The organism is Microbacterium sp. cf046 (assembly GCF_900114345.1).
Classification (GTDB): domain Bacteria; phylum Actinomycetota; class Actinomycetes; order Actinomycetales; family Microbacteriaceae; genus Microbacterium.
Genome location: NZ_FOZJ01000002.1, coordinates 1,199,430 through 1,257,100 on the forward strand (window position 1 = coordinate 1,199,430; position 57,671 = coordinate 1,257,100).

Consider the following 57,671-nt stretch of genomic DNA (forward strand, 5'->3'; position numbering starts at 1 on the left):
GAACTCGCTGTGCGCCGACTGCCACAGCAGGAAGTCGCTCAGGCGCTGCTCCCCCGACGTGCGGATCACGAGGTCGGGATCGGGCTGACCGCCCGTGTAGAGATGCTCGCCGATCTGCTCGGGCGTGAGGCTCGCGGCGAGCTCTTCGAGCGATCCGCCCTCCTCGTCGTGCTTGGCGATGATGCTGCGCACCGCGTCGACGATCTCTCCGCGACCGCCGTAGCCGACCGCGAGATTGACGTGCAGACCGGTGTGATCCTTCGTGCGCTCCTCTGCGGCGGCGAGCACCCGGGCGAGATCCGGCGGCAGCAGGTGCGCGCGGCCCATGTGGTTCACGCGCCAGTCCCGCTCGTGCGAGAGCTCCTCGGCGAGCTCGGCGATGATCTCGATCAGGTCGGCGAGCTCCTGCGAATCGCGCTTGATCAGATTGTCGTTCGAGAGCAGGTAGAGCGAGACGACCCGCACGCCCACGTCATCGCACCATTCCAGGAATTCTCGCATCTTGGCGGCGCCGGCGCGGTGCCCGTGAGCGGCGGATTCGTAGCCGAGCTGGCGGGCCCACCGACGGTTGCCGTCGATCATCATCGCGACGTGCCGGGGCACTGCGGAAGGCTCGAGCTGGCGGCGCAGCCGGTTGATGTACAGCCGGTAGAGAGGCCCTCTCCCCTCGCTCGACGCGCTCACACGCCTACGCTACCGTCGCGCCGCCGCGCGCGTGCCACTCGGGGCATACGGCGGCGCGTAGGCTCGTGGCGTGGCCCGCAGCAGGAGTTCCGACGCGCGTTCGGACGAGTTCGAGGACGAGGGCGCCGACATGCCCCAGCTGCCGCTGCTGGAGGTGGCGGAGCTCGACGCGAGCATCGAGATCAAGCCCACCTGGCGCGGCTGGCTGCACGCCGGCACGTTCCCGGTCGCGATCGCCGCGGGCATCGTCCTGATCGCGCTCGCCCAGGGCGCACCCGCCAAATGGGCATCGGCGGTGTTCATGGCGACCTCGATGCTGCTGTTCGGCGCTTCCGCCGTGTATCACCGGTTCAACTGGGGCCCGAAGGCCAAGGCGGTGCTCAAGCGCATCGACCACGCCAACATCTTCCTGCTCATCGCCGGCACCTACACCCCGATCGCCGTGCTCGCCCTCCCTCCCGAGAAGGGGATCCTGCTGCTGTCGCTCGTGTGGACGGGAGCGATCATCGGCATTCTGTTCCGCGTCTTCTGGATCGGGGCGCCGCGCTGGCTCTATGTCGCGCTCTACCTCGTGCTGGGCTGGGCGGCCGTGATGTACATCGTGGATCTGTTCCAGGCCAACGCGGCGATGATGATCCTCGTGATCGTCGGCGGGCTGCTGTACAGCGCGGGCGCCGTGGTCTACGCGATGAAGCGGCCGAACCCTTGGCCTGGCCACTTCGGCTTCCACGAGATCTTCCACGTCTGCACGGTCCTGGCGTTCCTGTGCCATTGGACGGCGTGCCTGCTGATCGCTCTGAACCCGCTGTCGCCGTCGCTCGGCGTGTCTGGCTGAGCCCTCAGCCTGACGGCTTCTGGTCGGGGTCGATCGACTGGTCGTCCACATCGGTGGCCTCGATCGCCTCAGCCGCCTGCTGCTCCGCCTCGAGCTCTTCCTTGATGTCGGCGCGCACGCGGCCGCGCCGGATGCGGCGCATCATGTCCCACACGAGGGCGACCACTGCGACCGCGAGAAGCGCGATGACGACGAAACCCGCAGGCCCGGGGGTGACCAGCGTCGGATCGACGGTCGGCTCGGGTGTCGGCGTTGCGGTGGCGGCGCGCGCAAGTGCGGCGAACGCGTCGTGCATGGGTGTCCTCGTTCCGCGCGCGAGCGCATAGCCTGGAGTATCAAGCCTAATCTTCCCCCGTTCCGCGGGGTGCCGAACCGCTTCTCCGACAGGGCGCCATGACCACTCAGGACATGCTCGACGAGCGATACGGTCGCGCGAGCTCACCGCGCAGGCGGTGGACGATCGGCATCGTGATCGCGATCGCCGCCGTCGTGGTCGGGCTGTTCGCCTGGATGACCGTCGCGAGCACCCTGGACGACGTGCACGTCGACACGACTGGCTTCACGGTGGACGATCCGCGCACCGTGACACTGGCCTTCCAGATCACCGCTCCGGCCGGGCGATCGGTGGCCTGCGCGCTCGAAGCGCAGGACGAGGAGCACGGCATCGTGGGCTGGAAGATCGTCGAACTCCCCGCATCCGAACTGCGCGAACGGGCGTTCCGCGAGGTCATCCCGACGACCGCCGAGGCGACGACAGGTTTGGTCAACGCCTGCTGGGTGACATAGTCTGACCTCACACAGTCGACAGACGCCCTGGCCGGAGCCGGGGCGTTTTGGCATAAAGCCGATGCGCGGCGCGTGATCGACGCACCCCGCCTAGCGAAGGAGACCGACGTGACTGGCGACGCCCCGGCGACGTTCCTGACCCAGGACGCCTACGACCGCCTCGCTTCCGAACTCGAGCGCCTGTCGACCACGGGCCGCGAGGAGATCGCGAAGCGCATCGAATCCGCCCGCGAAGAGGGCGACCTCAAGGAGAACGGCGGCTACCACGCGGCCAAGGACGAGCAGGGCAAGCAGGAGGCGCGGATCCGCACCCTGCAGTACCTCCTGAAGACCGCGACCGTGAGCGAGGCTCCGCAGAGCACCGGCATCGTCGAGCCCGGAACCGTCGTGACCGCGGTCGTCGCCGGTGGCGAGGAGGTCTTCCTGCTCGGCAATCGCGAGATCGCCGTCGACTCCGAGCTCGACGTGTACAGCGAGGCGTCGCCGCTCGGAGCGGCAATCCTCGGCCTGAGAGAGGGCGAGAAGACCTCGTACACCGCACCGAACGGCCGCGAGATCGCGGTCGAGGTCCTCAAGGTGGAGACCTACTCGGGCCAGTAGCCCGCAGGGTCGTCGCCGGTCGTCAATCGGGGACGACGGTGGGGCTGAACCCCGCGCCGCGCAGGATCTCGATCACGTGCGCACGGTGCTCCTCGCCGCGTGTCTCGACGCTCAGCTGCAGGATGACCTCGCTGATCTGCAGGCCCTGGCCGTGCCTGGTGTGCATGACCTCGATCACGTTCGCGCCGGCCTGTGCGAGCAGTTCGGACACGCGTGCGAGCTGGCCGGGTCGGTCCGGCAGCGGGATGCGCAGGGTCATGTAGCGACCGGATGCGGCCAGCCCGTGCGAGACGACACGCTGCAGCAGCAGCGGATCGATGTTGCCGCCGGAGAGCACCGAGACGGTGGGACCGGTCCCGATCACCTTGCCCGCCAGGATCGCGGCCACGCCGACGGCTCCGGCGGGCTCCACGACCTGCTTCGCGCGTTCGAGGAGCATCAGCAGCGCGCGGGCGATGTCGTCGTCGCTGACGGTGACGACCTCGTCGACGAGATCCCGGATCATGTCGAACGGGATGTCCCCCGGCCGTGCGACGGCGATCCCGTCTGCGATCGTGGGCCTGGTCTCGACCTCGAGCGGGCGGCCCGCGGCGAGCGAGGGCGGGTAGGGGGCCGCGTTCTCGGCCTGCACTCCGACGACGCGGACCGTCCGGCCCACCGCCGCAGCACGCGCCTTCACCGCACCGGCGACGCCTGCGATCAGTCCGCCGCCGCCGATGCCGATCAGCACCGTGTCCAGATCGGGAACCGCGTCGAACAGCTCGAGTCCCAGGGTTCCCTGTCCGACGATGATGTCACGGTGGTCGAACGGCGGGATCAGCACCGCTCCGGTGCGCTCGGCGAATTCGGCCGCGAGCCGAAGGGGCGTCTCGACCGTCGCCCCTTCGAGCACGACGTCGGCGCCGTAGCCGCGTGTCGCGAGGAGCTTGGGCACCGGAACCCCGAGCGGCATGAAGATCGTCGCCGGGATGCCGAGGGCCTTCGCCGCGAGCGCCACGCCTTGGGCGTGATTGCCCGCCGACGCCGCGACGACCCCCCTCGCCCGCTCTTCCGCGGTCAGGCGCGAGAGCCGATAGGTGGCGCCGCGGATCTTGAACGATCCGGTGCGCTGGAGGTTCTCGAGCTTGAGGTACACCGGCACGCCGAGCACCTCGGACAGGTGCTGCGACTGGTCGATCGGCGTCCGCGTGATGACGCCGTCGAGGTAGGCGGCGGCATCCTCGAATTCCGCCAGGGTGGGCATGCTCACGGACGAACCCTCCTCGGGCGCGGGACGGTCGTCCAGATCAGGTCGTTGGACGGAGGCGGTGCACCGGCCTCCCATGCGCGATCCCCGATGTACACGGCCACGACGTTGATGAAGGCGGCCAGCGGCACCGCGAACAGGGCACCCGGGATGCCGGCGATCATCGCGCCGCCGGCGACCACGAGCACCACCGCGAGCGGGTGGACCTTGACGGCCGACCCCATCAGCAGCGGCTGCAGCACGTGTCCTTCGATCTGCTGGACGCCCAGGACCACCACGAGCATCCACAGGGCGATCCACGGTCCGTTGTAGATGAGCGCGAGGAAGACCGCGAGCGCGCCGGTGACGACGGCGCCCACGATCGGCACGAAGGCGCCGAGGAACACCAGGACCGCGACCGGGATCGCGAGCGGCACGCCGAGCAGGAACGCGCCCAGCCCGATGCCGACCGCGTCGATCGTGGCGACGAGCAACTGGGTGCGGGCGTAGTTCACGACGGTCACCCAGCCGGCACGCGCAGCCCCGTCGACGGCGGGGCGGGCCTTCACCGGGAACAGACGGGTCGTCCAGCGCCAGATCCCTCCGCCGTCCGCCAGGAGGCACAGCAGGATGAACAGCGTCAGCAGCGCACCGACCGCGACATGACCCAGCGTGGTTCCGAGCGCCAGGGCGCCCGAAAGCAGCAGCTGCGCCTGCTCCTGGAGGAGGGCGAGCCCCTGCTCCAGCAGGTCGTCGATCTGCCCTGCGGTCAGGTGCAGCGGACCGTCGATGAGGTATTGCCGCAACTGCTCGACCGCTTCCACCGTGCTGGCCTGGACGGAGGACCACTGACGGGTGATCTGCCAGATGACGAGCCAGATGAGGCCAGACACGATGGCGAGGGTTCCGACGACCGAGATCGTGATCGCCAGCCATCGCGGAACGCGACGGCGAAGCATCCAGCTGAACACCGGCCACAGCAGCGCGGTCACGAGGATCGCGACCATGAGCGGGATGACCAGGAGCTTCAGCTGGATGACGATCCAGATCCCGACGCCGATCGCGGCCGCGACGACGAGGAAGCGCCACGAATATGCGGTGGCGACCTTCAGTCCCCGCGGAACCGCTCCCGAGACGTCCGTGGACACCACCCGGCTGCGGTCGCGAAGCGCATCGAAGAACGAGCCTCGGGGCTTGTCTCCGGGTGCGCTCATCTCGCAATTCTAGGGTGCCGCCGAAGGCCGGACCCTCGTCAGTCCGTCATGTCGGAGCGCGCAACTAGGCTTGCGGCCGTGAAGGAGACCCTGAGCGTCGCCGAGGCGCGCCGCATCGCACTCGCGGCGCAGGGGTTCGCGCAAGCCCGGCCGGCGCAGCCCGGAACACGTCAGCTGAACCTCGCGATGGCGCGCATGGCGACCCTGCAGATCGACTCGGTCAACGTGTTCGCCCGCTCCCACTACATGCCGCTGTTCTCCCGCCTCGGTCCCTATGACACGGGCGCGCTGGACCGGCTGCTCTTCGCGCGCCGCGCGCCGTACGTGGAGTTCTGGGCGCATGTCGCGTCCTTCATACCCGCCGCTGACTGGGGTCTGTTCCGGTTCCGAATGGAGGCGCTGCGCGAGAAGTACGGCACCGATCCGGACGGCTGGTACCAGAAGCACGGCGAGATCGTCGACTGGGTGCGCTCCGAACTGGCTGAGCGCGGGCCTCTGCGACCCGCGCAGATCGAGCACGATGCGAAGAAGGCCGCCCGTGGCCCATGGTGGGACTGGGACGTCGTCAAGAACGCTCTGGAATACCTGTGGCTGTTCGGAGAGGTGGCGATCGCCGGTCGCCGGGGGTTCGAGCGACGCTACGGGCTGGCCGAGCACGTGCTGCCGGCCGATGTCCTCGCCGCCCCCGTCGACACGAGCGACGCGATCCGCGAGCTGATCGGTCGGGCGGCGAAGGCCCACGGCGTCGGCACTGCATCCGATCTCGCCGACTACTGGCGGATCAAGGACCGGCGCGCCGTCATGACGGCGATCCGCGAACTGCAGGACGCGGGAGTGCTGCAGCCGGTCACCGTCGACGGCTGGCAGTCCGCAGGACGCCCGGCGAAGGCCTGGGTGCACCGGGATGCCGCCCTCCCCCGGCGCGTCGATGCGGCGGCGATCCTGACCCCGTTCGATCCCGTCGTGTGGTTCCGCGACCGCGCCGAGCGCCTCTTCGACTTCGAGTACCGCATCGAGATCTACACCCCGGCGCCGAAGCGGCGGTTCGGCTACTACTCGCTGCCGGTGCTGATCGGCGACGATATCGTCGGGCGCGTCGATCTGAAGGCCGACCGCGCGAGCTCGACCCTCCTCGTGCAGTCCGCGTGGTGGGAGCGGACGCGACCCGCGGATGCCGCGGCACGTCTCGCCGAGGAGCTCCGAGCAGCCGCGCGATGGCAGGGTCTGGGTTCGATCTCGGTGTCACGGTGGGGCGATGCGACCGACGACGTCGCGGAGGTCCTGACGGAGGCCCGACGCCACGAGGCGGGCGCGGCGGAGCCGGTCGCTCTGGCACCCGACGAACCGGACCGGGTTAGCGTAGACGGGTGAAACGGGCAGCGACGATCGGGCTGGCGATCGGCGCGACCGCGGTCGTCGCCCTGGGGCTCGGCGTCGCGATCTGGGCATCGACGCGTCCGCCCAGCGCAGTGGGAATCGTCCAGGACTACTTCGCCGCGCTGGAGGCGGGAGACGCCGACCGTGCCGTCGCATCCACTGCGATCCAGCAGCAAGCGGCCGACGAGGCCGTGGCGGCGTACGGCGGCGCAAGCGACCGGGTGACCGATGCGCGAGTCACCTCATCGTCGGAGCAATCGGACTCCGCTCGCGTCGACGCGACCTACTCCCTCGCCGGAGACCCCCACGAGGTCTCGCTCAGGCTCACGCACGACGAGGCGAACGGGTGGAGGATCACGGATGCCGTGGCCGTGGTCACGGCATCGGCGACGGTCGGCGGCGACGTCGGTATCGGCGATGCGGTCGTTCCCGCAGGCGGCGACGTCGCCCTGCTGCCCGGTCGCTACGAATTCGCCGCGCTGCCGCCGGGACTGGTCTCGGGTACGACGACGGTGGACGCCGAACCCGGCGTCGACCAGTCCGTGACGGTTGCCGCATCCCTCACGGCCGAGGCGACCGCCGCAGCGCAGACGCAGCTGGACGCGTACGCCGACGAGTGCACCGAGCCTGCGACAGCCGTCCCCGAGCACTGCGGCATCCGCGTGCCGTGGGCGGCCGACCTCGCGACGCTGACCGCGGTGGAGTTCCGCATCGACGAGCGCCCCACGGTCGAGCTCGACGGCGATGCGAAGACATTCGCCGCGACCGGCGGCGTGCTCGTCGCGACGGTCACCGGCACGACCCGCGCGGGCGCCACCGCGAGCTTCACCTACCGCGCCGACGACTGGGCACTGCGCGGGACGGTGTCGTTCGGCGGCGGCGAGATGGTGCTCGCCGTCGGCTGATCGCGCACTGAGCCGCGGCGCTCACGCCCCCGGGATGCCGGTCACCTCGAGTCCCAGCCATGAGGACAGATCGCGGATCTCGTCGTGCACCGCATCCCTCACCTCCGGCGCGAACGTCTCGTCCTCGTGGATCGCGGCGACGCGGAAGACCCCGGCCCTGCGATCGGCGGCGGCATCCAGTTTTCCGATCAGACGGTCGCCATGCAGGATCGGCAGCGCGAAGAAGCCCCAGCGACGCTTCGCCGCGGGCTTGTACATCTCCACGATGTACTCGAAGCCGAACACGTCCTGAGCGCGAGCGCGGTCGAAGACGAGCCGGTCGAACGGCGAGAGCAGCGCGGTGCGCCCGGCGAACCGATGGCTTGGGTCGAGCAGGGTGGGGTCGACGCGCCATGTGCCGTCCACCCCTTCGATCGTCGCCTCCTCCCCGACCATCGCCACGTCGATGGGCTCGACGGGCTGCTTGACGGCCTTCGGCCGCGCGATCCCCAGATAGCCCAGCCGCCGCTCGGCCCGCTCCTGTTCCGCCTCCTCAGCGGTCAGCTCGACGACCTCGCCGGGATACACCCGTTCCGCGACGTCCCACACGCGCTCCTTGCCGTCGCGCCCGGAGATCGCCGCTTCACCGCGCATCACGAGGAACTCGAGCATCTGCGAGACGTTGCGGTCGTTCGTCCAACCGCTCGAGCGCCACGAGACCTGGCTCGTGTCGGGGATCTCGCCGGTGCGCAGAGGTCCCTCGGCACGCAGCTGCGCGAGCACGTCCCGGCGGAATCGGTCGTTCGCGTCGAGCCAGTCGCGATGCTGCCGGTACGGCGGCCACGCCCGCATGATCGGCAGGTACAGCGCGAGGTCCTCCATCGGCCGGTAGAAGCCGGCCCACTCGAACACCGCGCGATCGTCCTCGACGGCGCGGACCAGATCGGCGGGCTGATAGGGCCAGCCGATCCGGCTCCACAGGATGTGGTCGGCGCTCGGCGCGACGGCGGCAGTGGGATCGATGTTCACGATCGCGAGCCCGTCCACGGCTTCCACGATCCCGCCGGGACGATCCGCGCTGAGCAGTTGGGCGCGGACCGCGATGCGGCGCGCCTCCTCGCGCGTGAGCCGATGCGTCATGGCTCGAGGGTAGCGGCGGCCGCTGACCCTAGAACTGGCCGCCCATCGTCTGCAGCCGCTCGATCCGGTCCGGGATCGGCGGGTGGGTCGCGAACAGGCGCGCGAGCGCATTGGGCTGCAGGGGGTCGGCGATCCACAGGTGCGCCATCGAGGTGTTGGCCTTCTTGAGCGGACGACCGTACTCGCCGAGCTTGCCCAGAGCGGATGCGAGGCCGTCGGGGTCGCGCGTCGTCATCGCGCTCGTCGCATCCGCGAGGTACTCCCGCTGTCGTGAGATCGCCGCCTGCACCGCGCCGGCCAGCAGCGGGGCGACCAGCGCGGCGACGACGCCGAAGAGCAGGAACAGCAGCTGCGCCTGACCACTGCCGCCGCGACGGCCACCGAAGAAGGCGAACCGCATGAAGATGTCGGCCAGGATCCCGACCGCCACGACGAGTCCGAACACGATGAGCGACACTCGGATGTCGTAGTTGCGGATGTGTCCGAGTTCGTGCCCCAGCACTCCCTCGAGCTCACGATCCGTCATCAGCTCGAACAGCCCGGTCGTGACGGTGATCGACGCCTCTTCAGGCTTGCGGCCCGTGGCGAACGCGTTCGGGGCGGGATCGTCCACGACGTACAGCTTCGGCATCGGCGTGCCGGTGGCGATGCACAGGTTCTCGACGAGCCGGAAGAAGCGCGGGGCGTCCTCCTGGGTCACCTGCACCGCGCCGGACATCGCGATGGCCTCGCGATCGGCGAAGAAGTACTGGAACGTCGCGTACCCGGCGGCGAAGATCAGGATGAACGCCGTGATCCACCAGTTGTTACCGGCCAGCCACCCGGCCAGCAGCCCGATCCCGCCCAGCAGGAGGATGAACGCGCCCAGGATGAACCAGGTGTTGCGCTTGTTGCGCGCGATGGCGCTGTACATCAGGAGTTCCCGAGAGGGTCCAGGCCTCGATACGGCGCTCGCCCGCTCGGCTGTCGAGTAGCGAGCGCCAGCGAGTGTATCGAGACACGACCTTGACACGCGGGCGCATCAACGTTGCTGCGCAACATTGATCCGCTCCGTGTCAAAACTGAACGCGCGGAGGCTCTGAGATCGCAGCGCCGTCGACGACCTCGAAGAACTCGCGCTCGGTGAAGCCCAGGTTGCGCGCGAAGAGGTTGTTCGGGAACACCTTGATCTTCGTGTTGAGCTCGCGCACACCGCCGTTGTAGAACCGGCGGGACGCCTGGATCTTGTCCTCCGTGTCGACGATCGACTGTTGCAGCTGGAGGAAGTTCTGGCTCGCCTGCAGCTGCGGATACGCCTCGGCGACCGCGAACAGCGACTTGAGCGCCTGCTGCATGTGTCCCTCGGCGACACCCGCTTCAGCCGGTCCGCCGGCCGTCAGGGTCTCGGCCCTGGCCCGCGTGACGTTCTCGAAGACGGCCTTCTCATGCGCGGCGTACCCCTTCACCGCCTCGATGAGATTCGGCAGCAGGTCGGCTCTGCGCTTGAGCTGCACCGTGATGTCACTCCACGCCTCGTCGACACGCACGTTCAGCGCGACCAGCGAGTTGTACGTGGCCCACAGATAGATGCCGACGATGACGGCGAGCGCCACGACCATCAGTACCGGGATCAGCCATTCCCACATAGCGCGTGACTCCGTTCGAGGTTTGCCCTCATCCTAGCCACGCGCGATGCCGCAGATGAGAGCCGTCTCACGACTCTCAGCCCTTACTCACCCAGTACGCGCTCGAGATAGGCGTTCTGGAACATGCGCTGCGGGTCGAGCCGGTCCCGCAGGGCGACGAAGTCGTCGAAGCGGGGATAGCGGTCGCGCACGGTCGCGGCATCCAGCGAGTGCATCTTGCCCCAGTGCGGCCGACCTCCGAAGCCGAGCATGATCTGCTCGACCGCGTCGAAATACTCGGCGGGGTCCTCTCTCCAGTAGCGGTGGACGGCGATGTATCCCGACGCCCGACCGTGCGCGGTCGACATCCACAGGTCGTCCTGCTGGGCGAAGCGCACCTCGACCGGGAATCCGATGCGCCACGCCGAATCCTGCACCGTGGAGCGCAGCGCATCGAAGGCCGGCCGGACATTCTCGGCGGGCACGGCGTACTCCATCTCGCGGAACCGCACCGAGCGCTCCGTCGCGAACACGCGGTGCGACTCATCCGTGAATTCGCGGTTGCCCCACAGGCGCACCGAGGTGCGATTGATCGCGGGGACCGTGGAGGGCACGGCGCGCCCGACGCTGCACGCCACCTGATGCGCACCGCTGCCGACCACGACGTCATCCATCCACTTGCCGAACGGCTTGAGGGGGTGTCGCACGGCGCTCTCCGGAAGGCGCGTGTTCGTCTTGGTCATCGCCTTGTCGGTGTGCGGGAACCAGTAGAACTCGAAGTGGTCGGATGCCGACACCCGCGCGTCCAGCGAATCGAGCACATCCTGGAGAGGCTCGGGGCGCTCGACCGCCTCGAGCAGGAACGCGGGAACGCACTGGAGCGTGATCTCTACCAGGATCCCCAGGGCGCCGAGGCCGAGCGCCACCGCGGGCAGCAGTTCGGCGTTCTCGTCCTCGTCGACCACGAGGAGGTCACCGTCGGCGGTGACGAGCGTCGCCGCGGTCACCTGGGTCGCGATGCCGCCGAACGCGGCGCCCGTGCCATGGGTGCCGGTGGAGATCGCCCCGGAGATCGACTGCCGGTCGATGTCGCCGAGGTTCGGCATGGCGAGCCCGTACGGCGCGAGCAGCTTCGGGATCTGGTGCAGCCGCGTCCCGGCGCGGAGCGTCACCCGCCCCCGTGCTCGGTCCGCGCGGACCAGCCCGGTCAGATCCGTCAGATCCAGCAGCACTCCAGGCGCCACCGCGATCCCCGTGAAGCTGTGCCCGGCACCCACGGCTTTGACCCGCATCCCGCGGGATGCCGCCGCCTTCACCGATCGCTGCACGGCCTCGGTCGACCGCGGGAACTCCACGCGCTGCGGGCGGACCTTGGCCGTGCGGCCCCAGTTCTCCCACACGCCTCCGGGACGTGTCACAGGAACGACTTCCCCTCGCCTCGATAGGTGGGCGCCTCGCCGATCAGCCGATCGGCGTCGACGAGATGGTACCGGTCGACGCGCTCGGCGAGCTCCCCGCTCTTGGAGTGCCGGAACCATACCCGATCGCCGATCGCGAGCGATCGCGCGGACTCCCCCTGCAGGGGCGTCTGCACTTCGCCGGCACCTTCGCGCGCGAGGGTGGCAAGACCCTCGGGCCAGACCGGCCGGGGCTGGCGCGATGCGACCGGGGGTCCCGACGCGATCCATCCGCCGCCGAGCACCGTGGCGATATCGGGCATCGGCTTGCGCACGACCTCGAGGGCGAACGCGGCCGCGGGCGCAGGATCGAATGCGCGGTATCCGTCGAACAGGTGCCCGGCAAGCAGTCCGCTGCCTGCGGTCAGCTCTGTGACCGCCAGGTCGGACGCCGTCAGCTCGAGCGAGCCCGTTCCCCCGCCGTTGACGAACTCGAGCGGTGCGATGTCGCGCAGCGCGCCGACGATGGCGGCGCGCCGGTCGAGCAGTTCCTGGCCCGATCTGCGCTGCATCCAGCGGATGAGCCCGTCGCCGGAGCCGGTGGCATCGCCCTGACCGGCGATCTGCGCTTCGTACATCATCAGACCCACGAGCCGGAATCCGGGACGCGCGGCGATCGCCCGCGCCAGGTTCGCCACCTCGCCCGGCTCGTGCACCGGGGACCGCCGAACGCCGATGTGCCCGAGTCCTCGTGTCCGCCAGGAGGCGTCGGCGTCGATCGCGATGCGGATCACGGGGCGCGCAGCGGGCGCGACGACCGCGTCCACGACGTCGAGCTGGGCGATGTCGTCCACCATGAGCGTCACCCGCGTCGTCGCCGCCTCGTCGGCGACCAGCGCCGCGATCGCGGCTCGGTCGACGCTCGGATACCCCAGGACGACGTCGTCGTGCGTCTGCGCGAGCCACAGCGCCTCGGGCAGGGTGAATGCGAGGATGCCGTGATAGCCGGGCAGTGCGAGCGTGGCGTCGATCACCTCGCGCACCCGGACCGACTTGCTCGCGACGCGGATGGGCACGCCGGCGGAGCGCACCACCATGTCGAGCGCGTTGTATCGGAGTGCGGCGAGGTTCAGTGCGGCGACGGGGCCCGACACGCCGGCCACGGCATCCGTCATGCCCGACCAGTATTCGTCGGGATCGGCCCACGGTGTCGCGGCGCCGGCTCCGGCGAGCAGATCGATCGTCATCGCTGGACGCTCATCGGCGAGTGGGCACACATGGCCACCAGCCTACGTCCCACCGTTCGCGTCCACGGACTGCGGCATTCAGCCGTACCCCCGCCGGGATTCATCCCCACCGCCGTGCGGGCGGCGCGATCAGCCGTACCCCCGCCGGGATTCGAACCCGGACTGAAGCGATTTTAAGTCGCCTGCCTCTGCCGGTTGGGCTACGGGGGCGCTCGCTCGTGCGAACGCCTCCACGGTACCGGTCAGCTCGTCGCGGCGACCTTCTCGACCGGCGCGGCGACCGCCTTCGCGGGTGCGGCGGCCTCGGCGGGCTGCGGCGGGCGCGGGCGAGCCGCGAACTCCTCGAACACGTAGCGGGGATCCTGCACGGCCTGCAGGTTGACCAGGTCGCGGCCCAGCCAGAAGTTGTTCCACCAGCCCCACACCACGCGGAACTTGCGCTCCCACGAGGGCATCGCCAGCCCGTGGTAGCCGCGGTGGGCCACCCAGGCCACGAAGCCCTTGAGGGCGATCTTGCCGGACTGGAAGACACCGTTGTAGAGGCCGAGACCCGCGACGGCGCCGAGGTTCTTGTGGAAGTACTCGTGGGGAAGCTCTCCGCGCAGCACTGCGACCAGGTTCTTCGCGAGCAGCTTGGCCTGTCGGACGGCGTGCTGCGCGTTGGGCACGCAATAGCCGCCGACTCCGCCGCCGGTCAGGTCGGGCACCGCGGAGACGTCTCCGGCCGCCCAGGCGCCCTCCACGAACTCCTCCTCGGTGCCGACGCGCAGATCGGCGCGGGTGCGGATGCGACCGCGCTCCTCCACCGGCAGGTCGCCGCCGCGGACGACGGTCGGGTTCGCCATGACGCCCGCGGTCCAGATGATCAGGTCGCTCGGGATGACCTCGCCCGTGGACAGCTCGACGTTGCCGTCGACGGCCCCGGTCACCTGCGTGTCCAGGTGCACGGACGCACCGCGCTTGGCGAGGTCCCGCAGCACCCATTCGCTCGTCTTGAGCGACACTTCGGGCATGATCCGGCTCATCGCCTCGATCAGGTGGAAATGCGTGTCGTCGAAGGTGACCTCGGGATAGCGGCCCACGAGCGCGGAAGCGAAGTTGCGCAGCTCGGCGAACACCTCGATGCCGGCGAATCCGCCGCCGATGACGACGACCGTGAGGAGGCGGTCGCGGTCGGGTCCGGGAGGAAGCACGGACGCCTTGTCGAAGTTGGACATCAGGCGGTCGCGGATGGCGACGGCCTCTTCGATCGTCTTGAGGCCGATCGCGTTGTCTGCGATCCCCGGGATCGGGAACGTCCGCGAGACGGCGCCGGCGGTCACGACGATCTGGTCGTACTCGAGTTCGTAGGGATCACCCGCGATTGGGGTGATCGTCGCGACCTTGTCGGCATGACGGATGCCGGTGACCTTCGCCGCGACGATCTTCGTCTTCTTGAGGTGACGGCGCAGCGCGACGACGGAGTGCCGTGCCTCGATCGATCCGGCCGCGACCTCGGGGAGGAACGGCTGATAGGTCATGTAGGGCAGCGGGTCGACGATCGTGACCTCGGCCTCCCCCTTGCGCAGGTGCTTCTCGAGCTTCCAGGCGGTGTAGAAGCCCGCGTAGCCACCGCCGACGATGAGGATCTTGGGCACGGTGTTGCTCACGGTGGGGAGTACTCCTGGGGTGTCAGCGGCTCGGCGTCCGGGACGCCAATCGGATACGTCGGACAGCTGCGGTGACGCCGAGAGCCACCAGTATAGCCGCCGCCGACCCGGCCATCAGCGGAAGCGTTCCATAGAGCAGTGTGTCGGTCGACGGAAGCAGCGGCGACCCGGCGCGGGTCGCCGCGTCCGCCGGCGGCAGCGGATCGACCTCGACCGGCTCGACCGTCGGGACCGGCGCGGGGCCGCTGTCCGCCCGACGGTAGAGGCGGATCCAGTCCTCGAGGCTGCCCATCGGGTTCGCGCTCACGGACGGAACGGTCGCGGAGACGGCGGCGGCGGCATCCACGAGTCCCGCCCCGTACAGCAGCGGATCGGGATCCGCGGTCGTGCCGGGCGGGCGGTCGGCCGTTTCGATGATGCGGTTGATGACGTTGTTCGCGTCCATGTCGGGATGCGCGGAGCGCACGAGCGCGGCAACCCCGGCGACGATCGGCGCCGCGCCGCTGGTGCCGTTCCACAGCACCAGGCGGCCGTCGGCGGACACGCCGACGAGGTCCTCGCTCGGCGCGGAGACACCGATCGTGATCCCCTGCGTGGATGCCTCGACGCTCGCCTTGCCGGAGGTGTCGACGCCCGCAACGGTCAGGACGCCCGGGATCGTCGCGGGTGCGCCCACGCGCGATGTCCCGCTGCCGCGGTTGCCCGCTGCGACGACGACCACCACGTCGTGGTCGTACGCGTACAGGAATGCGGAGTCCCAGCTCTCGTCCCAGTCGGGCGTGTTGGTCGTGAGCGACAGATTGATGACGTCCGCGCCGTTGTCGACCGACCAGCGGATGGCCTCGGCGATCTGTTCGCTGAACGGAACCTTCGCTGAGGACCCGAAGCCGACCGACACCGACAGCAGCTCGGCCTCCGGCGCGACGCCGATCATGCCCGTCCCAGCCCCGGTGCCGCGCGCTGCCGCGAGCGATGCGACCCAGCTCCCGTGGTTCGCGTCCACCGCTCCGACCGGAGTGCGGCCGTCCGCGGAGCCGCTGCCCGAGACATCCGTGCCGTCGACCACGGCGCCCTCGAACTCGACCGGACCCCGCCCGATGCCGGTGTCGATGATCGCGATCCGAACGCCCGCGCCGCGAGTGGTGGCCCAGGCATCCTGGATGCCGTACTCGTCGAGCCAGTACTCCGCGGCCCGCACTGGATCCTCCGGCGCGACCGGCACGGCGGCCGGAGCGATCGTGGAACCCGTCAGCAGACCGACGGCGAGGACGCAGCCGGATGCCGCGAGCACGCCGCGCATCAGCCGGCCGTCCCCGGCTCTGCGCATACGCAGCGCTGCGGCGACCAGCCCGACAGGGCGAGTGCCCGATCGCCGATCGGATTGACTCCCGGACCCGCGGCCAGGGAGTGCGCGGCCAGGGCGTGCAGGCATTTCACGCGCGTCGGCATCCCGCCCGCCGAGATGCCGTCGATCTCGTCGACCTGGCCGAAGCCTGCTCGGTCGCTCAGGTACGCCTCGTGCGCGCGCCGGTAGGCCTCGGCCACTTCGGGATCCGCCGCGAGCTCGTCGCTGAGCGTCCGCATGACCTGCGTCGCCTCCAGGCCGGACATCGCGGCCGTCGCCGCGGGATGCGTCAGGTAGTAGAAGGTCGGAAACGGGGTGCCGTCCGCGAGACGCGGCGCCGTCGCGGCCACGGTCGGGTTGCCGCAGACGCACCGCGCCGCGATCCCGACGACGTCGCGGGCCGGCCGACCGAGCTGCGCGCGCAGCACCGTCAGATCGGCCTCGCCGACCGGCGGGAACGGGGGTGTGGTCACGCCGCCCAGGCTATCGCCACCGGCTGAGGGCTTGCCCAGCGCGGCTGGAGCGCCGGAGTCACGGGGTCGGCGTCGGCGAGCCGCTCGGATCGGTGTCGGACACACCGATCGTGGGCGCCTTCACGGTCTGGGCCATCCCGGCCTCGGTGACGGAGCGAACGAACTGCACCATCCAATCCGTGCGGGTCTGCTCGACCTCGTCGCTGACCGGCGCCTGCTCCTGCGGCACCAGTGCCGGTGGCAGGTCGTCGTCGACGAGGTAGACGACCTCGCCGGGCCTGACGTAGTACAGGCGCTCGCGAGCCTGGGTCGTGATGTACGCCGGATCGGTCCACCTGTCGCGCTGGGCCTCGAGGTCGGCGACGTCCTCCCTGCTGACCTCGACCGACGCCGCGAGGGCCGCGATCTGCTGGCGCTGGTCGACATACGTGCCGATCGTCGGCACCAGCACGAACGCGGCCAGCACGACCAGCCCGAGCATGATCACCATGAACCCCGACAGACGGATGCCGCCGAGCCAGCCCCGCACATCGACCGGTCGCCGTGGAGGGCGCCGTGGCCGAGAGGTGGCCTTCGGGGCGCGGGAAGGGGGAGCCGTCGTCTTGGCCACGGCTCCCCCTCACGCTCTGCCTGCTACGCGGTGTACCTCGGGAAGGCGGAACGGCCGGCGAACTCCGCCGCGTCGCCCAGCTCCTCCTCGATGCGCAGAAGCTGATTGTATTTCGCCACGCGCTCGCTGCGGGCGGGCGCGCCGCTCTTGATCTGACCCGAGTTCACGGCGACCACGAGGTCGGCGATCGTGGTGTCCTCGGTCTCGCCGGAACGGTGGGAGAACATCGTCGTGTACCCGGCGCGATGGGCCATGTCCACGGCATCCAGGGTCTCCGACAGTGTGCCGATCTGGTTCACCTTGACCAGCAGCGAGTTGGCGACGCCGCGCTTGATGCCGTCCGAGAGACGGGTCGGGTTGGTGACGAACAGGTCGTCGCCGACGAGCTGGATCTTCGATCCGAGCTTCTCGGTGAGGTGCTTCCAGGCGTCCCAGTCGTCCTCGGCGAGGGCGTCTTCGATCGTGACGATCGGGTAGGCGTCGGCGAGCTCGACGTAGTAGTCGGTGATCTCCTCGGCCGACCAGGCCTTGCCCTCGAACTGGTACTTGCCGTCTCGGAAGAACTCGGTCGCAGCGACGTCCATCCCGAGTGCGATCTCGGTGCCGGGTGTGAAGCCCGCCTTCTCGATCGCGGTGATGAGGAAGTCGAGGCCCTCGCGGTTGCTCGGAAGGTCGGGGGCGAAGCCGCCCTCGTCGCCGAGGCCCGTCGCGTAGCCCGCCTTCAGGAGCTCGCCCTTGAGGACGTGGTAGGTCTCGGTGCCCCAGCGCAGCGCCTCGGCGAACGTCGATGCGCCAATGGGGGCGAGGAAGAACTCCTGCATGTCGATGCCGTTGTCGGCGTGCGAACCGCCGTTGATGACGTTGAACAGCGGCACGGGCAGGATGTGCGCGTTGGGGCCGCCCAGGTAGCGGAACAGCGGGAGGTCGGCCGAGTCGGCGGCGGCCTTGGCCACCGCGAGGCTGACACCGAGGATCGCATTGGCGCCCACGCGGCCCTTGTTGTCGGTCCCGTCGACCTCGATCAGGATCTCGTCGATGATGCGCTGCTCGCTGGCGTCCACGCCTTCGATCGCCGGGCCGAGCTCGTCGACGACTGCGGCGACGGCCTTCAGCACGCCCTTGCCGCTGTAGCGGGTCTTGTCACCGTCGCGAAGCTCGTACGCCTCGAACGCGCCGGTGGATGCGCCGGAGGGGACGGCCGCGCGCTGGACGATGCCGTCGTCGAGCAGGACCTCCACTTCGACGGTCGGGTTTCCGCGCGAATCCAAGATCTCGCGCGCGTTGACAGCCTCGATTAGTGCCACAGAGGACTCCTTGTGTGGTGGAGGGTGGATCGGGAGCGTCGTCGGTCCGCTCGCCAGTCTAGCCAGGCGGATGCCGCGGCACAGGGCTCGTGATCAGTGCGGGGTGCGGCGGCTTCAGTCGGCGGACGGCATCGCCGCGGCATCCGTCACCAGCGCGATGGCGACGCCGTCCCAGCCCTTCAGATCGAGCGTCTGGAGTGCGGTCGCGTCGAATCGCGGGTCCCTGCCCAGCATCTCCAGTCCGCGTTGCGTGCCGATCACATGCGACGCGGTCGTGGCGGGATTGGCCACCTCTCCACCGCGGCCGATGTTGTCGACGACCACGACGGTGCCGGGGTGCCCGAGACGCGCGGCCCAGTCGAGGTAGATCGTGTTGGACTCCTTGTCGGCGTCGATGAACACCAGATCGAACCTCGGTACGTCTCCCGCGAGGATCGGGGCCTCCAGCGTCGGCAGCACATCCTCGCCACGGCCGACGCGGATCTCCACCTTGTCGCCGACACCCGCGCGGTCGATGTTCGCCCGCGCGATGGCTGCGATCGCCGGCTCCGCCTCGATCGTGACGACGACGCCTCCTTCGGGGATGCCGCGCGCCATCCAGATCGTGGAGTACGCGCCGAGCGTGCCGATCTCGAGCACGCGACGAGCTCCCGAGATCCGGGCGAGCAGGTGAAGGAGCTTGCCGGAGACAGGGGCGACCTCGATTGCGGGCAGGCCGGCGGCGTGCTGCTCGGCCACCGCTTTGTCCAGATCAGGGTCGTGCCCGACCAGGGTCTCGGTCAGGTACGCGTCGACGCGACGCCACGCGTCAGGAGTGGGTTCGGCCATGCCGCCAGCCAACCCGCCCGGTGGACGCGCGTCAACCGTTCCCCTTCGACCGCGACGTCAAGTGAGGGGCTTGAACTCCAGTGCCTCGATGCTCGATCCGGGCGAGACGGTCGCGAAGGACGAGTACCCGTCGGATGCGGCTCGCTCGAGCAGGGCCCTGAGGTTCTTGGGCCGCTGCTCCAGCCGCACTCGCGCTCCGTCGGCGGTCAGCGAAGCTTTCAGCCCCAGCAGCTCGTCCAGTGGCACATCGCGGTCGTGGACCAGGACGATCGCTCGCTCATCGTCCGCGGTCGAGTCGTCGACCAGGTCCACCAGTCGCTCGAAGCCGAGCGAGAAGCCCACGGCGGGGACGTCCTGCCCGAGGAAGCGCCCGATCATGCCGTCGTAGCGGCCGCCGCCGCCGAGCGAGTAGTCGACGCTCGGGTGGGCGAGCTCGAAGATCGTGCCGGTGTAGTAGCCCATGCCGCGCACCAGGAACGGGTCGAACACGAGGGGGACGCCGCCGACGTCGTCCGGCACGCGGGTGGAGGAGACGGCGTCGCCGATGCCGACGAGGTGCGCGATCACGTCGTCGGGTGCGCCGTCCGGCAGCGCCTTTCGGATCTGGCGTTCGCCGTAGGGGTTGTACTCGAGCGTCTGCGGGCGGCGCAGGAACGCCTCGAAGGCGTCGACGGCGACACCGGTGGCCCCGCGCTCCCGAAGCTCGGCGACCACGCCGTCCGGGCCGATCTTGTCGAGCTTGTCGATCGTGATCAGCACGCCGGGTCGCTCGTCCGAGCCGAAGCCGAAGCTCTCCAGCATCCACTCCAGCGCGCGGCGGTCGTTGATGCGCACCGTCGCCCCGTCGAGCCCGAGTGCGTCGACCGCGTCGAGCGTGGCGACGATGAGCTCCGCTTCGGCTCGTGAGGACGCATCCCCCACCACATCGATGTCGCACTGCACGAACTGGCGGTACCGGCCCTTCTGCGGACGCTCCGCGCGCCACACCGGCGCGATCTGCACGGCGCGGAACACGGATGGCAGCTCCGCGCGGTGGGTCGCGTAGAAGCGTGCGAGCGGCACGGTCAGGTCGTACCGCAGGCCGAGGTCGGCCAGCGCAGCGGGATCCTCGGCAGCGGCGCGGATCGCGTCCGCGTCCAGACCCCGCTTGAGCACGTTGTACGCGAGCTTCTCGTTGTCGCCGCCGATGCCGGCGTGCAGGCGGGCGTGATCCTCCATGACCGGCGTCTCGATCTCATCGAAGCCGTGCGCGCGGTAACGGCCGCGGATCACGGCGAGCACGCGTTCGCGTCGGGCCTTCTCAGCGGGGAGGAAGTCGCGCATGCCGCGCGGCGGGTTCACGGATGCCACCGGATAAGTCTCTCAGTCCCGCTCGGCGTCACGAATCCCGGCTTCGAGCACCCGGAGGCGTTCGCGCAGCGCCCGCTCGGCATCCCACCCACGAGCCCGCGCGGTCGCGACGAGCGCGAGCAGCGCGTCGCCGAGGTCTGCCTCGGAGACGATCTCAGGCGTTTCGTCCCGGACAGCGTCGGTTCCTGAGCGAGCGGCGCGGGTCGAAGGGCGCTCGGCGATCGGCACCGAGACCTGCGCCGCCTTGCCGATCAGCTTCTGAGCGAGCGAGAGCGACGGCATCCGCTCCGAGACGCCGTCGAGAACGCTCGTGCGCTGGTGCTTCTCCGCGGCCTTGGCCGCATTCCAGAGCACCAGCACCTGTTCCGGGGTCTCGGCGACCTCCCCGGCGAACACGTGCGGGTGCCGGCGCACCATCTTGTCGGTGAGCCCGCGGGCGACATCGTCGATGTCGAAGGGGTCGTCAGGGTCGCGCGAGGCGATCTCGGCGTGGAACAGCACCTGCCAGAGCAGATCGCCCAGCTCCTCGCGCAGCTCGGCGCGCGTCCCGTCCTCGATGGCATCGATCAGCTCGGCGCTCTCCTCGACGAGATACGGCACGAGCGCGCGGTGGTCGATCTGCTGCGTCCATACGCACCGCTCGCGCACCTCATGCATCGTGTCGGCGGCGATGCGGAGCGGGTCGACGTCCTGCGGATCCGCCTCGGTCATGCCGTCGCCTCCTGAGCGTCAGCGGCGGGTGCGATCGATTCGCCCAGCCTGCGGTGGTAGCGGGCCCGCCACGACACGAGTGCACCTGCGAGCACCAGGGCGATCAGGGAGCCGGCCAGGACGCCGAGGATCGCCTGGTCGCGCACGAACGCATCCCCGGCGAACGCCAGGTTCGCCAGCAGCAGCGACACGGTGAACCCGATGCCGCCGAGGGCTCCTGCAGCGAGCAGGTCCCCGAACGCGAGCTTCTGGGCGCCCGCTCCCACGGCGAAGCGCTGGGCAAGCCACCCCGCGCCCGCGATGCCGACGATCTTGCCGAGCGGGAGGGCGAGCAGGATGCCCCAGAACGCCGGCGACAGCGCGGATGCCGCGACCTGCGGAATCGGAACCAGTGCCGCCATGAACGCGAACACGGGCAGGACGACGGCGTTGACCCACGGCTCGATCGCGTGCCGCACCCGCAGCGCCGGGCCCTGCGCCATCGCCAGGCCGAGCAGCACGCCGGCGATCGTGGCATGCACCCCGGACGCGAGCACGAGCACCCAGGTGGCCACAGCGAGCAGCACGAGCGCGATCGAGACGAGCAGCCTCGCGCGCGTGTCCAGCACCCTGCTGAGGATCGCGAACACCACCACCGCGAGCAGCGCGAGCGCCAGCATCCCGAAGTTGACGTCCGTCGCGAACAGGACGGCGATGAACACGATCCCGACGATGTCGTCGAGGATCGCGAGCGCGAGCAGGAACACGCGCACGCTCGCGGGCAGTCCGCGTCCGAAGACGGCGAGCACGCCGAGTGCGAAGGCGATGTCCGTCGCCGTCGGCACCGGCCAGCCCGACTCGACCCCGCTGCCCGCGGTGATCGCGAGGTACACGGCGATCGGCACGATCACCCCGCCGGCCGCCGCGATCGCGGGTTGGATCGCGCGCCGGAAGCTGCGCAGTTCGCCCTGGGTCAGCTCGTACTGCAGCTCCACGGACACCGAGAAGAAGAAGATCGCGAGAAGGCCGTCCGAGACCCAGTGCGCGAGCGAGAGGTCGACGACAGTCTGGGGGATGCCGATGTGCGCGGACGAGAACTCGATGACCGCGGCGCCGATCGGCGAGTTGGCGACGATGAGCCCCGCGATCGCGGCGATCAGGAGCAGGATCGCCGGGAAACGAGCCGAGCGCAGCAGTGCCATGGTCCTCCGTCCGCGTCGAGACGATGCTATCGAGCGTCGAACGGGAGGGCCGTGAAACACGTGACCTCCGCGAAACACCGCGCGGCTAGCGTTGAGCGCATGCGCGAGTTCACCCAGACCGAAGCGATCGACCTCGTCGGACGGTTCGAGGCCGGCCAGGAGATCCCCGAGCGGATGCGGGCCGATGTGCGCATGCTCGGATCACTGCTCGGGCGCGTGCTGCGCGAGAGCGGATCACCCGGGCTCTACGAGGACGTCGAGCGGCTGCGCGTGGCGACGATCCACGCGTACACCGACGACACGCCCGAGGCCTTCGCGAGCGCCGCCGACATCGCCGACTCGCTCACGATCGAGCGAGCCGATGAGGTCGCCCGCGCGTTCACCTGCTACTTCCACCTCGTGAACCTCGCCGAAGAGCACCAGCGCGTCCGCATCCTCCGCGAGCGCGACGGCCGCCCCGACCGCGAGGACGCCACGGATTCGCTCGCCGCCGCGTTCGTCAGCCTCGCGGCCGAGGTCGGCGATGACACCGCCCTGCAGCGGCTGCAGAGCATGCGGTTCCATCCGGTGTTCACGGCCCATCCCACCGAGGCGCGCCGCCGCGCGATCTCGACCAGCATCCGCCGCCTGGCCGCATTCCTCGAGGAGCACGACGCGTCGCTGCGCAACGGCGCCGACCAGCGACGCGCTGAGCGGCGGATGCTGGAGGAGATCGACACCCTGTGGCGGACCGCCCCGCTGCGTCCTGAGAAGCCGTCGCCCACCGACGAGGTGCGCGCCGTGATGGCGGTCTTCGACGAGACGCTCTACACCGCGATTCCGCACGTGTACCGCCGTGTCGACGATGCACTTCAAGGACCGGCCGCCGGTGGGCGCGCCCCCGTGGTGCGGCCGTTCGTGCGCGTCGGGTCGTGGGTCGGCGGCGACCGAGACGGGAACCCCTTCGTGACGGCATCCGTGACGCGCAAGGCCGCTGCGATCGCGAGCGAGCACGTGCTGCTCGGCCTCGAGCGGACGGCCAGCCGCATCGGGCGCGGACTCACCCTCGACGGTTCGACCACTCCGCCGAGCGATGCACTGGTCGCCCTGTGGCAGCGGCTCAAGGCCGCCGACGAGGACGCCGCGACCGAGATCGCGAAGCGGTCGCCGAACGAGCCGCACCGGCGGATCCTGCTGCTGATCGCACGCAGGATCGCCGCCACCCGCGTGCGCGACGCCGACCTCGGCTACCGCGACCCGGAGCAGCTGCTCGCCGATCTGCGCATCGTGCAGGACTCGCTCGTGAGCGCACGCGCTCCCCGGCAGGCATACGGGCACCTGCAGCAGCTGCTGTGGCAGGTCGAGACGTTCGGCTTCCACCTCACCGAGCTCGAGGTGCGCCAGCACTCGGCGGTGCACGCCACCGTGCTGGCCCAGTTGGATGCCGGCGGCCCGCGCACCGAGCTCGCCGAGGAGGTGCTCGACGTCTTCCGCGCGATCGCGTTCCTGCAGGCGCGCTACGGCCCGCGCGCGGCCGGCCGCTACATCGTGTCGTTCACGCAGTCCGCCGAGGACCTCGCCAACGTGCACCGGCTCGCCCGGTACGCGGCGGGCTCCGACAGCGCCGACGGCGCGACGCCGGTGCTGGATGTCATCCCCCTCTTCGAGACGTTCGCCGATCTGCAGGCGGCGCCGCGCATCCTCGCCGAGATCGTCGAGCACCCCGAGTTCGCAGCGCGCCTGGAGGCGACCGGTCGGCGCCTCGAGGTCATGCTCGGGTACTCGGACTCCTCGAAGGACGTCGGGCCGGTCGCGGCGAACCTCGCGCTGTACGAGGCGCAGGCGGCGATCGCGGCATGGGCGCGGGAGAACGCCATCGAGCTGACCCTCTTCCACGGTCGCGGCGGTGCGCTCGGTCGCGGCGGCGGTCCCGCGAACTCGGCGATCCTCGCGCAGCCTCCGCATTCGGTCGACGGACGGTTCAAGCTCACCGAGCAGGGTGAGGTCATCTTCGCCCGCTACGGCGACCCCGCGATCGCGATGCGCCACATCGATCAGGTCGCCGCGGCCGTGCTGCTGGCTTCGGCGCCGTCGATCGAACACCGCAACCAGAGCGCGGCGGCGCGGTACGCGCAGGTCGCCGCGACGATGGATGCGGCATCCCGAGCACGCTTCTTCGAACTCGTCAAGGCGCCTGGCTTCGCACCGTGGTTCGCTCAGGTCACCCCGATGGAGGAGGTCGGCCTGCTCGCCCTCGGCTCCCGGCCGGCCCGCAGAGGACTCTCGGTCGAATCCCTCGAGGACCTCCGCGCGATCCCGTGGGTGTTCGCGTGGACGCAGGCGCGCATCAATCTCGCGGGCTGGTTCGGACTCGGCACGGCGCTGGATGCCGTCGGCGACGAAGACATGCTGCGACAGGCATATCAGGACTGGCCGCTGTTCCACACCATGGTCGACAACGTGGCGATGAGCCTGGCGAAGGCGGATCCACGCATTGCGCGGCGCTACCTCGACCTCGGCGACCGCGATGATCTCGCGGAGCTGGTGATGGACGAGATGGAGCTGACCCGGAAGTGGGTCGTGCGGGTGACCGCCGGTTCGGATGTGCTCGACAACAAACCCGTGCTGCAGCGCGCCGTCAAGATGCGCAGCCCCTACGTCGACGCGCTGTCTCTGCTCCAGCTGCGCGCACTGCGCGCACTGCGCGCGGACGCGACGAGCGGCGCCCCCGCCGATCCGGAACAGCAGCGCCTGCTGCTCCTCTCCGTGAGCGGGGTCGCGGCCGGCCTCCAGAACACCGGCTGAGGTCGGTCAGTCCAGCCGCACGTCGCGATCGTGCCGGGCCAGGCTGCGGCCGTAGCGCTCGGTGAGCTGCACCATCAGGTCGGGGGTGTCGCGGTCGATGCCGAACACGTACCCGGGGAAGTCGAGCTCCTTCTGGGCGGCCCAGATCTCCTCGTGGCGCTCAGGCGGCAGGATCTGGGCGGGATCCCCCACCGCGACCCATCCGATCGGCACGACGCTCTGCGGCGGCAGCACGGAGCGCAAGTGGACGACCGCATTGATGCGCACCTCGCTGCGCTCTCCGACGCGGGCACCGTTGAAGATCCGCGTACCGGTGGCGAGGAAGACCTCGTCGCCGATCGTGGCCCCCGACACGCTGGCCATCGGACCGACGAGCGTGTGGTCGCCGATGTGCACGGCATTCGTGGCGCTCGCCCGGATCAATGCGTTCTCCATCACGATGACGTTCGCCCCGAGGGTGATCGGCCCGCCTTCGGCCGTGATCACCGCACCGTGCAGAACCTGACAGTCGGCGCCGATCTCGACGTCGCCGCTGATCACCGCGGTGGGCGCGATCACGGCATCGGGATGGATGCGGGGCCGTGCCCCGAGGTGCTCGAACTGCATCGGAACCGCTCCTCTCAGCGCACCTTGCGGGGCTGCTTCATGCCGAGCATGTAGGGCATCCCCTGGCCCACCGCCGCGAACGTCTTGCCGATCCGGGCACCCCACGACGGCTTGCGCGGCGGTGGGAGCAGACCGTCCAGATCGGCGACGTCGACGAAGTACGCGCGCACTTCTCCGATGCCCTCCAATTCGGGAGTGATCTCATGCACCGGCGCCGGCATCGACGTCTCGTCCACCTGATAGAGCTCTTCGGAGACCAGGACGTATTCGGGGATCGACACCGAGTTCTTCAGCAGCCGGTGAACCAGGATCACGTCGATGCCCACGAGCTTCGTGCGCCCGCGGATGCTCTGCGTGGCCACCTCGCCGATGTGCGCGACGAACTTCAGCTTCAGGTTGCCGGCCTCTTTGCACCCGCCGCACGGGCAGAGGTTCTTCGCGACGTATTCGCGCTCGAGGTGGAAGGCCTGATGCATCGCCACCGCGACCTGCATGATCTCGGTCACGGTCGGGTCGGGGTCGCGCTTGCGCGACGGCCGCGAGAGGAAGGCCGCATCGCCTTCGATCTCGATGAGGTCGAATCCGCGCGCCGCCTGGATCATCCGCTCCAGCATCCGTGCGGTGTTCACCTCGGCGTGCGCGAGGCTCATGCGGTGCGAGCCCATGTATTCGGTGTAGCCGCCGATGTCGGCGATCAGCAGCGCGGCACGCTCGGATGTCATGCCTCACCATCCCATCTCCGGCGACTCATCTCAACGATCCGCACCTCATGAGGTCGGCGGCGGATCATCGGCCTCGTCGTTCGGTGCGAAACGGCCGAGCTGATCATCGACGGCCGCCTCCGCGGCCTGCGCGCTGGGCGTGTACCCCAGGACTGCCGAGATGAACCGGTCTGGGCTGAGGGCCCGCAGCAGCAGCGAGGTCCGTGCCACCACCGTGGCGGTGCGGCGGCTGCGGCGAAGCAGCGCGATCTCACCGAATCCGTCCCCGGGGCCCAGTGTCGCCACGATCCTGCCGTCGCCCAGGACGTCGGCTTCACCCGACTCGATCACGTAATAACGGTCGCCGATCTCCCCCTGGGTGACGACCGCATCGCCGGCAGGAACCTCGACGGATTCGAGTCCCCGGGCGAGCTGCTCGATCGCGGGAAGTGGCAGCGGGTGGAACATGGGAACCCGCTGCAGCAGCCCGATGTCGAGATCGAGGTCGTCAACGGAGTCGTCCATCCGTTTCAGGCGGCGCAGCGACAGCATCGCCAGGACCGGGCACAGCAGCCCGATCGCGATGAGTGCCGCCGGTATGCCGAACCATCCGATCAACGCCGACGCGAGGATGGCCCCGAGGCCGATGGAGACCGCGACCAGGCTCTCCAGCACGCCGAAGACGCGCGCCAGGACCGTGTCGGGGGCGAGCCGCGCGATGAGCGTGAACCCGGCGACGTCGATCACAGCGTTCCCGATGCCCACGAAGGCGAGGAAGAACAGCGACGCGGCTTCGTGCGGATAGACCCCGATCAGCACGAAGGGCAGTCCCCACAGCGTCACCCCGAGGGCGAACCACAGCCCGAGCCGGCCGGTGCCGACCAGGAACGATGCGCCGAGCGATCCGATGACGGCACCCACGCCGACGGCGGCCATGAGGGCTCCCACGCCGGGGTCGCCGGTGCCGAGCAGCTCGATGGCGACCACCACCGAGAACACGGTGAGCGCTCCGCGAGTCAGCGATTGCGCGGCCGCCAGGCCGAGGATCAGCTGGAGGTCGCGACTGCCGGTGACGGCCCGGACGCCGTCCGCCGCCTCCTTCAGCAGATCGGGTCGGCGGGGCGCCGCCGGGCGCGGCGGCGCGTCGTACCGCACCCTCAGCAGAAGCAGGGCGGCCCAGAATGATGCGGCGGCCGCGACGGCGAACACGACCGAGACGTCGGTGAACGCCAGCAGCACGGCGGCCAGGAGCGGACCCACCAGGGTGGCGATCGAATCCAGCAGTCCGCGCACGACGTTGGCGCTGGCCAGTTCGTGCCCGGTGCGGCACAGCGTCGGCAGGAGTGCGGAGTGCGCGGGCCGGAACATGGTCGCCGCGATCGTCGACAGCACGGCGAGCGCGTACACGAGGATGACGGGACCGTTCAGCGCGACCGTCACCGCTGCGACCGCCGTGGCCACCCCGCGCACCGTGGAGACCACCACGAGCACCCGCTCGCGCCTGCCCCGGTCGGCGAACGGCGACAGCAGCGGAGCGAGGACCGCCGACGGCACCATGCGCAGCAGGCCGACCAGCCCCAGTGCCAGAGCACCGCCCGCGGTATAGGCCACGACGCCGAGCGCGACGGTGAAGGCCCATTCCGCGGTCCATGCGCCGAGGAAGCTCAGCTGAGCCCTCCGCAGGTTCGGGTTGCGCCAGTTGCTCGAGAACGCGGCACCAGCCTCGCGGAGCCTGCTGCGGCTCCCCCCAAGACCCATGTCGCGACTCTAGGGCCTCCCGACCGGGCACGGCCAGCGCGGGCGCGCGACGATCCGCGGACTGCTCAGTCGATCAGGGTCGGACTGCGGGCGCCGCGTCCTGTGCGGCCGGCGCCGGCAGCGGGAACAGCTGATCCAGCAGCTGCCGCACCCACGCGATCAGATCGGCATCCGAGACGCGCTCGTCGCCGGCGCGCGGCATCGGGATGACGAGTGCCTCTCCGCCGGCGAGCACCTTCGCCGCGGGGTACAGCCGCTGCAGGCGCACCCGCAGCGAGTCGGGCAGGTTCGCCGGGGCGATCCGCAGGTTCGGCCCCATCGCAACGACATCGGCCAGCCCCGACTGCGCGGCACGGCGGCGCAGGCGGGCGACCGCGAGCAGCCCCTCGGTCTCCGACGGCAGCTCCCCGTACCGGTCGCGCAGCTCGTCGACGACGAGGTCGATCGCGTCGTCCTTCGCGGTGGCGGACGCGGCAGCCGAGAGCTTCTGGTACGCCTCGAGCCGCAGGCGCTCGCTGTCGATGTACGACTCCGGGATCCGGGCCTGGACGGGCAGCTCGAGCCGCAGCTCGGTCGGCCCCTCGGTCTCCTCGCCGCGGAACGTCGCCACAGCCTCGCCGATCATGCGCAGGTAGAGATCGAACCCCACGCCCGCGATGTGCCCGGCCTGCTCGGCGCCGAGCAGGTTGCCGGCTCCGCGCAGCTCGAGGTCCTTGAGGGCCACCTGCATGCCGCTGCCGAGGTCGTTGTTCACCGCGATCGTCTCGAGGCGGTCGGCGGCCGTCTCGGAGAGCGGCTTGTTCTCGTCGTAGAGGAAGTACGCGTAGGCGCGCTCGCGAGCCCGGCCGACCCGGCCGCGCAGCTGGTGCAGCTGCGACAGACCGTACTTGTCGGCGCGGTCGATGATGATCGTGTTCGCGTTCGCGATGTCGAGGCCGGTCTCGACGATCGTCGTCGAGACCAGCACGTCCGCGCGGCGCTCCCAGAAGTCGTCGACGACCTGCTCGAGCGCGTGCTCGCCCATCTGGCCGTGGGCGACCGCGATGCGCGCTTCGGGCACGAGCTCGGCCAGGTGAGCCGCGACGCGCTGGATGGACTGCACTCGGTTGTGGACGTAGAAGATCTGGCCCTCGCGAAGCAGTTCTCGTCGGATCGCCGCCGCGATCTGCTTGTCGTTGCGCGCGCCCACGTAGGTCAGGATCGGGTGGCGGTCCTCGGGGGGCGTCTGCAGTGTCGACATCTCGCGGATGCCGGTGACCGCCATCTCGAGCGTGCGCGGGATCGGGGTCGCGCTCATCGCGAGGATGTCGACGTTCGTCTTGAGCTTCTTCAGCTTGTCCTTGTGCTCGACGCCGAAGCGCTGCTCCTCGTCGATGATCAGCAGCCCGAGGTCCTTGAAGACGACGCCCTCCGTGAGGATGCGGTGGGTGCCGATCACCATGTCGACCGTGCCGTCGGTGAGTCCGGCGAGCGTGTCGCGCGCCTGCTTGTCCGTCTGGAAGCGCGACAGCGCACGCACCTGCACGGGGAAGCCGGCGAAGCGCTCGGTGAAGGTCTCCAGGTGCTGCTTGACCAGGAGGGTCGTGGGAACGAGCATCGCGACCTGCTTGCCGTCCTGGATCGCCTTGAACGATGCGCGCACCGCGACCTCGGTCTTGCCGAAGCCGACATCGCCGGACAGGAGCCGATCCATCGGGATGGGCTTCTCCATGTCGGCCTTGATCTCGTCGATCGTCTGCAGCTGGTCGGGGGTCTCCGCGAACGGGAACGCCTCTTCGAGCTCACGCTGCCAGGGCGTATCGGGGCCGAACGCATGGCCCTTGGCCGCCATCCGGGCCGAGTAGAGCTTGACGAGCTCGACGGCGATGTCGCGCACGGCCCGGCGAGCGCGGCCCTTCGCCTGCGCCCAGTCGCTGCCGCCCATCTTCGAGAGCGTCGGCGCCTCGCCGCCGACGTACTTCGAGAGCAGGTCCAGCTGATCGGTGGGCACGTAGAGCTTGTCACCGGGATAGCCGCGCTTGGACGGCGCGTACTCGAGCACGAGGTATTCGCGGACGCTCTTGACGGGGTTGCGACCGCCGCTGGAGACCTCGCGCTGAGTGAGCTCGACGAATCGGCCGATGCCGTGCGTGACGTGCACGACGAAATCGCCGGCCTTCAGCTGCAGCGGATCGACGACGTTGCGTCGCCGCGATGCGAGCTTCTTGACGAGCCGCTGATCCGCTCCGATCGTGCGGCCGTAGAACTCCGTCTCGGTGAGCACGGCGAGCTTCGCGTCCACCGACTCGAATCCGCGCTCGAGCGTGGAGAGCACGACGTGCGCGACACCGGGCTCGGGAGGCTCGAACACGTCGTCCACGCGACGCGCGGCGATCCCGCGCTCGGCGAGCACGTCGCGAGCTCGCTCCACGAGGCCGGCTCCGGATGCCGCGACCACGACTCGCCAGCCGCCTGCGAGCAGTTCCCCGACATGGGCGGTCGCCCCGTCGACGTTGCCCTGGAACGAGGGCACCGACGACCCGGGCACGCGCACGCCGGCACCCGCCGACGCCTCGAGGAGGCCCTCCGCGGACGCATCCGCCTCGCCCGAGTCGAACGAGCTCAGCGTCCACCACGCGATGCGGCGGTCGGCCGCCGCTTCGCGCAGGGCGGGCAGGCTCACGAAGTCGCCCGAGCCGATGTCGACCGGGCTTGCCGCGCCGGCCGTCGCCGCGCTCCACGCCGCCTCGAGGAACTCGCGGTTGGTCTCCAGCAGCGTGACGGCGCGGGTGACCGCGCGCTCGGGATCCACCAGCGCGATCGCGGACCCCTCGGGGAGATAGTCCACGACGGTGACGATGTCGTCGACGAGCGCCGGGATCAGCGACTCCATGCCCTCGGTCGGGATGCCTTCGGCCATCTTCTCGAGCATCCCGCGGATGCCGGGGAACTCGTCCTTCAGCTGTCGTGCGCGATCGCGCACGGCCTGGGTCAGCAGCAGCTCACGGCTCGCGGGCAGATCGACGGCGGCGACCTCGCCGGGGAGCGAGCGCTGGTCGGCGACCGAGAAGGCGCGGATCTGGTCGACCTCGTCGCCGAAGAACTCGACTCGGAAGGGATGATCGGCGATGGGCGGGAACACGTCGAGGATGCCGCCGCGCATCGCGAACTCCCCGCGCCGGGAGACCATGTCGACCCGGTGGTACGCGAGCTCGACCAGCCGCGCCGAGACCTCGGCGAGGTCGTGCCCTCGCTCTCCGACCGCGAGGTGCACCTCGACGGCATCGGCGAGACCGGCGGCGAGCGGCTGCAGCGCCCCGCGCACCGACGCGGTGACCACGAGGGGACTCCCGCCCGTCCACCGCGAGATGCGGCGGAGCACATCGAGCCGCCGCCCCACGGTCTCGGGGCTCGGGCTCAGGCGTTCATGGGGCAGCGTCTCCCATGCGGGGAGATGCATCACCTCGGCGCCGGGAAGCAGTGCCTCCAGCGCCGGACCGAGCGATTCCGCACGACGACCGGTGGGGGCGATGACGAACAGCGCGCCGGCTCGACCGGCAGCCCGGCGCCGCTCGAGCAGCGATGCGAGCAGCGGTGCGTCGAGCCCTTCGACGAGCGAGAAGTCGGCGTCGACGGATGCCGAGGCCACGGCATCCCGGAAGGAGTCCGCCTGTTCGAGGGCGCGCACGATCCCGGGAACTGTCACCGCACGAGTCTACGGGCGAGCGCGGACACTCGGACCGCCCGCGCGGCGGGCGACGGGTCACCGGCTCATAGGATGAGTGCCGTGAGCGAGAACGCGGCACCCGACCACGCCGATCCCATCCGTGAGGCGGGTCCGGCCGCGCCGCCCCCGCCGCCACCGGCGGCTCCCGCGTACGTGCCGCCCCCGCTGCCGCCGTACGCCGCCGCATCGGTCGCGTCGGCCCCGCCGGCGCAGCCCGCAGCGCCGCAGTACGCGGATCCGGATTATCCCACGCAGCAGTACCCGACGCTGCCCTACCCGTCGCAGGCGGGCTCCGCCGGCCAGGGCTACCCGACGCCGCAGGGCTACCCGGCACAGCAGGGCTACGCGGCGCCACAGGGTTACCCGGCGCCACAGGGTTTTGTCGCGCCCCCGCAGGGCTACGCACCGCCGCAAGGGTACGCACCACCGGCTGCGGCCTACGCACCGCCGCCGGGGTATGCGGCGCCCCCGCAGGGCTACGGGCCGTACACGCCTCCGCGGGTGCCGGCTCCTGCCTCCGACGGCGCGAGCCTCGGGATCGTCGCTTTCGTGCTCGCCGTGATCGCCGCGCTCGGAGCGAGCGTGCTGGGTTCGATCGCCGGCTACAGCATCGGCATCGGAACCGGGAGGGAGATCGCGCTGCGGCCGATGGACATCGACTTCGACTGGTCGATCCTCACCCCGGTGCGCGGGTGGGTGCTGCTCGGCGAGCTGTCGTTCTGGGCGGGCACGATCCTCGGGATCTGGGCGATCGTGCAGGCGATCATCGCGATCGTGAAGAATCGCGGGCGCGGCTGGGGCATCGCGGCGCTGATCATCGCGGTGATCGGTCCGATCCTGTTCGCGACCGGCGTGCAGGCGTTCCTGTTCGCCGGCTTCGCCTCCGGCGCGTCCGTCGGGGGCTGAGCCACCGCGCGCTACGCGCGCGGCGCGTGGTGCTTCTGCTGCGCGGCGAGAAGTCCTTCGTCGACGAGCTGTTCGACCGCATCGGCGGCATCGCCGAGCAGGATCGGCAGATTCTTGCGCTCGGTCGCGCCGAACGGCTCGAGCACCCAGTCGGCAGGGTCCTGCCGACCTGACGGCCTTCCGATCCCGACGCGCACGCGCGCGAACTCGACCGAGTCGAGCGCCTTGGCGACATCGCGCACGCCGTTGTGCCCGCCGTGACCACCACCGGACTTCAGCTTGATCGCGTCGAACGGGATGTCCAGCTCATCGTGCACGATGACGACGTGCTCCGGTTCGACCCCGTAGAACTTCGCGAGCCCGGCGACCGGACCGCCCGAGACGTTCATGAACGTGTTCGGCTTGGCGAGGATGAGCTTGGTCGAACCCGGACGCAGCCACGTCTCGGCCACGCGTGCGTTCGCCTTGTGCGCCCGGAACGTCTCGCCACGACGGGCCGCGAGCTCATCCATGACGAGCTGACCGACGTTGTGCCGGGTGAGTTCGTACCGCGGGCCCGGGTTGCCCAGGCCCACGATCAGCCACGTGTCTGCCATGTCTCACATCCTGCCGGAAACCCTCCGTCCCGGCTTCGGGAACAGAAGAGGGGGCGCGGAATCCGCACCCCCTCCCCCGAAAGCGGTCCTACTCGGAGTCGGACTCTTCCTTGGCCTCTTCAGCCTCTTCGGCCTGCTCTGCAGCGACCGCGGCATCCGCCTCGGCGATCTCGTCCTCGGCGGCGAGCGTCGCGGACGGGATCGAGATCGCGACGATCAGCGTCTCGGGGTCGACGACCAGCGACGAGCCCTTGGGCAGCGTGAGGTCGGCCGCCGTGATGTGCGTGCCCTCCTCGAGGCCCTCGACGTCGACCTCGACGCGCTCCGGGATGTGCGTGGCCTCGACCTCGAGCAGCACGGTGTTCGCATCCTGCGCGGCGATCGTGCCGGGGGCCGACTCGCCGATGATCGAGACGGGGACGTCGACCTGGATCTTCTCGCCCTTCTTCACGACGAGGAGGTCGATGTGCTCGATGATCTGGTGCACCGGGTCCTTCTGCACGTCCTTGACGAGCGTGAGCTGCTCGGTGCCCTCGACGTCGAGCTCGAGCACCGCGTTCGCGCGGCGGATCAGGAGCGCGACCTGGTGACCGGGCAGCGCGACGTGCACGGGCGTCGTGCCGTGCCCGTAGATGACAGCGGGGATCTTGCCGGCGGCGCGGAGGCGGCGGGCGAAGCCCTTGCCGAAGTTCTCGCGAACCTCGGCGTGGACCTTGGAATCGATCTCTTTGGTGGCCATGGTGATTCTCCTTGCGGGCACGCGGCCCGTTCTGATTTCGGGCCCACGGGCCCAGGTATGGGGTCTGCATTCGACTCGAACGCGAGCGCGTGAGGAAAGCCGTGAGCCTGCATCACCGCGTCGATCACGGATGCCGCACCCAGCCGTCTCGGCCGGTGCGAGGCATCCCTCGCCGAAGTTCAATCCCCGAGTCTACCAGCGGCGGCGCGGCGCAAAGCACCGCTACGATGAAGACGCCCACCCTGCGACCTGGAGGATCCATGCTCGACAGCCAGACCATCTCGATGCTGCTCCTGGGTGCGATCGGCGTCATCGCCGCGCTGGGCCTGGTCGGAACCGTGCTCGCGTTCTGGTCGATGGGCCGCGCGGCCTACCGCAAGGACTGACTCCCTGAGTCGGCCCGTGCGCTCAGCCGGGCCACGATGTCGGCCACCAGCGCGGAGGCCGAAGCCGACACATCCGCGACGAGGCCGATCTCGTCCCCGCCCAGCGGCTCGAGCGTGCTGAACTGCGATTCGAGCAGACTCGCCGGCATGAAGTGATCCGTGCGGTCACCGGCGCGGGCGGCGAGCAGCTCGCGGGACCCGTCCAGATGCACGAATTCGACTGCGGACTCCACGTCGCGGATGCGGTCGCGGTACGAACGGCGCAGGGCGCTGCAGGCGACGACGAGTCCGGTCGCCCGGTGGTCGGCGAATGCCGCCCCGACGGCATCCAGCCATGGCCATCGGTCGTCGTCGGTGAGCGGCCGGCCCGACTGCATCTTGGCCCGGTTCGCCTCGGGGTGCAGATCGTCGGCGTCGACGAACGGGACATCCAGCACTCCGGCGAGGGCCGCGCCGACGGTGGACTTGCCGGCCGCCGACACCCCCATCACGCACACCAGCGGCGCATCCGTCATCACCAGTCGTGGACCGTTCCGTCGGCGAGCCGGTTGAACGGGAGGTACGCCTGCTCGTACGGATACCTGCCCGCCTCGTCGACGTCGAGGGTGACTCCGAGCCCGGGCTGGTCACCGGGGTGCAGGTAGCCGTCCGCCCACGAGAAGCTCTGCTGGAAGACGGAGTCCGTCGCCGCGGAATGCTTCATGTACTCCTGGATGCCGAAGTTGTGGATCGACAGGCCGAGGTGCATCGCGGCGGCCATGCCGACCGGCGAGATGTCGGTCGGCCCGTGCATGCCCGACTTGATCTGATACTGGGCGGCGTACTCCAGGGTCTTCTTCAGCGGCGAGATGCCGCCCATGTGCGTGACGGCGCCGCGGACGTAGTCGATCAGCTGCTCCTTGATCAGATCCTTGAAGTCCCACACGGTGTTGAAGATCTCGCCGATCGCGAGGGGCGTGGTGGTGTGCCGGCGCACGAGACGCAGCGCCTCCTGGTTCTCGGCCGGCGTGCAGTCCTCGAGCCAGAACAGGTCGTACGGCTCCAGCGACTTGCCGAGCTTGGCGGCCTGAATCGGCGTCATCCGGTGGTGCCCGTCGTGCAGCAGCGGAAGCTCCGGGCCGAACTCGTTGCGGACAGCCTCGAAGACCGTCGGCAGGTGGCGCATGTAAGAGCGGGTGTCCCAGTCCTCCTCGGTCGGCTTCGCACCCCGGCGGGCGGGCTCGTGGTCGTAGCGGATGTCGGAGTCCTTGGTTCCCGCCGCCTGCGAGGCGATCCCGTAGATCGCCTGCAGGCCGGGCACCCCGGTCTGCACCCGGATCGACCGGTAGCCCTGCTCGAGGTGCGAGGTGATCGAGTCGAAGATCTCGGGAAGGTCCTTGCCGGACGCGTGGCCGTAGGCCATCAGTCCGCGACGGCTCGCGCCGCCCAGCAGCTGGTAGACCGGCATCCCCGCCGCCTTGCCCTTGATGTCCCAGAGGGCCATGTCGACCGCGGCGATCGCAGCCATCGTGACGGGACCGCGGCGCCAATAGGCGGAGCGGTACAGGAACTGCCAGGTGTCCTCGATCCGGCTCGCGTCGATGCCGATCAGCAGCGGCGCGACGTGATCCTTGAGATAGCTGACGACCGCGAGCTCACGCCCGTTCAGAGTGGCGTCGCCGATGCCGACGTGACCCTCATCGGTCGTCATGCGCAGGGTGACGAAGTTGCGACCCGGGCTGGTGAGGATGACCTCTGCCTTGTCGATGATCATGGGTGGGGTTCCTTCCGTGGTTCGCGGGTCTCGGTCACGCCGACGGCGCGGGACCGGACGTCGGGTCGGTCGCACGGAAGGCCGCCGTGCTCAGCGAGGGATCGATCGGCTCGCCGTCCTCTCCCCTGGCTTCGCGGCGCGCGGCGATCTCGGCGACGATCTCGCCGTGCCGTGCGTCGGTCAGCGGATAGAAGAACATGATGACGATCGCGATCAGCGCGGCGACTGCCGGCAGCAGACCGGCAGCGGCACGGATTCCCCACTCCGCCGACTCGGCCTGGACCTCCGCTCCGGCGGCGTAGCCTCCGATGGCGAGTGCGTATGCGGCGAGCGCGCCGCCCACGGCCTGGCCGGTCTTGCGGGTGAAGGAGAAGAGCGCGTAGATGATGCCTTCGGCGCGGACGCCGGTCTTCCACTCGCCGTATTCGACGGTGTCGGCCTCGAGTGCCCAGACGAGCATGTTCACCAGAGCGATGCCGACCTGGCACAGGACGAGTCCGGTGAAGGCGACCGGTGCTGCACTCGGCGGCGAGAGGAAGACCATGAGGCCGCCGATGATCATCACGACGCCGCCGGCGATGTAGCCGTTGCGCTTGCCGAACCGGCGCACGATCGTGGGCACGATCGCCGCGAGCCCGAACACGAGCCCGATCTGGATGAGCGACAGGACGGCGTACAGCGGCAGGGCGTGCAGGACGTCGCGCAGGTAGTACAGCTGCACCGTGCTCAGCGCGAGCATGCCGGTCAGGAAGGTGAAGGAGCTCACGCACAGCATCAGCAGCGGCCGGTTGCTCTTGAGGATGGCGAAGCTCTGCTTCATGGTCACCCTGGGGACGTCGCGGACGACCGTCTCCTTCGCCGTGAAGAACGTGAACAGGTACAGCCCGAAGCCCACGACGACGAAGCCGAGCGTCATGAAGGTGAAGATCGACTGCAGGTCGTTCTCCGGCGTGATCAGCGGCGCGACGAAGATGCCGAGCGCAGCGCCCACCAGCACGGCACCGACGGTTCGCGCGCTGGCGAGCTTCGCGCGCTCCCCCGCGTTGCGGGTCATCGCCCCGGCCAGTGAGCCGTACGGGATGTTCACCAGGCTGTACGCCAGCCCCAGTGCGGCATAGGTCAGGTAGGCGTAGAGCAGCATCCCGGATTCGCCGATCTGCGGCACCGAGAACGTCGCGACGCTCAGCAGCAGCAGCGGCAGCGATCCGAACAGGATGAAGGGCCGGAACTTGCCGAAGCGCTTGCTGTAGGTGCGGTCGACGACGCGGCCGGCGAAGATGTCGGCGAACGCGTCGAACACGCGGACGACCAGCAGCAGCGTTCCGGCGGCCGCCGCGGAGATGCCAGCGACATCCGTGTAGTACACGAGGAGGAACATCGTCGCCGTGGTGAACGCGAGGTTGTTGGCCGCGTCGCCTGCGCCGTAGCCGACGACGCTCAGCGCGCTCAGCTTCTTCGGTGTGGCACCCGATGGGGCCTGGGTCTGAACTGCAGTGGTCATGGTGGCTTCCTTGCCTGTGGGAGGAGTGGTCGGTCGGTCAGTCGGCGTCGCGCAGGGTGGTCCAGCGGGTGCGGAGAGCGTGGGCGGCGGCCTTCGGCTTGCGGTCGCGCGTGAACACGCCCTTCTTGTTGCCGTCGACGCGGGCGAATCCGTTCTTGGTCTGGAAGTCGGCGAAGTTCCACACCTGCTCGCCCACGATGGCCGGGATGCGGTCATGCACGCGGTGATACATGTCGAGGAAGCTCGTCTGGTACTCCTCGGTGAAGGGCACGTCATAGATCGAGTGGTACCCGGCGACGGTGTCGGCCCCGTACTCGGTCATGATCAGGGGGCGGGCGAACTTCTCCTGCCACCCGAGCAGCTCCGCCTCGAGCTTGCGCTCCGCGGACTTGAGGTCGCCGGAGTCCACGTACCAGCCGTAGTAGCGGTTGAGGCAGATCACGTCGAACAGATCGGCGATCCGGTCGTGCTCGTGATTCGAGAACATCACGTTCACGAACGTGACCGGTCGCGTCGGGTCGAGCTCGCGGGTGAGGTTCACGAGCGGTTCGAAGTACTCGCGCGCGCCCTCCTCATTGGATGCCGGCTCGTTCGTGATCGACCACAGCACGACGCTGGGGTGGTTCTTGTCCCGTGCGACGAGTTCGCGGATCGCCTGGGCGTGCGTCTCGCGGGTGCGGTCGTTGATGGTCTCGGGCGAGAACGTCGGCAGTGCCTGGCCGCCGAAGATCCCTCCGCCCATCGCGAGGTTGAGTCCGACGGCGCCGACCTCGTCGATGACGACGATGCCGTGGCGGTCCGCGAACTCCATGACCTCTTCGGCATAGGGATAGTGCGACGTGCGGAAGGAGTTGGCGCCGATCCAGTCCATGAGCTGGAAGTCGTGCACCAGGTAGGCGTTGTCATGGCCCTTGCCGCGGATCGCGCTGTCCTCGTGTCGACCGAAGCCGGTGAAGTAGAAGGGCGCGCCGTTGATCAGGAACTCGGTCCCACGGACCTCGATCGTGCGGACGCCGACCGGGATCGAGTACTCGTCCACGATCTCGTCGCCGGTGAGCGCCTGGACGGTGAGGCTGTAGAGGTACGCGGCGCCGGGCTGCCAGAGACGGACGTCGTCGACGCGCAGGACACCCGCGACTCCGGTCGAGGTCGCGACGATCTCGCCGTCGGCGTCCTGGAGTGAGACACGGACGGAATCGGCGCCGGTCGTCTCCACGTCGTAGCCGACGAGGCCGGTGGAGCCGTCGAGATCCGTCGTCACGGTGACGTCGGAGACCCGCACCGCCGGCGCGCTGTACAGCCAGACCGAGCGAGCGAGCCCGGCGTAGTTGAAGAAGTCGTGCAGGTAGTCCTGCTTCCGGCCGCCGTCGTCGGTCACGGTGATCTGCCCCGGCGGGATCGTGACGTTCGTCAGCTCGTTGTTCACGCCGACCGTCAGACGGAACTCACCGCCCGCGGTGACGGCGTCGGTGATGTCGGCTTCGAACGGCGTGTAGCCGCCGACGTGCTCGACGACCTTCGTGCCGTCGACGTACACCACGCCCTCGTGGGTGGCGGCGTCGAGACGGATGAAGACCCGCTCACTTGCCCAGCCGCGCGGGACCCGGACCGTTCGCTGGTACCAGACCCAGCCGACGTGGTCGCGGATCGCGGCATCGGCGAACAGGTCGTTGTAGCTCGCCGGCACGGCGGCCTCGAGGCTGGTCGACAGGGGTCCGCTCCATGGCGAATCGCTGACGGCCGTGTCGATCGCGAACTTCCAGAGTCCGTCGAGGCTGACGAGCTCCCGCGTGGGGCTTGTCCGGGGCTTCAGCATGATGGTCTGCCTTCCTGCGCGTCGTTGCGATGACGCGTCGCTGCGTTCGATGTCTGCCGTGGTTCCCTGTTGGCAACCGGTTGCGTATTCCTCAGTGAATCACATTCTGGTTAAATCGGCAACCGATTGCCAAGATCGTTTCTCTGCTCAGGGATGAGCGAAGCGTGCCGCGGCACGAGAGACCGCGGTGACGACCGCCGGGTCGACGGCGAGCTCGCCGTCGACCAGACGCAGCAGCGCGATCACGCCGTGCTCGCCGAGCTCGGAGGCCGCTGCGGCGACCGTCTCGGCCGACCGATCCACCGGCAGCCGGCCATCCCTCGCCGCGGCGATCCACGCGCCGAGGACCCGGACGGATGCGGCGCCGTCGCGCCCTGCAAGCCGCTCTGCCTTCAGCACCGGGGCGATGCGGACGCGCAGCTTCGTCGTGCCGTCCTGACCGATCTGGTCGAGCAGGTGCTGGATGCGCGCGTTGTCGAAGCGGTCCAGCAGCGCGTCTCGATAGGCCGACAGGTCGAGCTGCGCCGACGGCAGATGCCGTGTCGCCTCGTCCCAGAATTCCTCCACCCAGGACCGGATCGCAGGATCTCCGATGGCCTGAGCGACGGTACGATGGCCGCGCGCGGCGCCCGCGTATGCCAGTAGCGAATGCGAACCGTTCAGCAGCCACAGCTTGCGGCGCTCGAACGGCTCGATGTCATCGACGAACCGCGCCCCGCCGTGCTCCCAGTCGGGGCGGCCGCTGCGGAACTCGCCGCAGAGCACCCAGTCGTGGAACGGCTCGGTGACGACGGGTGATCGGTCGTGCCAGCCCATTGCGGCGGCGACCGCCGCGGCATCCGCGTCGGTGATCTTCGGCGTGATGCGATCGACCGATGTCGAGACGAAGGTGACGTGGTCGACGAGGTGTGCACGCGCGTCGCCCGCTCCCGCCATCTCAGCCAGTGCGAGCATGGCGCTGCGCGTGAGCTCGCCGTTGTCGGGCAGGTTGTCGCACGACACGATCGCGAGGTCATCGGCTCCCCCGCGACGCCGGGCCTCGACGCCGGCGAGCAGCCGCGCGAGCGCGGTCCGCGGGGCGTCACGCAGGTCGAACCGGGTGGAGCGCAGATTGCGACGGAGCCAGTCGATGTCCGCCGCGACGTCAGGATTCGACAGGTCGGGCCGCCCGTCCGCATCGAGTGCGTAGCCCGGCTCGGTGATCGTGAGCGTGGCAAGCGTCGTCGCGGGTGCGGCGAGGGTCTCGATCAGCCGATCGACGCGGCCGCCGTCGACGGCCTCGGCGATGCTCTCGATCACGCTGATGTCGTCGCGCTCGGCGGAACGCACCACCAGCGAGTAGAGCCCGCCCTGCGCCGCCAGCTGCTCCGCGGCCAGGGCGCTGCGACCGGTGAAGGCGGCGATCCCCCACTCGGCGGCATCCGAGGCGACCGCCGTGTACCACGCCTGGTGGGCGCGATGGAATGCGCCCAGCCCGAGGTGCGCGATCCGCACCGGGGCCGGTCGGCTCCGCACTCCCGTGCGGGCCTCGAGGACGCTGCGATCCAGCGTGGCGAGGGTCTCGACGCTCACAGCTTGAACACCCGCCGTGGAAGGATGTCGACGAGCTCGACGATGATGCGTTCGGCCGTCTTCTGCGGGATGCGGCCCTCGCGCACGAGTCGTGCCAGGAACGCGGAGTCGAGCCGGCGGGCCATGTCGTGACGAGCGGGGATGGACAGGAAGGCGCGTGTGTCGTCGATGAAGCCGGAGCCGCGGGAGAAGCCGGCGGTCTCCGTGACGGCCGCGCGGAAGCGCAGCACGGCATCGGGAGCATCCAGGAACCACCACGGGGCGCCGATGAAGACGCTGGGGTAGAAGCCTGCCAGCGGGGCGATCTCACGCGAATACGCTGTCTCGTCCACGGAGAAGAGGACCAGATGCAGGCCGGGGTCGAGCCCGTGCCGCTGGAGGAGCGGGCGCAGGTTTCCGGTATAGGTCGTGGTCAGCGGGATGTCATGACCCGTGTCCGGACCCAGGCGATCGAAGACTGCGCTCGAGTGGTTGCGATGAACGCCCGGGTGGATGGTCATCACGAGGCCGTCGCGCACACTCATTCCCGCCATCCGCAGCAGCATGTTGCCGGTGAACTCGCGGGCGCCGGCAGCGTCCAGGTTCCCTGCGACCGCCCTGCGGTAGAGCGCTCCTGCCTCGTCGTCGCCGAGGTCGACCGTGTACGGCTCGCTGACGCCGTGGTCGGCGGAGACCGCGCCGTGCGCGATGAAATGCGCGCGACGCGCTTCGAGGGCGGCGAGATATCCGGCGAAGTCGTCGGCGGCGGTGCCGTGCCACTCGGTGAGCCGGAGGACCCGGGCGATGAAGTCCGTGGCGGTGGGGTCGAGATACGCATCCGGGCGGAACGTCGGAAGGACACGCCCGGTGAATGACGGGTCGGCCCCCAGCGCGGCGTGGACGGAGAGGTCGTCCATCGGGTCGTCCGTCGTGGCGAGCACCTCGATGCCGAACCGCTCGAACAGCGCGCGCGGCCGATAGGCCGGGTCGGCCAGCCGCGCGGAGATCGTGTCGTAGGACGCATCCGCGGTCTCGGCCGACGGCTCGTCGCGGAGGTCGAACAGCGTGGCCAGTTCGTGCGTGAGCCAGTAGCCGGATGCCGTGCCGGCGAGAAGCTGCCAATGCTCGGCGAGGGTCCGCCATGTCTGCCTGGGATCGCCCGGCGCACTGCGTCCGACCCCGAGGCGCGCAAGGTCGACACCCGCGGAGTGCAGCAGACGCGTGACGTAGTGGTCGTGCGTGATGAAGAGCTCGGCCGGATCGGAGAAGGGCTCGTCATCCATGAGCAGGCTCGGGGCGACGTGCCCGTGCGGCGAGAGGATCGGCAATCCGGCAACCGATTCGTACAGGCCGCCAGCGATCGCCCGGGTGGCCGGATCCGCCGGAAAGAGGCGGTCGGGATCGAGGAGCAGCGGCGTTGACACGCCTTTCATGGTGCCCGATCACCGACAGATTGTCAACCGGTTGCCAAATCTGACGACGAAGGCGGAGCTGCGACTCAGGCGGGAGGTGGGCCGGTCGACCCTCGCACGACGAGGTCGGTCGGCAGCAGCTCCTCGAGGTCGTGCTCCGGTTCGGCCGGCTGTGCGCCGACTCGGTCGAGGAGGTGACGCACAGCCCGCTCCCCCGCTTCGGCGAGCGGCGCGCGCACGGTCGTGATGCCGGGGGTGGTGAAGTCGCTGCCGAAGATGTCGTCGAATCCGGCGATGCTCAGGGCATCGGGGACCACGATCCCGCGCTCGACCGCCGCGCGCAGCAGTCCGATCGCCATCAGGTCGTTGAATGCCACAACGGCACTCACACCGCTCGCGACGACCCGGGTGATCGCCTCGACCCCGCCTTCGAGCGTCGGCGCCCCCGGCCCGATCTCGACGATCGACATCGCGCGCTTCGGCGCCGCAGCCATCAGCGCCTCCCATCGCCGCGCGCTGATCCATGACGTGTCCGGGCCGGAGAGGTATGCGATCGACCGGTGGCCGAGGCCGGAAAGGTGCGCCACCAGCTGGTCCACTCCGCGCTCGACATCGGGGAGGATCGAGGTCTGTCCCTCGACGGCGCGATTGATCACCACGAGCGGCTTGCGCTCGGCGATCTTGGAGATCTGTGCGTCGCCGAGGCGAGTGGTCGCGAGCACGAGACCGTCGACGGACGGGATGACCCGGTCCACCGCCGTAGCCTCTCGCTCGCCCGACTCCTGCGACTCCGCGACGATCAGCGTGTAGCCGGCCTCGGCCGCGGCGCGCTCGGCGCCCCGCACGATCCCGAAGATCACGGGGTTCGTGATGTCGGCCACCACCAGCCCGAGCGTGTTGGTTCGGCCGGTCGGCAGGGCGCGGGCGATCGGGTTGACCCGATAGTCCAGCTCTTTCGCGGCAGCGCGGATGCGCTCCTCGGTCTTCGCGTTGATACGACCCGGCTGACTGAGCGCTCGCGACACGGTCGACGGGTTGACCTCGGCCAGCCGGGCGATGTCGTAGATCGTCGGGGCCGTGCCGCCGCGGGCTCGCTTGGGGACGCGCCCATCCGACGCAGACGCCTCATCAGCCATCGAAACCCCCTCGCCGAAGTCCAGGATCCACGCTAGCGGGCGAGCGGGATGCGAAGCCCCATCGTCCCGGGCGGGTCCGAATCGGCATCTCGTCCACCATTGAAGCCTACTTTCAACGCCTTGGCAATCGGTTGACAATTCGCGCGGACAGGGCTGCAATGGAGTCACAGCCCGCCCTCCGCCGATGTGCGGAGCCCATCCGTCCGCTCGGCGCCGCACAACGCGCCAACGGTCGCCGTGAGCAGTTCGCCTCGGCCCCGTAACGCGGTTCCGGCAGACTCTAGGCTGGAACTGAACCCCCGTTGACGGCAAGGAGCTAGGCGTGTCCTCGAACGAGAACCCGGCACAGACGAACATCTCGCACGATCGGGACGACACTCCCGACTCGGCGCCGGAGCACGCGGCCGCACCCGCGCCCGAGGACGTGCCCGTCGAGGCCGGCGCCGGGCAGCCGACCGCGGTTCCCGCGGAAGGACCTGCGAACATCGGCGTGGTCGGTTTGGCGGTGATGGGCTCGAACCTGGCCCGCAATCTCGCCAGCCGTGAGGGCAACACCGTTGCGATCTACAACCGCAGCCACGACAAGACCGTGCACCTGACCGACGCGCATCCGGAGGCCGAGTTCGTCCCCAGCGCGACGTACGAGGAGTTCGCGGCGTCCCTGTCCAAGCCGCGCACGGCGATCATCATGGTCAAAGCCGGAGCGGGAACGGATGCCGTGATCGATGCGCTGGTGGATGTGTTCGAGCCGGGAGACATCATCGTCGACGGTGGCAATGCCCTGTTCACCGACACCATCCGGCGCGAGAAGGCCGTGCGCGAGACCGGCATCAACTTCGTCGGCGCCGGGATCTCCGGCGGCGAGGAGGGCGCCCTGCTCGGCCCGTCGATCATGCCCGGCGGCTCTGACGAGTCCTGGGTCACCCTCGGCCCGATCCTCCGCTCGATCGCCGCGGTCGCCGAGGGCGAGCCGTGCGTCACGCATGTCGGCCACGACGGCGCCGGGCACTTCGTGAAGATGGTGCACAACGGCATCGAGTACGCCGACATGCAGCTGATCGCGGAGGCCTACGACCTCATCCGCCGCGGCACGGGCAAGAGCCCCGCCGAGATCGCCGATATCTTCGCCGAATGGAACAAGGGCGAGCTCGAGTCATACTTGATCGAGATCACCGCCGAGGTGCTCCGCCAGGTGGATGCCGAGACCGGCAAGCCGCTCGTCGATGTGATCCTCGACCAGGCCGGCGCGAAGGGCACCGGCGCATGGACCGTGCAGACCGCGCTGAATCTCGGAGTCCCCGTCTCGGGCATCGCGGAGGCCGTGTTCGCCCGATCCCTCTCGAGCCACCCCGAGCAGCGCGCCGTCTCGGGCGACCTGCCCGGTCCGGTCGAGGCGCTGCGCGTCGAGGACGCCGACGCCTTCATCGAGGACGTGCGCCTCGCGCTGTACGCGTCGAAGATCGTCGCGTACTCCCAGGGGTTCGACGAGATCCGCGCCGGCGCCGCCGAGTACGACTGGTCGATCGACCTCGGTGCGATCTCGAAGATCTGGCGCGGCGGCTGCATCATCCGCGCCCAGTTCCTCAACCGCATCGCCGACGCCTACGGCGAGACCCCGGACCTGCCCGTCCTGCTCACCGCGCCGTACTTCGTCGAGGCGCTGGTCCGCGCCCAGGGTTCGTGGCGCCGCATCGTGCAGATCGCGGCGGGAGCCGGCATCCCCGCACCGGCGTTCTCGTCATCGCTGTCGTACTACGACGGACTGCGCGCCGAGCGTCTGCCGGCCGCCCTCGTCCAGGGCCAGCGCGACTTCTTCGGCGCACACACCTACAAGCGCATCGACAAGCCCGGGACGTTCCACACCCTGTGGTCGGGGGACCGCACCGAGATCGAGGCCGAAGACACCCACTGAGCCTTCGGCGCGACCTCCGGCCCACCGACCCGCTCGGCGGGTCTCTCCGGATCAGCCCGGGAGCACGTTGTGATTGCGTGAGAAGACGTTGGCCGGGTCCCACTCCCGCTTGACTGCGGCCAGCCGTCGCATCGTCGCCGGCGGGTACATCTTGCCGGCGATGGCGGTGTCGGTCGACGTCGTGAAGTTGCCGTAGACACCGGCGCCGAGCGCTTCGATCGCATTCCACGCACCGAGGATCGCGGAACGGGATTCGTCGTCCACCAGACCGGGGATGTCGAACGCGCCGGCCATCGCGAACCAGGTCGCGTCGCGGGCGGGGAACGCGCTGCGCTCCTGCGGCACATCCGAGAACGCGCCGCCCAGCGACCGCAGGAACAGGACTGACGCCTCGTTGGCCTCGCGGAAGGCCACGAGGCGTTCGATCGCATCGTCGGTGAGCTGCCGCAGCAGCGTGTTGCCGCCGACGAATCCCGGCATCGGGCTGTCGGGATCGGCCGCGGGCATCTCCATAAGGACATCCGGATAGGCGGTCGTCGCGATCTCGGTCTCGTGCACGTCGTCGCGGTCCAGAAGGGGCGCGAGCGCGGTTCGCGCCGAGTCCTCGTCTCCGCCGATCCACACCGCCGTGATCGTCGCGCCCGCGGGCGCGTTCGGGTCCATCGCAGGGACGTCCATGTACGTCACCGTGAGTTCGCGGGGTGCGCCGCCCAGAGTCTCGCGCAGGGCACGGAGCACAGGTCGCGCGTCTCCGGTGACCCCGAGCGTCGCGAAGACCACCGAGTCCAGCGCGTGCGCCCGGAAATCGAAGCGCGTCACGACGCCGAAGTTTCCGCCGCCGCCGCGCAGCGCCCACATGAGCTCGGGGTGCTCGGCATCGGTGACCTCGATCGTCTCTCCGGACGCGGTGACCAGCTGCACGCCGACGAGCTGATCGGCAGCGAGCCCCCAGGCTCGCACCATCCAGCCGATGCCGCCGCCGAGGGTGAGGCCGCCGACGCCGACCGAGGCGGTGTCGCCCGAGCTGACGCCGAGCCCGTGCTCGGCGAGGGTGTGTGCGACCAGGCCCCAGGTCGCTCCGCCGCCGACTCTGACGGTCCGCCCGTCGATCTCGACGTCGTTCAGCGCGCCGAGATCGATCGTGAGACCGGCCGGGACACTGCCCCAATCGCTGTGTCCGCCGCTTCGCACGACGATCGGAACGCCCTCTGCCGCAGCCCATCGAACTGCCGCGGCGACCTCGGCGACGGTGGTGGGGCGCACGATGGCATCGGGGTCGCCGACGCCGGAATGGAAGTGCCGAGCGGCATCCCACCCCTCATCGCCGGCTGTCAGCACGCGTCCGGGGAGTTCTGAAATCAGCGCATCGATCCGCATCGCACAGACGCTACCGGAGGGTCCCGACATGAGTCGAGACCCGGAAACGGACTAGAGCCAGCCCTTGCGCTTGAACACCTTGTAGAGCGTGACGCTGGTCCCGGCCATGAGCAGGAGGGCCATCGGATAGCCGAAAACCCAGTGCAGCTCGGGCATGTAGTCGAAGTTCATGCCGTAGATCGTCCCCACCAGCGTGGGTGCGAACAGAATGGCCGCCCATCCCGACACCTTCTTGACCTGCTCGTTCTGCGTGAGGCTGAACTCGGTCATCTCGGCCATCGCGTCGTTCTGACGCTGCGTCACGAGCGTCGCGTGAAGCAGGAGCGCATTCTCGAGTATGGTCCGGAAGCTCGCCGATCGGTCGACGATCCGGATCGCGTGGTCGTGCACATCGCGGATCGCCCGCTTCACCTCCAGGTCGATGCCGAACGCCTCCGCATCCACCTGCAGGCGCTCGAGGATCGGCACCAGCGGTCCGACCGCCCGCTGGAAGTCGATGACCTCGCGTGTCAGCCCGAAGATCCGTCGCGCGACCGACGGGTCGTTCGCGAAGAGCTGGTTCTCGATCTCGTCGATGTCGTTCTCGAGACCCGCGACGACGGGCTCGTACTCGTCCACGACCTCGTCGATGATGCCGTACAGCACGGCCATCGGACCGCGGGCGAGCATCTCCGGCTCGCTCTCGAGGCGGTGCCGCACGCGCGCGAGGTCCGGAGACTCGGCGTGACGGACAGTGACGACGAAACCGGGGCCGGCGAAGACGTGCACCTCTCCGAACTCGACCTCCTCGCTGGAGTCGACATAGCGCGCCGGGCGCAGGACGAGGAAGACGGAGTCTCCGTACCGGTCGAGCTTCGGGCGCTGGTGTCCGTTGAGCGCGTCTTCGACGGCGAGCGGATGCAGGGTGAACTCGTCTGCGATCTCGCGCAGTTCCGCCTCATCGGGGCGGTACAGGCCGATCCACGCCATGCCGTGGCGCGCGCTCATCTCCTCGAAGGTCTGGTCGAGCGATGAGGGGTCCGACGTGCGGCGCCCGCTCACATAGATGGCATTGTCGACGACTGTCATTTCACTCCCGCGCACACTCTACGTGCCGAAGGCCTGCGCATCGGGCACGATGGCACAATGAGCGCGAAGCGAGTCCTCTACATCGGCGGCACCGGAACGATCAGCGCGGCGAGCGTGCGACGCTCGGTCGAACTCGGTCACGACGTGACGGTGCTGAATCGAGGATCCGGCCGCCGGCCGCTGCCAGAGGGTGCGCGCGAGCTCGTCGCGGACGTGCGGGATGCCGACGCCATGCGTCGCGCGATCGGCGACGGACGCTTCGACGTCGTCGCGGAATTCCTCGCGTTCACGCCCGAGCACATCCGCGCGGACCTCGCCCAGTTCGACGGACGCACCGGGCAGTACGTGTTCATCAGCTCTGCATCCGCCTATCAGAAGCCGCCGCAGCGGCTGCCGATCACCGAGTCGACGCCGCTGCGCAACCCGTTCTGGCAGTACTCGCGCGACAAGATCGCCTGCGAGGACCTCCTCGTGGAGGCCTACCGCGATCGCGGCTTCCCCGTCACGATCGTGCGCCCCTCCCACACGTACGACGAGCGCATGATCCCCACGCTGGGCCATTGGACCGACATCGCGCGGATGCGGCAGGGCAGGCCCGTGGTGATCCAGGGCGACGGGACGAGCCTGTGGACCCTCACCCACAGCGACGACTTCGCCGTCGCGTTCACCGGACTGCTGGGCAACCCCGCTGCGATCGGCGAGGCGTTCACGATCACGGGCACCCACGCGCCGACCTGGAACCAGGTCTACGGCTGGCTCGCGGATGCCGCGGGCGTGGCCGATCCGGAGTTCGTGCACGTCGCATCCGACGCGATCGCGGCGTTCGCGCCCGATCTGGGTCCCGGCCTGCTCGGCGACAAGTCGCATTCCGTCGTGTTCGACGTGAGCAAGGTCACCGCGCTCGTGCCGGAGTTCCGCACCACGATCACATTCGACGAAGGCGCCCGCCGCATCGTCGCACACTACGACGCCCACCCCGCCGAGCAGAAGATCGATGAGCACACCGACGGCCTGTTCGACCGGATCGTCGCGTACGCACGCTCCGCGGGCTGACGCGGCGCGGCGGCGCGTCAGCGCGTGATGTCGCGGATCGTCCCCTTCTCGAGCCGCAGCCTGCGGCGCGCGCGCTGGGCCACAGCCGAGTCGTGGGTGACCACGATGAGCGTGAGGCCTTCGGCGTTGAGCGCCTCGAGCACGGTCAGGATCTCGTCGCGCATGGACTCGTCGAGGTTCCCGGTCGGCTCGTCGGCGAGGAGGACCCGCGGGCGCTTGACGATCGCCCGCGCGATCGCGACGCGCTGCTGCTGCCCGCCCGACAGCTCGCCGGGCCGGTGATCGGCACGGTCGGCGAGCCCGACGTGGGCGAGCGCCTCCTCGACCCGCGCCGCGCGATCCGCTGACGCCAGCACCTGCTGGGGCTCCGCCCCAGACCCCCGGCTTGCTGACGCGCGCCCCAGCGGCTCGAGCGCCATGTCGACGTTCTCGTGCGCGGTGAGCGTCGGGATCAGGTTGAAGCCCTGGAACACGAATCCGATCTCCTCGGCCCGCAGGCGGCCGAGCTCGCGCTGCGACACCGTCGCGATGTCGGTGCCGCCGAGCACGACACTGCCGCTGCTCGGCTTGTCGAGGGCGCCCAGCAGCTGCAGGAGCGTGGACTTGCCCCCGCCCGTCGGACCCTGGATCGCGACGAAGTCGCCTTCGGCGATCTCGAGGTCGACTCCCGCGAGCGCGTTCACGATCCGCCCGCGCTGCTGGTACGTGCGCGTCACGCCGCTGAGTCGGTAGATCGGGGCGGATGCCGCATCCGCGCTGTCCGTGTACGGCGAATCCGTCATGGTCATGGCTTCTCCCTGGTGGTTGGTGTCGGTGTGCTGAGGAATGAGGCCGGACGTGGACATCGCCGTTCAGCCGACCGATCGCAGGGCCTCGGCCGGGCTGAGTCGCGCCGCCCGCCAGCCCCCGAAGGCCCCGGCGATCAGTCCGCCTGCGATCGAGATCACGATCGCGGCGACGATGACCCAGAGGGTGAGGGGCGCGTTCAGGACCACGTCGGTCGCACCGGACTGCTGCACCAGTCCCCCGAAGCCGGGACCGCCGCCGCCCGGACCGGCGTCGGTCACGGTCCCGCCGCCGGGCCCGCCGACCGTCACCGCAGACGGGGCGGTCGAGATGGTCGGCGAGATGAGGTTGATCACCCAGATGCCCGCGAGCCCGAGCGCCAGGCCCACCGCGCCGCCCAGAAGGCCCTGCGCGACGGACTCCCCCGCCACCTGGCCGACGACCCGACCGTTGGACCATCCGATCGCCTTGAGCGTGCCGAATTCACGCGTGCGCCGCGAGACGCCCGAGATCGTGAACAGCACGGCGAGACCGAGGGCGACGGCCAGCACGATGATCGAGAGCCACGTGCCGAGATTCGAGATCAGCGCAGAAGCGCTGGAGAGCGACCCCGAGACCGTCGAGGCGAGCTCGGACTGCGAGCTCACTGTCGCGTCGGGCAGTGCCGCCTCGATGTCGGCCTGGACGGCTGCGATCGCGTCGGCCGACTCCGCCTGGACGTACACGGTCGAGACGACGTCTTCGACGCCGGCGAGCGCCTGTGCGACATCCAGCGGGATGTACACGTTCGCGGCGGTGTCGGCGTCGCTCGAAGCGGAGGCGACGATGCCGACGATCTCCATGTCGGTGCCGCCGACGTCGATCATGTCGCCGACCCCGAGGTCGCTGCTGCTCGCGTAGGTCGCGTCCAGCACCGCCACATTCTGTCCGGCGTCGTCCGAGTCGAGCCCGCGTCCCTCACTCAACGTGACCGCCGAAAGGGGTCCGACCGCGGTCTCGGCAGGGTCGATCCCGAGCACCGAGAAGGCGTCCACGTCGAAATCGCCGCCGCCGAAGCTGCGCTGCGGCTGACCCGTGTCGCTGCTGCCGTCTTCGGGCGCGGGTGCCGCCTCGGGCGCGGTGCCCGGTTCGGGCAGCTCCCCCGAGAAGGTCGTGTTGGTGAGGGCCAGCGCGCCGGATGCTGCTGCGACGCCGTCGATCGCCGAGATCGTCTCGAGTGTCGAGGAGTCCAGGGTGCCCCGCATCCGATCCGTCATGAGTCGGGACTGACTGAGACTCGTCGTGCCGTCGGCGGTCTGGCCGTCGGATTCGTCGAACTGGAACTGCGGGGCGCCGTCGGCGCCCGGCTCGGCCATCGCGCCCGACACGGTCAGGTCGGTGCCGACGCCGTAGACGGACTCGAGCGCCTGCGCCTGCGCATCCCGGACGCCCGCGGCGAGCGAGTTCACGACGATCACGAGCGCGATCGCGATCGCGAGCCCCGCCGCCACGATGATCGTCTGCTTCTTGCGGCCGACCAGTTCTCGGCGCAGATAGGTCCAGTACATGGGTCTCCTCCCGACGGCCCGGTTCTGCCGTTCGATCAGACGCTATGGACGCCGTCGATGCGGCGATCCAGAGAAACCTATGAACCGGTGATGAGCCCGCGGGCCGAATCTCACAGCCACCGCATAGCCGGCTCCATAGGAAGCACATAGGAAGGCGCGCACAATGGGTGCATGACCACCACCGCTTCCGCTCCCGCCCTTCGTCGCCTCGACGGTTCCGCTCTCCGGGTGCTCGTCGTCGACGACGAGCAGATGCTCACCGACCTCCTGTCGATGGCGCTGCGGATGGAGGGGTGGGATGTTCGCACCGCCGGCTCCGGATTCCAGGCGCTCCAGGCGGCGCGCGACTTCGACCCCGATGCGATGGTGCTCGACATCATGATGCCGGACCTGGACGGGATGGCCGTGCTGCAGCGGCTGCGGCAGTCGGGCAACGACGTGCCGGTCCTGTTCCTGACCGCGAAGGACGCCGTCAGCGATCGGGTCGCCGGCCTGACCGCGGGCGGCGACGACTATGTCACGAAGCCGTTCAGTCTCGAAGAGGTCGTCGCACGCCTGCGCGGTCTCATGCGGCGGGCGGGCACGGCGCAGTCCGCCGATGCCGAGCCGATCCTGCGGGTGGGCGATCTCAGCCTCAACGAGGACAGCCATGAGGTCGAGCGCTCCGGCGACCAGTTCGAGCTCACGGCAACGGAATTCGAGCTGCTGCGCTTCCTGATGCGCAACCAGCGCCGCGTCGTGTCGAAGGCGCAGATCCTCGACCGCGTGTGGAACTACGACTTCGGCGGACGCTCGAGCGTCGTCGAGCTCTACATCTCCTACCTCCGCAAGAAGATCGATCACGGCCGCGAGCCCCTCATCCACACCGTGCGCGGCGTCGGCTACATGATCAAGGCCCCCCAGTGACCCAAGCACCTCCTGCGGACTCGCTTCCGGACTCGGAGGCGACGGCGGATGCCGAGCAGCCGCCCCCGGCTGCGGCATCCGTTCCTCCCGTCCGCCGTCATCGTCGGCGCTGGAGCCTGCAGACCCGGCTCATGGCCACGGTCATCGGCATCGTCTCGCTCATCCTCGTGATCGTCGCGATCGCGACGAGCGCCGCCCTCGGCAGCGTGCTGGAGAAGAATCTCGACGCTCAGCTGGAGAACGCCGCGCAGCAGGCCGGACGCGCGCTGCAGATCCCGCAGTTCCCCGCGACCAGCCGGGACGCGTACGACGTGCTGAACGAGGGTCGCCAGGAGCCGGGGTTCCTCTTCATCGCGCAGCCGATCGACGGGGCGGTCTCGGGCGCGTACGTCGATCAGGACGGCGAGGTCGTGCGGATGACCGAGGCCCAGATCCAGGACGTGATCGACGCGATCGGCCAGGGCGGATTCACCACGGTCTCGCTCGGAGACGGCATCGGCGACTACCGGATCGTGCCCGTGCGCGGCGATCGCTTCTTCGCCATCGCGGGACTCCCGGTCACGGAGGTGCGATCGACGATCGGCGCCACCCTCACCACGATCGCCCTCGTGACGGCGGGCGGCCTGCTGCTGCTGGCCGCGGCCATCGCGCTCGTGATCCGTGCGGGCCTCAAGCCCCTGCGCGCGGTCGCGGACACCGCGACCCGAGTCGCCGCCCTCCCCCTCTCCCAGGGTGCCGTGTCGATCACCGAGCGTGTGCCGGACGACGAGACCGACGAGGACACCGAGATCGGGCGCGTCGGGCACGCGCTGAACACGCTGCTGGACCACGTCGGCGAGTCCCTCGACGCGCGCCAGCGCAACGAGGAGCGGATGCGGCGCTTCGTCGCCGACGCGAGTCACGAGCTCCGCACTCCGCTCGCGTCGATCCGAGGATTCTCCGAGCTCTCGCTGCGCGCCCTGCGACAGGCGCAGGGGCCCGGTGCCGCGCCCGCGCCTGAGAACGTCGAGACGACCGAATCGTCGCTGGAGCGCATCCAGGCCCAGTCGATCCGGATGACCGCACTCGTCGAGGATCTGCTGCTGCTGGCGCGGCTGGACGAGGGTCAGGAGCTGGTCTACGGCACTGTCGACCTGTCGCGCCTCGCGATCGAGGCGATCGCGGATGCGACCCCCGCCGGGCCCGACCACGGCTGGGAGCTCGACCTCGACGAAGAGCCGGTCGTCGTGACCGGCGACGCGTCGCGCCTTCACCAGGTCGTGGGCAACCTGCTCGCCAACGCGCGCACGCACACTCCGGCCGGGACGAATGTGACGCTCGCCGTCGCGCGTGAGGGCGCAGATGCCGTGCTCCGGGTCACCGACGACGGCCCGGGAATCGATCCTGCGATCGCCGACGAGCTGTTCGAGCGGTTCTCGCGCGCCGATCGCTCCCGGGCGCGCAAGACCGGCGGCACGGGCCTCGGCCTGTCGATCGCGCAGGCGATCGTCACCGCGCACGGCGGATCCATATCGGTGCGCAGCGCACCGGGATCCACCACGTTCGAGGTGCGGCTCCCGGTCACACCTGCGCCGCACGCGAGCTGACCGCGCCGGTCAGTATCCGCTGAACGCGTCGGTGGTGATCGACCGGGCGCGCTCCAGAGCGGGCGCGAGGTCGGCGATCAGTGCGGCCGGACCGGAGATGTACGCGTGCCTGGCCGCGATGTCGGGCACGACCTGCAGCAGCCCGTCGGAGTCCAGCCGCACACCTCGCGCCCAGAGCCAGTGGCGGGGCAGGTCCTGCGGCTGATCGCGGGTGAAGACGACGACCGAGATGCCGGACGCCTCGAGCTCGTCGCGGAACGCCAGCTCCGAGGCATCCGAGGCGACGTACACCAGGACGATGTCGCGCTCTTCGCCCGTCAGCCTCACGTGGCGCAGCTGCGACACGAACGGGGTGATCCCGATGCCGGCCGCGACCATCAGGACCGGACTGGTCGCCTTCTTCGGCAGCACGAAGTCACCCCAGACGCCGGTGACGGCGAGACCGTCACCCGCGCCGACCTTGGCGAGCGCCTTCTTGTACGAGCTCTGGGTCTTCGCCCCCGGAACCTCGCGGAACGCGACGGACAGCAGAGGCAGGTCCTCCGGCGCGGAGGCGATGCTGAACTCCCGCCGCGTGCCGCGGGCGTCGGGATGCCGATGCGGAACGTCCAGCTCGAGATACTGTCCCGGCGTGAAGAGCACGGGCCGGCGGGCGCGGAATGTGAGCTCCTGAACGGTCGGGGTCAGATCGGCGCGGGATTCCAGCGTGAGCTTGACGGCAGAGCGCACGGAGAACGCGAACGCGAATGCGACGAGGTTGCCGATCAGCAGCGCGCGCTCCTGGCCGAGGCTGATCGCGCCGAGATCGATCGGCCAGCCAGCCAGCACTCCGACCACGGCGGCGACCGTGAACTGCTGCCAGCGGCGCGGGGGCAGGGTCAGCGGCTCGGACAGCATGAAGGCGCCGAGGAAGAGGAAGGGTGAGGACCACAGGACCGTCGAGAGGATCGCCCCGCCGTCGACGGCCAGCCCGGCCGCCTGGTACTGCGCCGCCGTGCGGAAGACCGCCACCGCGACTGCCGTCACGATGAAGACGGCGATGACGCGCACCTTCTCGGTGCGGATGAGCACAGCGAGGCCCAGCACGATCACCGGCGCCGCCATCACCGGCGTGCCGACCCACCACGACGAGGCGCCGAGAGCGGGAACCGCGATGCTCACCAGGGTCAGCACGGTCGCGCCGACTGCGGCCGGGTTGAAGATGTGGCGCCCCCGCCAGGCGAGCACGTACTTCGAGAGCGATGCCACGGCCGCAGCGAGCGCGATCCCGGCCAATCCGGCCGGGTCCAGGGTGGGGCGCAGAACGAACAGCAGGATGCCGGCGGTGATCAGCGAGGATTCGATCCGCCATGGCAGGCGCACGATGGCCTGGGCAGCGGCATCCACCCCGACGCAGACGACCGCGAGCACGGCCGAGGTGACCAGGAGCTCCCAGGGCGTGGGCACGACCAGCTGGAAGAACGACACGACCAGCGCGATGAGCGCCAGCCCCGCGAGCGAGAGCAGCGCGAGGCGGTACATCGAGACGCGGCCGAGCACCGCGAAGACGCGGTTCCACAGGGAGGTGAAGGTTCCGATCACAGGAACAACTCTGCCTTACTCCCCGGCGACCACTCGACGCGGCCGTCGGTGGTCATCCGCACCCACTCGACGCCCCATTCGTGCGCGAGCTCCGGGCCGCCGTCGAAGAACAGGGCGGTCGCGACGGCGTCCGCCCGCATCGCGGTCGGGGCGATCGCCCACGTCGCGGCGATCGTGCGCACCGGCTCTCCGGTGCGGGCATCCAGCACATGGTGCAGGCCGTCTCCCCACGCGCGGCGGTTGGTCGCCGACGCGCAGAGCGCGGCATCCGTCACCTCCACCACGCCGATCGCACGACGCGCGTCGTACGGGTGCTCGAGGCCGACGCGCTGCGGAGTGCCGCAGACCGCGAGGTCTCCGCTCGCGTCGACCACGACATCGCCCTGGACACGTTCGAGAAGGGTCTCGAGCACGCGGTCGACGAGGCGGCCCTTGCCGAGCGCGCCGACGTCGATCACGCCGGGCTCGGTGAGCGCCAGGGTCCCGCCCTCCCACGACAGCCGCTCGCGCCAGTCGGCCGGCGCGGGGAGCGCGCCGCGATCCACGAAGCCGTAGGTCGAGTCGTATCCGCGGGCCTCGAGCGATGCACCGATCAGCGGGCTCACCGCGCCGGCGGTCGCGCGATCCAGGTCGACGAACGCGTCGAGCATGGCGGTCGCATCCGCCGGCGCCGGCACGGCTCCTGCGCCTGCGGCCAGGGCGGCGATGAGCGAATCCGTGCGGAACCGGGACCACTCCCGATCGAACGTCTCGATCACGTCCCCGACGGAGGATCTTGCGGTGGCACCGAGCGGCGAGTCGGTCTCGATGTGCCATACGGTGCCGATCGCATCGAACCGCCAGATGCGGTCCGCGCTCGATTCGGATGCCACCGCTGCGCCGACCGCGCTACGCGGCTTCCGACTTGATCGTGTCGATCGCCTGGTTGAAGCCCCCGCTGGTGAGCGATGACCCGGCGACACGGCTCACCGAGATCGTGTCGATGTTCTGCCCGACGACCACTTCGGCGATGCCGCCGATGAAGCGGCCCTGGTACTCGGCGGACTCGCTCTTCTGCGGGTCGCCGCTCACGTCGACCGCGGTGATGATGTCGTCCTGCAGCGTGACGGTCACGACGATGGTCTCGACGGACTCCGGGGTCGCATAAGAGCCCTCTGCGGTGTACGTCCCGTCGGCATACGCGCTGTCATCGGCGGGTGCGGCCGACTCGGATGCGGTCGCGTCGGGTGTGCTGCTCGCGGTGGGCGCGGGGGTGGTCGTGGTCGCGTCCGTCGTGGTGTCGGACTCCGGGGTTCCGGTGGTCGAGCAGCCGGCCAGCGCCAGCGCGCCGGCGATTCCGACGGCGGCGACTCCGATGCGGACGGGACGGGGTACTGCGGCGGTGCGGATCATGATGGTCCTCCTTCTGCGGTGCCTCGCGGCGGATCTCCTCTACGTTAACCACACGGTTCGAGCGTTGGATCGGTTCACGCTATGACGCCCCTATGAGTCCCGAGGAGGGCTCGCCGAGGCCCCGCGGCGGCGCGCCGGCGACCCGCCGTGCGCGCTGCCGGGGCCCGCTGGTGGTGTGCCTGCGGGCTAGGCCGCGCCGTCGAACATGCTCGTGACGGACCCGTCTTCGAAGACTTCGTGGATCGCACGCGCGAGCAGCGGGGCGATCGGCAGGATCGTGAGCGACGGGAAGCGCTTGTGCTCCGGAATCGGCACAGTGTCGGTGACTACGACTTCGTCGATCGCGTCGGACTGGAGGCGCTGCGCGGCGGGATCGCTGAAGATCGCGTGGGTGGCCGCGACGATCACCCGCTCGGCGCCGTTCTTCTTCAGCGCCTCGGCGGCCTTCACGATCGTGCCGCCCGTATCGATCATGTCGTCCACCAGCAGGCAGACCCGGCCGTCGACCTGACCGACGATCTCGTTGACCGTCACCTGGTTCGCGACGTTCGGGTCGCGGCGCTTGTGGATGATCGCGAGCGGTGCGCCCAGGCTGTCCGACCAGGTGTCGGCAACCCGCACGCGTCCGGTGTCGGGAGAGACCACGGTGAGCTTCGCGCGGTCGGCCG

Annotated in this window: 51 protein-coding genes and 1 tRNA gene (2 of these 52 cut by a window edge); 12 read left to right on the forward strand and 40 right to left on the reverse strand. The window is 69.8% G+C overall.

The genetic code is table 11. From position 1 onward, the window contains the following. On the reverse strand, positions 1 to 684 hold the 5' portion of the coding sequence (locus tag BM349_RS11990) for an isoprenyl transferase (protein ID WP_091707051.1). Its footprint begins 96 nt before the window's first position; the window shows 684 of its 780 coding nt (coding positions 1–684); its start codon is at positions 682 to 684; its stop codon lies beyond the left edge, outside the window. A 130-nt stretch (positions 685 to 814) separates the two neighbouring features. Between BM349_RS11990 and BM349_RS11995 the strand changes: the two genes are divergently transcribed. After that, positions 815 to 1,519, forward strand: coding sequence for a PAQR family membrane homeostasis protein TrhA (locus tag BM349_RS11995; protein WP_091707283.1), 705 nt, complete (start codon positions 815 to 817; stop codon positions 1,517 to 1,519). Between the two features lie 4 nt (positions 1,520 to 1,523). Here BM349_RS11995 and BM349_RS12000 read toward each other — a convergent pair whose 3' ends face one another. Further along, positions 1,524 to 1,814, reverse strand: a complete 291-nt coding sequence (locus tag BM349_RS12000; RefSeq protein ID WP_091707052.1) for a hypothetical protein — start codon at positions 1,812 to 1,814, stop codon at positions 1,524 to 1,526. A 98-nt stretch (positions 1,815 to 1,912) separates the two neighbouring features. Here BM349_RS12000 and BM349_RS12005 point away from each other — a divergent pair, with 98 nt between their 5' ends. After that, positions 1,913 to 2,305 carry a DUF4307 domain-containing protein gene (locus BM349_RS12005; RefSeq protein ID WP_091707053.1) on the forward strand — a complete coding sequence of 131 codons (393 nt, stop codon included), beginning with the start codon at positions 1,913 to 1,915 and terminating at the stop codon, positions 2,303 to 2,305. Positions 2,306 to 2,413: 108 nt separating this feature from the next. Continuing rightward, a complete protein-coding gene (greA, locus tag BM349_RS12010) occupies positions 2,414 to 2,905 on the forward strand; it encodes a transcription elongation factor GreA (protein ID WP_091707284.1) in 492 nt (163 codons plus the stop codon). Positions 2,906 to 2,927: 22 nt separating this feature from the next. Here the strand turns inward: greA and ilvA are convergent, their stop codons facing one another. Beyond that, a complete protein-coding gene (ilvA, locus tag BM349_RS12015; RefSeq protein WP_091707054.1) occupies positions 2,928 to 4,148 on the reverse strand; it encodes a threonine ammonia-lyase in 1,221 nt (406 codons plus the stop codon). Positions 4,149 to 4,150: 2 nt separating this feature from the next. After that, positions 4,151 to 5,344, reverse strand: a complete 1,194-nt coding sequence (locus BM349_RS12020; protein WP_091707055.1) for an AI-2E family transporter — start codon at positions 5,342 to 5,344, stop codon at positions 4,151 to 4,153. Between the two features lie 78 nt (positions 5,345 to 5,422). Between BM349_RS12020 and BM349_RS12025 the strand changes: the two genes are divergently transcribed. Beyond that, positions 5,423 to 6,715, forward strand: a complete 1,293-nt coding sequence (locus tag BM349_RS12025; protein WP_091707056.1) for a winged helix-turn-helix domain-containing protein — start codon at positions 5,423 to 5,425, stop codon at positions 6,713 to 6,715. After that, entirely contained in the window at positions 6,712 to 7,626 is a 915-nt protein-coding gene (locus BM349_RS12030; protein ID WP_091707057.1) for a hypothetical protein, read from the forward strand. Before BM349_RS12025 ends, BM349_RS12030 begins: the two co-directional genes overlap by 4 nt. Positions 7,627 to 7,647: 21 nt before the next feature. On the opposite strand, the gene BM349_RS12035 is transcribed toward BM349_RS12030, so the two are convergent. The 15 genes from BM349_RS12035 to BM349_RS12105 all read right to left on the reverse strand — a co-directional run bounded on the left by BM349_RS12035 (position 7,648) and on the right by BM349_RS12105 (position 22,444). Then, positions 7,648 to 8,745: a DNA glycosylase AlkZ-like family protein gene (locus BM349_RS12035; RefSeq protein WP_091707058.1), complete on the reverse strand. Its 1,098-nt coding sequence runs from the start codon at positions 8,743 to 8,745 to the stop codon at positions 7,648 to 7,650. 28 nt (positions 8,746 to 8,773) lie between these two features. After that, a complete protein-coding gene (locus tag BM349_RS12040) occupies positions 8,774 to 9,658 on the reverse strand; it encodes a M48 family metallopeptidase (protein ID WP_091707059.1) in 885 nt (294 codons plus the stop codon). 142 nt (positions 9,659 to 9,800) lie between these two features. After that, positions 9,801 to 10,370, reverse strand: a complete 570-nt coding sequence (locus tag BM349_RS12045) for a LemA family protein (RefSeq protein ID WP_091707060.1) — start codon at positions 10,368 to 10,370, stop codon at positions 9,801 to 9,803. 83 nt (positions 10,371 to 10,453) lie between these two features. Then, entirely contained in the window at positions 10,454 to 11,767 is a 1,314-nt protein-coding gene (locus BM349_RS12050; protein WP_091707061.1) for a D-arabinono-1,4-lactone oxidase, read from the reverse strand. Further along, entirely contained in the window at positions 11,764 to 12,993 is a 1,230-nt protein-coding gene (locus BM349_RS12055; RefSeq protein WP_091707062.1) for an alanine racemase, read from the reverse strand. The genes BM349_RS12050 and BM349_RS12055 overlap by 4 nt, the downstream gene beginning before the upstream one ends. Positions 12,994 to 13,129: 136 nt before the next feature. Beyond that, positions 13,130 to 13,203: transfer RNA gene (locus tag BM349_RS12060), tRNA-Leu, on the reverse strand. A gap of 32 nt (positions 13,204 to 13,235) precedes the next feature. Beyond that, positions 13,236 to 14,630 (reverse strand): NAD(P)/FAD-dependent oxidoreductase, encoded by a 1,395-nt coding sequence (locus tag BM349_RS12065; RefSeq protein WP_091707285.1) that lies wholly within the window; start codon positions 14,628 to 14,630, stop codon positions 13,236 to 13,238. Positions 14,631 to 14,664: 34 nt separating this feature from the next. Further along, the gene (locus BM349_RS12070; protein ID WP_091707063.1) at positions 14,665 to 15,942 is read right to left on the reverse strand and encodes a S8 family serine peptidase; all 1,278 of its coding nucleotides are present in this window, start codon (positions 15,940 to 15,942) and stop codon (positions 14,665 to 14,667) included. Beyond that, positions 15,942 to 16,460, reverse strand: coding sequence for a DUF501 domain-containing protein (locus BM349_RS12075; RefSeq protein ID WP_091707064.1), 519 nt, complete (start codon positions 16,458 to 16,460; stop codon positions 15,942 to 15,944). Before BM349_RS12075 ends, BM349_RS12070 begins: the two co-directional genes overlap by 1 nt. 58 nt (positions 16,461 to 16,518) lie before the next feature. Then, positions 16,519 to 17,070 (reverse strand): FtsB family cell division protein, encoded by a 552-nt coding sequence (locus BM349_RS12080; RefSeq protein WP_254773845.1) that lies wholly within the window; start codon positions 17,068 to 17,070, stop codon positions 16,519 to 16,521. 23 nt (positions 17,071 to 17,093) lie between these two features. Further along, positions 17,094 to 18,374, reverse strand: coding sequence for a phosphopyruvate hydratase (gene eno / locus BM349_RS12085; protein WP_091707065.1), 1,281 nt, complete (start codon positions 18,372 to 18,374; stop codon positions 17,094 to 17,096). 114 nt (positions 18,375 to 18,488) lie between these two features. Beyond that, the gene (locus BM349_RS12090; RefSeq protein WP_091707066.1) at positions 18,489 to 19,202 is read right to left on the reverse strand and encodes an O-methyltransferase; all 714 of its coding nucleotides are present in this window, start codon (positions 19,200 to 19,202) and stop codon (positions 18,489 to 18,491) included. Positions 19,203 to 19,259: 57 nt separating this feature from the next. Continuing rightward, positions 19,260 to 20,525: a histidine--tRNA ligase gene (hisS, locus tag BM349_RS12095; protein WP_217645671.1), complete on the reverse strand. Its 1,266-nt coding sequence runs from the start codon at positions 20,523 to 20,525 to the stop codon at positions 19,260 to 19,262. Positions 20,526 to 20,564: 39 nt separating this feature from the next. Next, positions 20,565 to 21,263 (reverse strand): MazG nucleotide pyrophosphohydrolase domain-containing protein, encoded by a 699-nt coding sequence (locus tag BM349_RS12100; protein WP_091707068.1) that lies wholly within the window; start codon positions 21,261 to 21,263, stop codon positions 20,565 to 20,567. Next, positions 21,260 to 22,444 carry a Na+/H+ antiporter NhaA gene (locus BM349_RS12105; protein ID WP_091707069.1) on the reverse strand — a complete coding sequence of 395 codons (1,185 nt, stop codon included), beginning with the start codon at positions 22,442 to 22,444 and terminating at the stop codon, positions 21,260 to 21,262. The genes BM349_RS12100 and BM349_RS12105 overlap by 4 nt, the downstream gene beginning before the upstream one ends. A 99-nt stretch (positions 22,445 to 22,543) precedes the next feature. Between BM349_RS12105 and BM349_RS12110 the strand changes: the two genes are divergently transcribed. Then, positions 22,544 to 25,228 (forward strand): phosphoenolpyruvate carboxylase, encoded by a 2,685-nt coding sequence (locus BM349_RS12110; protein WP_091707070.1) that lies wholly within the window; start codon positions 22,544 to 22,546, stop codon positions 25,226 to 25,228. Positions 25,229 to 25,234: 6 nt separating this feature from the next. On the opposite strand, the gene BM349_RS12115 is transcribed toward BM349_RS12110, so the two are convergent. From BM349_RS12115 to mfd, 4 genes are all read right to left on the reverse strand, one after another. Further along, positions 25,235 to 25,834: a gamma carbonic anhydrase family protein gene (locus tag BM349_RS12115; protein WP_091707071.1), complete on the reverse strand. Its 600-nt coding sequence runs from the start codon at positions 25,832 to 25,834 to the stop codon at positions 25,235 to 25,237. A gap of 14 nt (positions 25,835 to 25,848) precedes the next feature. After that, on the reverse strand, positions 25,849 to 26,556 hold the full coding sequence (locus BM349_RS12120) for a DUF2652 domain-containing protein (RefSeq protein ID WP_091707072.1): 708 nt from the start codon (positions 26,554 to 26,556) through the stop codon (positions 25,849 to 25,851). Positions 26,557 to 26,601: 45 nt separating this feature from the next. After that, positions 26,602 to 28,293 (reverse strand): MFS transporter, encoded by a 1,692-nt coding sequence (locus tag BM349_RS12125; RefSeq protein ID WP_091707073.1) that lies wholly within the window; start codon positions 28,291 to 28,293, stop codon positions 26,602 to 26,604. 73 nt (positions 28,294 to 28,366) lie between these two features. After that, positions 28,367 to 31,978 carry a transcription-repair coupling factor gene (mfd, locus tag BM349_RS12130; protein ID WP_175525279.1) on the reverse strand — a complete coding sequence of 1,204 codons (3,612 nt, stop codon included), beginning with the start codon at positions 31,976 to 31,978 and terminating at the stop codon, positions 28,367 to 28,369. A gap of 81 nt (positions 31,979 to 32,059) precedes the next feature. On the opposite strand from mfd, the gene BM349_RS12135 reads away from it, so the two are divergent. After that, entirely contained in the window at positions 32,060 to 32,905 is an 846-nt protein-coding gene (locus tag BM349_RS12135) for a hypothetical protein (protein ID WP_091707074.1), read from the forward strand. 11 nt (positions 32,906 to 32,916) lie between these two features. Here the strand turns inward: BM349_RS12135 and pth are convergent, their stop codons facing one another. Both pth and BM349_RS12145 read right to left on the reverse strand, forming a co-directional pair. After that, on the reverse strand, positions 32,917 to 33,501 hold the full coding sequence (gene pth, locus BM349_RS12140) for an aminoacyl-tRNA hydrolase (protein ID WP_091707075.1): 585 nt from the start codon (positions 33,499 to 33,501) through the stop codon (positions 32,917 to 32,919). A gap of 88 nt (positions 33,502 to 33,589) precedes the next feature. Then, entirely contained in the window at positions 33,590 to 34,240 is a 651-nt protein-coding gene (locus tag BM349_RS12145; RefSeq protein WP_091707076.1) for a 50S ribosomal protein L25/general stress protein Ctc, read from the reverse strand. Positions 34,241 to 34,467: 227 nt separating this feature from the next. On the opposite strand from BM349_RS12145, the gene BM349_RS18785 reads away from it, so the two are divergent. After that, positions 34,468 to 34,626, forward strand: coding sequence for a hypothetical protein (locus BM349_RS18785; RefSeq protein ID WP_175525215.1), 159 nt, complete (start codon positions 34,468 to 34,470; stop codon positions 34,624 to 34,626). Here BM349_RS18785 and BM349_RS12150 read toward each other — a convergent pair. The 7 genes from BM349_RS12150 to BM349_RS12180 form a co-directional block, all read right to left on the reverse strand. Beyond that, on the reverse strand, positions 34,611 to 35,141 hold the full coding sequence (locus tag BM349_RS12150) for a gluconokinase (RefSeq protein ID WP_217645663.1): 531 nt from the start codon (positions 35,139 to 35,141) through the stop codon (positions 34,611 to 34,613). The two genes, BM349_RS18785 and BM349_RS12150, sit on opposite strands and share 16 nt — an antisense overlap. Further along, entirely contained in the window at positions 35,141 to 36,379 is a 1,239-nt protein-coding gene (gene manD, locus BM349_RS12155) for a D-mannonate dehydratase ManD (RefSeq protein WP_091707077.1), read from the reverse strand. Before manD ends, BM349_RS12150 begins: the two co-directional genes overlap by 1 nt. A gap of 34 nt (positions 36,380 to 36,413) precedes the next feature. Further along, positions 36,414 to 37,880, reverse strand: coding sequence for a glucuronide transporter (gene uidB / locus BM349_RS12160; RefSeq protein WP_091707078.1), 1,467 nt, complete (start codon positions 37,878 to 37,880; stop codon positions 36,414 to 36,416). A 37-nt stretch (positions 37,881 to 37,917) separates the two neighbouring features. Then, a complete protein-coding gene (gene uidA, locus BM349_RS12165; RefSeq protein ID WP_091707079.1) occupies positions 37,918 to 39,696 on the reverse strand; it encodes a beta-glucuronidase in 1,779 nt (592 codons plus the stop codon). Positions 39,697 to 39,843: 147 nt separating this feature from the next. Then, positions 39,844 to 41,268, reverse strand: coding sequence for a mannitol dehydrogenase family protein (locus tag BM349_RS12170; RefSeq protein ID WP_254773846.1), 1,425 nt, complete (start codon positions 41,266 to 41,268; stop codon positions 39,844 to 39,846). After that, complete coding sequence (uxaC, locus tag BM349_RS12175) at positions 41,265 to 42,671, reverse strand: glucuronate isomerase (protein WP_254773847.1); 1,407 nt, start codon at positions 42,669 to 42,671, stop codon at positions 41,265 to 41,267. Before uxaC ends, BM349_RS12170 begins: the two co-directional genes overlap by 4 nt. 74 nt (positions 42,672 to 42,745) lie before the next feature. Beyond that, positions 42,746 to 43,795: a LacI family DNA-binding transcriptional regulator gene (locus BM349_RS12180; RefSeq protein ID WP_091707081.1), complete on the reverse strand. Its 1,050-nt coding sequence runs from the start codon at positions 43,793 to 43,795 to the stop codon at positions 42,746 to 42,748. Positions 43,796 to 44,219: 424 nt separating this feature from the next. On the opposite strand from BM349_RS12180, the gene gndA reads away from it, so the two are divergent. After that, entirely contained in the window at positions 44,220 to 45,707 is a 1,488-nt protein-coding gene (gene gndA, locus BM349_RS12185) for an NADP-dependent phosphogluconate dehydrogenase (RefSeq protein WP_302848255.1), read from the forward strand. A gap of 51 nt (positions 45,708 to 45,758) precedes the next feature. Here gndA and BM349_RS12190 read toward each other — a convergent pair whose 3' ends face one another. Both BM349_RS12190 and corA read right to left on the reverse strand, forming a co-directional pair. Further along, on the reverse strand, positions 45,759 to 47,084 hold the full coding sequence (locus BM349_RS12190) for an FAD-binding oxidoreductase (RefSeq protein ID WP_091707083.1): 1,326 nt from the start codon (positions 47,082 to 47,084) through the stop codon (positions 45,759 to 45,761). A gap of 51 nt (positions 47,085 to 47,135) precedes the next feature. Further along, a complete protein-coding gene (gene corA, locus BM349_RS12195) occupies positions 47,136 to 48,152 on the reverse strand; it encodes a magnesium/cobalt transporter CorA (RefSeq protein WP_091707084.1) in 1,017 nt (338 codons plus the stop codon). Between the two features lie 57 nt (positions 48,153 to 48,209). Here corA and BM349_RS12200 point away from each other — a divergent pair, with 57 nt between their 5' ends. After that, positions 48,210 to 49,205, forward strand: coding sequence for an SDR family oxidoreductase (locus tag BM349_RS12200; RefSeq protein WP_091707085.1), 996 nt, complete (start codon positions 48,210 to 48,212; stop codon positions 49,203 to 49,205). 17 nt (positions 49,206 to 49,222) lie between these two features. Here the strand turns inward: BM349_RS12200 and BM349_RS12205 are convergent, their stop codons facing one another. Together BM349_RS12205 and BM349_RS12210 are read right to left on the reverse strand one after the other, a co-directional pair. Further along, positions 49,223 to 49,993: an ABC transporter ATP-binding protein gene (locus tag BM349_RS12205; RefSeq protein ID WP_091707290.1), complete on the reverse strand. Its 771-nt coding sequence runs from the start codon at positions 49,991 to 49,993 to the stop codon at positions 49,223 to 49,225. A gap of 63 nt (positions 49,994 to 50,056) precedes the next feature. After that, positions 50,057 to 51,538 carry an ABC transporter permease gene (locus tag BM349_RS12210; RefSeq protein ID WP_091707086.1) on the reverse strand — a complete coding sequence of 494 codons (1,482 nt, stop codon included), beginning with the start codon at positions 51,536 to 51,538 and terminating at the stop codon, positions 50,057 to 50,059. Between the two features lie 171 nt (positions 51,539 to 51,709). Between BM349_RS12210 and BM349_RS12215 the strand changes: the two genes are divergently transcribed. Continuing rightward, the gene (locus tag BM349_RS12215; protein WP_091707087.1) at positions 51,710 to 52,444 is read left to right on the forward strand and encodes a response regulator transcription factor; all 735 of its coding nucleotides are present in this window, start codon (positions 51,710 to 51,712) and stop codon (positions 52,442 to 52,444) included. After that, positions 52,441 to 54,030: a sensor histidine kinase gene (locus tag BM349_RS12220; RefSeq protein WP_368086674.1), complete on the forward strand. Its 1,590-nt coding sequence runs from the start codon at positions 52,441 to 52,443 to the stop codon at positions 54,028 to 54,030. The genes BM349_RS12215 and BM349_RS12220 overlap by 4 nt, the downstream gene beginning before the upstream one ends. Before the next feature lie 9 nt (positions 54,031 to 54,039). Here BM349_RS12220 and BM349_RS12225 read toward each other — a convergent pair whose 3' ends face one another. The 4 genes from BM349_RS12225 to BM349_RS12240 form a co-directional block, all read right to left on the reverse strand. Further along, positions 54,040 to 55,611 (reverse strand): FAD-dependent oxidoreductase, encoded by a 1,572-nt coding sequence (locus BM349_RS12225; protein ID WP_091707089.1) that lies wholly within the window; start codon positions 55,609 to 55,611, stop codon positions 54,040 to 54,042. Continuing rightward, positions 55,608 to 56,483 (reverse strand): FAD:protein FMN transferase, encoded by an 876-nt coding sequence (locus tag BM349_RS12230; protein ID WP_091707090.1) that lies wholly within the window; start codon positions 56,481 to 56,483, stop codon positions 55,608 to 55,610. The genes BM349_RS12225 and BM349_RS12230 overlap by 4 nt, the downstream gene beginning before the upstream one ends. Positions 56,484 to 56,499: 16 nt before the next feature. Further along, positions 56,500 to 57,003 (reverse strand): FMN-binding protein, encoded by a 504-nt coding sequence (locus BM349_RS12235; RefSeq protein WP_091707091.1) that lies wholly within the window; start codon positions 57,001 to 57,003, stop codon positions 56,500 to 56,502. Between the two features lie 186 nt (positions 57,004 to 57,189). Continuing rightward, positions 57,190 to 57,671: the end of a ribose-phosphate diphosphokinase gene (locus BM349_RS12240; RefSeq protein WP_091707092.1), read on the reverse strand. Its footprint extends 553 nt past the window's final position; 482 of the gene's 1,035 nt are visible here — the last part of the coding sequence; the start codon falls outside the window, past its right edge; the stop codon is at positions 57,190 to 57,192.

Coding starts and splice junctions, on each gene's coding strand:
- BM349_RS11995 (WP_091707283.1), top strand. CDS start 815: ATGCCCCAGCTGCCGCTGCTGGAGGTGGCGGAGCTCGACGCGAGCATC.
- BM349_RS12000 (WP_091707052.1), bottom strand. CDS start 1,814: ATGCACGACGCGTTCGCCGCACTTGCGCGCGCCGCCACCGCAACGCCG.
- BM349_RS12005 (WP_091707053.1), top strand. CDS start 1,913: ATGACCACTCAGGACATGCTCGACGAGCGATACGGTCGCGCGAGCTCA.
- ilvA (WP_091707054.1), bottom strand. CDS start 4,148: ATGCCCACCCTGGCGGAATTCGAGGATGCCGCCGCCTACCTCGACGGC.
- BM349_RS12020 (WP_091707055.1), bottom strand. CDS start 5,344: ATGAGCGCACCCGGAGACAAGCCCCGAGGCTCGTTCTTCGATGCGCTT.
- BM349_RS12035 (WP_091707058.1), bottom strand. CDS start 8,745: ATGACGCATCGGCTCACGCGCGAGGAGGCGCGCCGCATCGCGGTCCGC.
- BM349_RS12040 (WP_091707059.1), bottom strand. CDS start 9,658: ATGTACAGCGCCATCGCGCGCAACAAGCGCAACACCTGGTTCATCCTG.
- BM349_RS12045 (WP_091707060.1), bottom strand. CDS start 10,370: ATGTGGGAATGGCTGATCCCGGTACTGATGGTCGTGGCGCTCGCCGTC.
- BM349_RS12055 (WP_091707062.1), bottom strand. CDS start 12,993: ATGACGATCGATCTGCTCGCCGGAGCCGGCGCCGCGACACCGTGGGCC.
- BM349_RS12070 (WP_091707063.1), bottom strand. CDS start 15,942: ATGCGCGGCGTGCTCGCGGCATCCGGCTGCGTCCTCGCCGTCGGTCTG.
- BM349_RS12090 (WP_091707066.1), bottom strand. CDS start 19,202: ATGGCCGAACCCACTCCTGACGCGTGGCGTCGCGTCGACGCGTACCTG.
- hisS (WP_217645671.1), bottom strand. CDS start 20,525: ATGCGCGACTTCCTCCCCGCTGAGAAGGCCCGACGCGAACGCGTGCTC.
- BM349_RS12100 (WP_091707068.1), bottom strand. CDS start 21,263: ATGACCGAGGCGGATCCGCAGGACGTCGACCCGCTCCGCATCGCCGCC.
- BM349_RS12105 (WP_091707069.1), bottom strand. CDS start 22,444: ATGGCACTGCTGCGCTCGGCTCGTTTCCCGGCGATCCTGCTCCTGATC.
- BM349_RS12110 (WP_091707070.1), top strand. CDS start 22,544: ATGCGCGAGTTCACCCAGACCGAAGCGATCGACCTCGTCGGACGGTTC.
- BM349_RS12115 (WP_091707071.1), bottom strand. CDS start 25,834: ATGCAGTTCGAGCACCTCGGGGCACGGCCCCGCATCCATCCCGATGCC.
- BM349_RS12120 (WP_091707072.1), bottom strand. CDS start 26,556: ATGACATCCGAGCGTGCCGCGCTGCTGATCGCCGACATCGGCGGCTAC.
- BM349_RS12125 (WP_091707073.1), bottom strand. CDS start 28,293: ATGGGTCTTGGGGGGAGCCGCAGCAGGCTCCGCGAGGCTGGTGCCGCG.
- pth (WP_091707075.1), bottom strand. CDS start 33,501: ATGGCAGACACGTGGCTGATCGTGGGCCTGGGCAACCCGGGCCCGCGG.
- BM349_RS12145 (WP_091707076.1), bottom strand. CDS start 34,240: ATGGCCACCAAAGAGATCGATTCCAAGGTCCACGCCGAGGTTCGCGAG.
- BM349_RS18785 (WP_175525215.1), top strand. CDS start 34,468: ATGAAGACGCCCACCCTGCGACCTGGAGGATCCATGCTCGACAGCCAG.
- BM349_RS12150 (WP_217645663.1), bottom strand. CDS start 35,141: ATGACGGATGCGCCGCTGGTGTGCGTGATGGGGGTGTCGGCGGCCGGC.
- manD (WP_091707077.1), bottom strand. CDS start 36,379: ATGATCATCGACAAGGCAGAGGTCATCCTCACCAGCCCGGGTCGCAAC.
- uidB (WP_091707078.1), bottom strand. CDS start 37,880: ATGACCACTGCAGTTCAGACCCAGGCCCCATCGGGTGCCACACCGAAG.
- uidA (WP_091707079.1), bottom strand. CDS start 39,696: ATGCTGAAGCCCCGGACAAGCCCCACGCGGGAGCTCGTCAGCCTCGAC.
- BM349_RS12180 (WP_091707081.1), bottom strand. CDS start 43,795: ATGGCTGATGAGGCGTCTGCGTCGGATGGGCGCGTCCCCAAGCGAGCC.
- BM349_RS12190 (WP_091707083.1), bottom strand. CDS start 47,084: ATGCGGATCGATGCGCTGATTTCAGAACTCCCCGGACGCGTGCTGACA.
- corA (WP_091707084.1), bottom strand. CDS start 48,152: ATGACAGTCGTCGACAATGCCATCTATGTGAGCGGGCGCCGCACGTCG.
- BM349_RS12200 (WP_091707085.1), top strand. CDS start 48,210: ATGAGCGCGAAGCGAGTCCTCTACATCGGCGGCACCGGAACGATCAGC.
- BM349_RS12205 (WP_091707290.1), bottom strand. CDS start 49,993: ATGACCATGACGGATTCGCCGTACACGGACAGCGCGGATGCGGCATCC.
- BM349_RS12210 (WP_091707086.1), bottom strand. CDS start 51,538: ATGTACTGGACCTATCTGCGCCGAGAACTGGTCGGCCGCAAGAAGCAG.
- BM349_RS12215 (WP_091707087.1), top strand. CDS start 51,710: ATGACCACCACCGCTTCCGCTCCCGCCCTTCGTCGCCTCGACGGTTCC.
- BM349_RS12235 (WP_091707091.1), bottom strand. CDS start 57,003: ATGATCCGCACCGCCGCAGTACCCCGTCCCGTCCGCATCGGAGTCGCC.